General features: G+C 60.6%; 51 protein-coding genes, 6 tRNA genes, 1 rRNA gene and 1 riboswitch (2 of these 59 cut by a window edge). Of the genes, 36 read left to right on the forward strand and 22 right to left on the reverse strand.

Translation table 11 applies throughout. The annotated features are described in order from the left end of the window. The 12 genes from ABGT79_RS00295 to ABGT79_RS00350 all read right to left on the reverse strand — a co-directional run. On the reverse strand, positions 1–728 hold the 5' portion of the coding sequence (locus tag ABGT79_RS00295; protein ID WP_346664484.1) for an MATE family efflux transporter. It extends 658 nt beyond the left edge of the window; only the first 728 of its 1,386 coding nucleotides appear in the window; it begins with the start codon at positions 726–728; its stop codon lies off the left edge, out of view. Positions 729–785: 57 nt separating this feature from the next. Then, positions 786–900, reverse strand: a 5S ribosomal RNA gene (gene rrf, locus ABGT79_RS00300). Positions 901–1,033: 133 nt separating this feature from the next. Further along, entirely contained in the window at positions 1,034–2,674 is a 1,641-nt protein-coding gene (locus tag ABGT79_RS00305; RefSeq protein WP_346664485.1) for a sulfatase-like hydrolase/transferase, read from the reverse strand. Between the two features lie 99 nt (positions 2,675–2,773). Next, positions 2,774–2,849: transfer RNA gene (locus ABGT79_RS00310), tRNA-Lys, on the reverse strand. Between the two features lie 55 nt (positions 2,850–2,904). Then, a tRNA-Lys gene (locus ABGT79_RS00315) sits at positions 2,905–2,980 on the reverse strand. 113 nt (positions 2,981–3,093) lie between these two features. Next, entirely contained in the window at positions 3,094–3,573 is a 480-nt protein-coding gene (locus ABGT79_RS00320; protein WP_346664486.1) for a threonine/serine exporter family protein, read from the reverse strand. A 9-nt stretch (positions 3,574–3,582) separates the two neighbouring features. After that, a complete protein-coding gene (locus ABGT79_RS00325; protein ID WP_294488506.1) occupies positions 3,583–4,386 on the reverse strand; it encodes a threonine/serine exporter family protein in 804 nt (267 codons plus the stop codon). A 287-nt stretch (positions 4,387–4,673) separates the two neighbouring features. Then, positions 4,674–5,105 carry a preprotein translocase subunit SecG gene (gene secG, locus ABGT79_RS00330; RefSeq protein ID WP_346664487.1) on the reverse strand — a complete coding sequence of 144 codons (432 nt, stop codon included), beginning with the start codon at positions 5,103–5,105 and terminating at the stop codon, positions 4,674–4,676. A gap of 16 nt (positions 5,106–5,121) precedes the next feature. Beyond that, positions 5,122–5,877: a triose-phosphate isomerase gene (tpiA, locus tag ABGT79_RS00335; RefSeq protein ID WP_346664488.1), complete on the reverse strand. Its 756-nt coding sequence runs from the start codon at positions 5,875–5,877 to the stop codon at positions 5,122–5,124. Between the two features lie 77 nt (positions 5,878–5,954). Beyond that, positions 5,955–6,881 carry a TIGR00282 family metallophosphoesterase gene (locus ABGT79_RS00340; RefSeq protein WP_346664489.1) on the reverse strand — a complete coding sequence of 309 codons (927 nt, stop codon included), beginning with the start codon at positions 6,879–6,881 and terminating at the stop codon, positions 5,955–5,957. Beyond that, complete coding sequence (locus ABGT79_RS00345; RefSeq protein ID WP_346664490.1) at positions 6,881–7,699, reverse strand: HD domain-containing protein; 819 nt, start codon at positions 7,697–7,699, stop codon at positions 6,881–6,883. The genes ABGT79_RS00340 and ABGT79_RS00345 overlap by 1 nt, the downstream gene beginning before the upstream one ends. Next, the gene (locus ABGT79_RS00350; RefSeq protein WP_346664491.1) at positions 7,689–7,919 is read right to left on the reverse strand and encodes a hypothetical protein; all 231 of its coding nucleotides are present in this window, start codon (positions 7,917–7,919) and stop codon (positions 7,689–7,691) included. Before ABGT79_RS00350 ends, ABGT79_RS00345 begins: the two co-directional genes overlap by 11 nt. A 670-nt stretch (positions 7,920–8,589) precedes the next feature. Here ABGT79_RS00350 and dnaE point away from each other — a divergent pair. The 3 genes from dnaE (at position 8,590) to ABGT79_RS00365 (ending at position 13,101) form a co-directional block, all read left to right on the forward strand. Then, positions 8,590–12,123, forward strand: a complete 3,534-nt coding sequence (gene dnaE, locus ABGT79_RS00355) for a DNA polymerase III subunit alpha (protein ID WP_346666636.1) — start codon at positions 8,590–8,592, stop codon at positions 12,121–12,123. An 85-nt stretch (positions 12,124–12,208) separates the two neighbouring features. After that, positions 12,209–12,601: a 6-carboxytetrahydropterin synthase QueD gene (gene queD, locus ABGT79_RS00360; RefSeq protein WP_346664492.1), complete on the forward strand. Its 393-nt coding sequence runs from the start codon at positions 12,209–12,211 to the stop codon at positions 12,599–12,601. After that, on the forward strand, positions 12,601–13,101 hold the full coding sequence (locus tag ABGT79_RS00365; RefSeq protein ID WP_346664493.1) for a hypothetical protein: 501 nt from the start codon (positions 12,601–12,603) through the stop codon (positions 13,099–13,101). Before queD ends, ABGT79_RS00365 begins: the two co-directional genes overlap by 1 nt. A gap of 369 nt (positions 13,102–13,470) precedes the next feature. Here the strand turns inward: ABGT79_RS00365 and ABGT79_RS00370 are convergent, their stop codons facing one another. Further along, entirely contained in the window at positions 13,471–13,749 is a 279-nt protein-coding gene (locus ABGT79_RS00370; protein ID WP_294488570.1) for a hypothetical protein, read from the reverse strand. A 71-nt stretch (positions 13,750–13,820) separates the two neighbouring features. Next, on the reverse strand, positions 13,821–14,855 hold the full coding sequence (locus ABGT79_RS00375; RefSeq protein ID WP_346664494.1) for an AI-2E family transporter: 1,035 nt from the start codon (positions 14,853–14,855) through the stop codon (positions 13,821–13,823). 293 nt (positions 14,856–15,148) lie between these two features. Here ABGT79_RS00375 and ABGT79_RS00380 point away from each other — a divergent pair, with 293 nt between their 5' ends. From ABGT79_RS00380 to ABGT79_RS00425, 10 genes are all read left to right on the forward strand, one after another. After that, positions 15,149–15,754, forward strand: a complete 606-nt coding sequence (locus tag ABGT79_RS00380) for a TetR/AcrR family transcriptional regulator (RefSeq protein WP_346664495.1) — start codon at positions 15,149–15,151, stop codon at positions 15,752–15,754. Position 15,755: 1 nt separating this feature from the next. Further along, positions 15,756–16,565 (forward strand): undecaprenyl-diphosphate phosphatase, encoded by an 810-nt coding sequence (locus tag ABGT79_RS00385; protein ID WP_346664496.1) that lies wholly within the window; start codon positions 15,756–15,758, stop codon positions 16,563–16,565. 88 nt (positions 16,566–16,653) lie between these two features. Continuing rightward, positions 16,654–16,730: transfer RNA gene (locus tag ABGT79_RS00390), tRNA-Met, on the forward strand. Between the two features lie 117 nt (positions 16,731–16,847). After that, positions 16,848–17,903: a manganese-dependent inorganic pyrophosphatase gene (locus ABGT79_RS00395; protein WP_346664497.1), complete on the forward strand. Its 1,056-nt coding sequence runs from the start codon at positions 16,848–16,850 to the stop codon at positions 17,901–17,903. Between the two features lie 32 nt (positions 17,904–17,935). Beyond that, positions 17,936–18,012 (forward strand) — tRNA-Met (locus ABGT79_RS00400). A 148-nt stretch (positions 18,013–18,160) separates the two neighbouring features. Next, positions 18,161–18,382 carry a hypothetical protein gene (locus ABGT79_RS00405; protein ID WP_346664498.1) on the forward strand — a complete coding sequence of 74 codons (222 nt, stop codon included), beginning with the start codon at positions 18,161–18,163 and terminating at the stop codon, positions 18,380–18,382. Between the two features lie 98 nt (positions 18,383–18,480). Next, on the forward strand, positions 18,481–21,522 hold the full coding sequence (gene fdnG, locus ABGT79_RS00410; RefSeq protein WP_346664499.1) for a formate dehydrogenase-N subunit alpha: 3,042 nt from the start codon (positions 18,481–18,483) through the stop codon (positions 21,520–21,522). 46 nt (positions 21,523–21,568) lie between these two features. Further along, complete coding sequence (locus tag ABGT79_RS00415; RefSeq protein WP_346664500.1) at positions 21,569–22,228, forward strand: 4Fe-4S dicluster domain-containing protein; 660 nt, start codon at positions 21,569–21,571, stop codon at positions 22,226–22,228. A gap of 189 nt (positions 22,229–22,417) precedes the next feature. Then, a complete protein-coding gene (locus ABGT79_RS00420; protein WP_346664501.1) occupies positions 22,418–23,341 on the forward strand; it encodes a formate dehydrogenase accessory protein FdhE in 924 nt (307 codons plus the stop codon). A 43-nt stretch (positions 23,342–23,384) separates the two neighbouring features. Then, positions 23,385–23,831 carry a cytochrome c3 family protein gene (locus ABGT79_RS00425; protein WP_294488534.1) on the forward strand — a complete coding sequence of 149 codons (447 nt, stop codon included), beginning with the start codon at positions 23,385–23,387 and terminating at the stop codon, positions 23,829–23,831. A gap of 562 nt (positions 23,832–24,393) precedes the next feature. Here the strand turns inward: ABGT79_RS00425 and ABGT79_RS00430 are convergent. The 4 genes from ABGT79_RS00430 to ABGT79_RS00445 form a co-directional block, all read right to left on the reverse strand. Further along, positions 24,394–24,469 (reverse strand) — tRNA-Phe (locus tag ABGT79_RS00430). Positions 24,470–24,541: 72 nt separating this feature from the next. Continuing rightward, complete coding sequence (locus tag ABGT79_RS00435) at positions 24,542–25,546, reverse strand: DUF3426 domain-containing protein (RefSeq protein WP_346664502.1); 1,005 nt, start codon at positions 25,544–25,546, stop codon at positions 24,542–24,544. A 51-nt stretch (positions 25,547–25,597) separates the two neighbouring features. Further along, positions 25,598–26,119: a hypoxanthine phosphoribosyltransferase gene (gene hpt / locus ABGT79_RS00440; RefSeq protein ID WP_294488538.1), complete on the reverse strand. Its 522-nt coding sequence runs from the start codon at positions 26,117–26,119 to the stop codon at positions 25,598–25,600. 5 nt (positions 26,120–26,124) lie between these two features. After that, complete coding sequence (locus tag ABGT79_RS00445) at positions 26,125–26,643, reverse strand: TlpA disulfide reductase family protein (protein WP_346664503.1); 519 nt, start codon at positions 26,641–26,643, stop codon at positions 26,125–26,127. A 502-nt stretch (positions 26,644–27,145) separates the two neighbouring features. On the opposite strand from ABGT79_RS00445, the gene ABGT79_RS00450 reads away from it, so the two are divergent. Genes ABGT79_RS00450 through radA form a run of 5 tightly spaced genes read left to right on the forward strand, consistent with a single transcriptional unit; the run spans position 27,146 to position 32,687 of the window. After that, the gene (locus ABGT79_RS00450; protein ID WP_346666637.1) at positions 27,146–28,156 is read left to right on the forward strand and encodes an RNA polymerase factor sigma-32; all 1,011 of its coding nucleotides are present in this window, start codon (positions 27,146–27,148) and stop codon (positions 28,154–28,156) included. After that, positions 28,141–29,985: a tetratricopeptide repeat protein gene (locus tag ABGT79_RS00455; RefSeq protein ID WP_346664504.1), complete on the forward strand. Its 1,845-nt coding sequence runs from the start codon at positions 28,141–28,143 to the stop codon at positions 29,983–29,985. The genes ABGT79_RS00450 and ABGT79_RS00455 overlap by 16 nt, the downstream gene beginning before the upstream one ends. Beyond that, positions 29,982–30,836, forward strand: a complete 855-nt coding sequence (locus ABGT79_RS00460; protein WP_346664505.1) for a hypothetical protein — start codon at positions 29,982–29,984, stop codon at positions 30,834–30,836. The genes ABGT79_RS00455 and ABGT79_RS00460 overlap by 4 nt, the downstream gene beginning before the upstream one ends. Before the next feature lie 52 nt (positions 30,837–30,888). Next, complete coding sequence (gene rpiB, locus ABGT79_RS00465) at positions 30,889–31,320, forward strand: ribose 5-phosphate isomerase B (protein WP_346664506.1); 432 nt, start codon at positions 30,889–30,891, stop codon at positions 31,318–31,320. 17 nt (positions 31,321–31,337) lie between these two features. Beyond that, positions 31,338–32,687 carry a DNA repair protein RadA gene (radA, locus tag ABGT79_RS00470; protein ID WP_346664507.1) on the forward strand — a complete coding sequence of 450 codons (1,350 nt, stop codon included), beginning with the start codon at positions 31,338–31,340 and terminating at the stop codon, positions 32,685–32,687. A 135-nt stretch (positions 32,688–32,822) separates the two neighbouring features. On the opposite strand, the gene ABGT79_RS00475 is transcribed toward radA, so the two are convergent. After that, entirely contained in the window at positions 32,823–33,098 is a 276-nt protein-coding gene (locus ABGT79_RS00475) for a hypothetical protein (RefSeq protein WP_346664508.1), read from the reverse strand. Between the two features lie 286 nt (positions 33,099–33,384). Next, positions 33,385–34,287: a 50S ribosomal protein L11 methyltransferase gene (locus ABGT79_RS00480; RefSeq protein WP_346664509.1), complete on the reverse strand. Its 903-nt coding sequence runs from the start codon at positions 34,285–34,287 to the stop codon at positions 33,385–33,387. 177 nt (positions 34,288–34,464) lie between these two features. Here ABGT79_RS00480 and pth point away from each other — a divergent pair, with 177 nt between their 5' ends. The 6 genes from pth to ABGT79_RS00510 all read left to right on the forward strand — a co-directional run bounded on the left by pth (position 34,465) and on the right by ABGT79_RS00510 (position 39,651). Beyond that, complete coding sequence (gene pth / locus ABGT79_RS00485; protein ID WP_346664510.1) at positions 34,465–35,067, forward strand: aminoacyl-tRNA hydrolase; 603 nt, start codon at positions 34,465–34,467, stop codon at positions 35,065–35,067. Between the two features lie 233 nt (positions 35,068–35,300). Then, positions 35,301–36,551, forward strand: a complete 1,251-nt coding sequence (gene rho, locus ABGT79_RS00490; RefSeq protein WP_346666638.1) for a transcription termination factor Rho — start codon at positions 35,301–35,303, stop codon at positions 36,549–36,551. An 86-nt stretch (positions 36,552–36,637) separates the two neighbouring features. Next, positions 36,638–36,714 (forward strand) — tRNA-Arg (locus ABGT79_RS00495). Positions 36,715–36,792: 78 nt separating this feature from the next. After that, a complete protein-coding gene (locus tag ABGT79_RS00500; protein WP_346664511.1) occupies positions 36,793–37,440 on the forward strand; it encodes a hypothetical protein in 648 nt (215 codons plus the stop codon). Between the two features lie 715 nt (positions 37,441–38,155). Beyond that, positions 38,156–38,836, forward strand: coding sequence for a molybdate ABC transporter permease subunit (gene modB, locus ABGT79_RS00505; RefSeq protein ID WP_346664512.1), 681 nt, complete (start codon positions 38,156–38,158; stop codon positions 38,834–38,836). Further along, positions 38,833–39,651: an ATP-binding cassette domain-containing protein gene (locus ABGT79_RS00510; protein WP_346664513.1), complete on the forward strand. Its 819-nt coding sequence runs from the start codon at positions 38,833–38,835 to the stop codon at positions 39,649–39,651. The genes modB and ABGT79_RS00510 overlap by 4 nt, the downstream gene beginning before the upstream one ends. A gap of 440 nt (positions 39,652–40,091) precedes the next feature. Here ABGT79_RS00510 and modA read toward each other — a convergent pair whose 3' ends face one another. Continuing rightward, a complete protein-coding gene (gene modA, locus ABGT79_RS00515; protein WP_346664514.1) occupies positions 40,092–40,838 on the reverse strand; it encodes a molybdate ABC transporter substrate-binding protein in 747 nt (248 codons plus the stop codon). 410 nt (positions 40,839–41,248) lie between these two features. Between modA and ABGT79_RS00520 the strand changes: the two genes are divergently transcribed. The 11 genes from ABGT79_RS00520 to ABGT79_RS00570 all read left to right on the forward strand — a co-directional run bounded on the left by ABGT79_RS00520 (position 41,249) and on the right by ABGT79_RS00570 (position 55,080). After that, complete coding sequence (locus ABGT79_RS00520; protein WP_346664515.1) at positions 41,249–41,842, forward strand: histidine phosphatase family protein; 594 nt, start codon at positions 41,249–41,251, stop codon at positions 41,840–41,842. A 402-nt stretch (positions 41,843–42,244) separates the two neighbouring features. Then, positions 42,245–42,391, forward strand: a riboswitch (molybdenum cofactor riboswitch). A gap of 101 nt (positions 42,392–42,492) precedes the next feature. Continuing rightward, complete coding sequence (locus ABGT79_RS00525; protein WP_346664516.1) at positions 42,493–43,509, forward strand: molybdopterin-binding protein; 1,017 nt, start codon at positions 42,493–42,495, stop codon at positions 43,507–43,509. Between the two features lie 80 nt (positions 43,510–43,589). Further along, complete coding sequence (locus tag ABGT79_RS00530; RefSeq protein ID WP_346664517.1) at positions 43,590–46,328, forward strand: molybdopterin-dependent aldehyde oxidoreductase; 2,739 nt, start codon at positions 43,590–43,592, stop codon at positions 46,326–46,328. Between the two features lie 102 nt (positions 46,329–46,430). After that, on the forward strand, positions 46,431–48,764 hold the full coding sequence (locus ABGT79_RS00535; protein ID WP_346664518.1) for a pyridine nucleotide-disulfide oxidoreductase/dicluster-binding protein: 2,334 nt from the start codon (positions 46,431–46,433) through the stop codon (positions 48,762–48,764). A gap of 29 nt (positions 48,765–48,793) precedes the next feature. Further along, positions 48,794–49,009: a DVU_1557 family redox protein gene (locus ABGT79_RS00540; protein ID WP_346664519.1), complete on the forward strand. Its 216-nt coding sequence runs from the start codon at positions 48,794–48,796 to the stop codon at positions 49,007–49,009. Further along, complete coding sequence (trsM, locus tag ABGT79_RS00545) at positions 49,009–49,752, forward strand: DVU_1556 family methyltransferase (RefSeq protein WP_346664520.1); 744 nt, start codon at positions 49,009–49,011, stop codon at positions 49,750–49,752. The genes ABGT79_RS00540 and trsM overlap by 1 nt, the downstream gene beginning before the upstream one ends. A 121-nt stretch (positions 49,753–49,873) precedes the next feature. After that, positions 49,874–50,338: a DVU_1555 family C-GCAxxG-C-C protein gene (locus ABGT79_RS00550; protein ID WP_346664521.1), complete on the forward strand. Its 465-nt coding sequence runs from the start codon at positions 49,874–49,876 to the stop codon at positions 50,336–50,338. A 1-nt stretch (position 50,339) separates the two neighbouring features. Continuing rightward, the gene (trsS, locus tag ABGT79_RS00555) at positions 50,340–51,716 is read left to right on the forward strand and encodes a radical SAM (seleno)protein TrsS (RefSeq protein WP_346664522.1); all 1,377 of its coding nucleotides are present in this window, start codon (positions 50,340–50,342) and stop codon (positions 51,714–51,716) included. Beyond that, the gene (locus ABGT79_RS00560; RefSeq protein ID WP_346664523.1) at positions 51,713–52,813 is read left to right on the forward strand and encodes a DVU_1553 family AMP-dependent CoA ligase; all 1,101 of its coding nucleotides are present in this window, start codon (positions 51,713–51,715) and stop codon (positions 52,811–52,813) included. The genes trsS and ABGT79_RS00560 overlap by 4 nt, the downstream gene beginning before the upstream one ends. Beyond that, on the forward strand, positions 52,782–53,825 hold the full coding sequence (locus tag ABGT79_RS00565; RefSeq protein ID WP_346664524.1) for an XdhC family protein: 1,044 nt from the start codon (positions 52,782–52,784) through the stop codon (positions 53,823–53,825). Before ABGT79_RS00560 ends, ABGT79_RS00565 begins: the two co-directional genes overlap by 32 nt. Before the next feature lie 112 nt (positions 53,826–53,937). Then, positions 53,938–55,080, forward strand: coding sequence for a DVU_1551 family NTP transferase (locus ABGT79_RS00570; protein ID WP_346664525.1), 1,143 nt, complete (start codon positions 53,938–53,940; stop codon positions 55,078–55,080). A gap of 327 nt (positions 55,081–55,407) precedes the next feature. On the opposite strand, the gene ABGT79_RS00575 is transcribed toward ABGT79_RS00570, so the two are convergent. After that, complete coding sequence (locus tag ABGT79_RS00575; RefSeq protein WP_346664526.1) at positions 55,408–56,319, reverse strand: hypothetical protein; 912 nt, start codon at positions 56,317–56,319, stop codon at positions 55,408–55,410. Between the two features lie 141 nt (positions 56,320–56,460). Here ABGT79_RS00575 and ABGT79_RS00580 point away from each other — a divergent pair, with 141 nt between their 5' ends. Continuing rightward, positions 56,461–57,065, forward strand: the 5' portion of a protein-coding gene (locus ABGT79_RS00580) for an AsmA family protein (protein WP_346664527.1). 2,656 nt of this gene lie beyond the right edge of the window; only the first 605 of its 3,261 coding nucleotides appear in the window; its start codon is at positions 56,461–56,463; its stop codon lies beyond the right edge, outside the window.

Genomic DNA, 57,065 nt, shown 5'->3' on the forward strand with positions numbered 1-57,065 from the left:
AGCATGCGACCGTCGGGCAGCAGACGGGACATCCGGGAAGACGCCCGTGCGCTCACCCGTCCTCCGGGGCGCAGCTCCGGGCAGCGGGCGACCATGTAGGCAAGACACAGCAGCACGGAGCAGCCCTCGGAAATCACCGTGGCCACGGCCGCACCGGAAACGCCGAAGCCGAGAACTGCCACGAGAAGAAGATCCAGAGCAATATTGCCCGCAGCAGCAACCAGAAGAAACATGAGCGGCATGAAGCTGTTGCCCACGCCCCGGAGCAGACCGGCAAGCATGTTGTAGGCAAGCAGCACGGGCATGCCGAGAAAAATGACGCGCAGATACGCCGACGCCAGCGGAAGCGCATCGGGCGGAGTGCGCAGAGCCCGCAACAGAGATTCCGCGCCGAAAAGCCCTGCCGCCATGACCAGAAGCGACATGCCGGCCCACAGCCACAGCGCCGCAGTCACGGCTCTGCCGAGCTCGCCCGCGTTCCTACCGCCGTAACAGCGGGCAATCACCAGCGAGCAGCCGTTGGATATGCCGGACGAAAGTCCGACCACCACAATGTACACGGCCACGGTGCAGCCGAGTGCGGCAAGCGCGGCATCGCCGAGCACATGGCTCACCACCGCAAGGTCGGCCATCTGATATCCCTGCTGGAACACATTGCCGAGAAACACGGGCAGGGCAAACCACAACATGCCCTTGAGAGGGCTGCCCTGGGTAAGATCTATCTTCATAAAACAGGCCGTATAAAAGAAAAGCCCCTGCGGAATTCCACAGGGGCTTGAAAATAATGCTGGCATCGGCCTACTTTCCCACGTAAAGATGCGCAGTATCATGGGCGATGAAGCGCTTAACTTCCGAGTTCGGAATGGGATCGGGTGTACCCGCTTCTCTATGGACACCAGCAAATATGTCCACTGCAATCATGCAGTCAGCGTCAATGTGCTGTTGCTTATATCCGAATCTTTCAGCGCTGGCAAGTCCTTTTTCGTCCTCCCGGCCGAAAAACATGCCCGGCGCAAAGTGCAAACCAACCGCCCTACTCGTCCCGCTCCGCATATTCCGGCAGCCAGAGGCTTTCGTACACCTTGCTGTGACTCAGAACTCTCTTGCGCAGCCTGTCGCGGTAATTCGCCTCCGGCTGCACGTCCGACGAAAACACGTTGTAGCCGAAGCCCAGCCGCTCGCCCTGTACGGAAAAGCCCAGCGCCGTCAGCAGCGTCGGAAAAAGATCAAAATGCGTGATGATGGATCGCACGGGCTTGAGGGTGGCGTCCCGCTGCAGGGAACAGAGCACATACCGTCCCTTCACGTGCTTGAGCTCCACATTGTCCATCTCGGCCATTCTGGTCTGATGATCGCCCATGACGAGAATGACGAACTTTTCTTCCCAGCCCTTGTCGCGAATATGCCTGAGCAGCCGCTCCACCTGAGAAAGGGAACACTTCACATAGCCGGACCAGTTTTCCGAAAAGCCTTCATCCACGCACGGCGGGGAAAGAAAGCCCGGCTCATGGGTGTCCATGGTGGAAAGCGCAAAGCTGAACTTTTTGCCTTCGGCCATGAGCTCGTCGATGCGGGCAATGCTGCGATCGACCATGTCGCTGTCGTACATGGCCCAGGTGTTCATGGTGGCGGGATCCACGTGCTTTTTCTCTATCCAGTCTTCCTTGCCCATGAATTCCTGATAGCCGTGACTGAGAAAAAACTTGTTCAGCCCGGAAAACACGCCGCTTGAGCCGTTGTAGTATACGTTGTGATAACCGTCGGCCTTGAGATAATCGCCGAGGCAAACGGCTCCGGGCAGATAGCGGTCCAGCGCCCATCCGGTAAGGTTGCCGCTGAGAATGGAAATGGACTTGAGCGGAATGCCGCACTGCGACGCCACAATGCCGCCGATGGTGAAATCCGCCCCGGGCATCTGATCAATGCGCAGATCGGGCGTTTCGATGGAAGGACGCAGCGGAGCAAGCAGATCTTCCCCCATGACGTCGCTTCTGCCGAAGGTGTCCTCAATGCTCTCGCAATAGATGATGATGAGATTTTTCGTGCCCGTGCCGGAAACATTCACCGTTCTGGGGTCAATGTACGCGCCTTCGGTGTAAAAATCGCCGAGCACGGCCTGTTCCTGAAAGAAGGTAAAGAAGTTCACATAGAACATGGAATACAGCAGAATGCCGAACCATATGCCGGCAAGCCGCCATCCGCCGGAGAGCCAGTGAACGACGCGGGCCGGAAAACGGGCCAGGCGTCCGGCAAGCCCCGCGGCTCCGGCGGCGGAAATCACGAGCGCCGCCACCACGATCCAGCGCACCGCGACGAAGGCGTCGTCGATGAACGTACCGGGCACGATGAACCACAGAGCCACAAACGCCAGACAGACCGCCGCAAACAAAAGTCCCGGCTTTTCCTGCCTGCGCACCGCCGCTTCCCGCAGAAAGGCAAAGGTAAGGGCGCACAGCACGGCATTGCGCACATGCCAGAGAAAGACATGAATGAAGTCTCCCGGCATGGTCACGATGTTGTCCTTCATGAGCTGCATGTGGAACAGCACCTGATTGATGGTCACCTCGTCGAACTCCCGCTTCGACATGACAAGAAAGGCAACCGTGAAGCACACCAGAAAGAACGAGAGGAACGAGCGGACAAAACGGAATGGAACCGTCCGGACAATGGGCATGACGCTATCCCGTGGCTGAAGTAAGCCCCCGATCCGATGCAGGGGCAGTTCCTTTTAAGCAAAAAAAAGAGGCTGTGTAAACAGCCTCATAAAGTCACATGGTGGGTCACCGGAGACTCGAACTCCGAACCAATTGATTAAGAGTCAACTGCTCTACCAATTGAGCTAGTGACCCATGTGGACAGAAAAATCTGCCTGATGCGTCTCGAAGGAAAAATCCGTCTTTAGTATGGTGGGTCACCGGAGACTCGAACTCCGAACCAATTGATTAAGAGTCAACTGCTCTACCAATTGAGCTAGTGACCCATACGCTCGACGTAGGTGTGTTTATAGGGGAAACGACCCCACTCGTCAAGCATTTTTCCTTCAAAAAATTATTTTTTTGATTCTATTATAGAATATCAATTAGTTTCAAATGGTTACTTCTTCTTTGCCGAAGCGTGAAGTCTGCACAGCCCAAGGCCGCGCATCAGCCGCCGGATGATGTGAACCAATGTCATGGCGCAGACTATGCCTGCCGCGATGGCTGCGGCAAGCAGCAGCGTGTACAGAATCTGCTGCGCAAAGGCGTTCCACTCTCCGCTCACGGCAAAGCTCATGGAGCGATACAGCGACGCGCCGGGCACCATGGGAATGGCGGCAGGCACCAGAAACACGGTGGTCGGCGTTTTTTTGAGGCGGGCCAGCGGCTCGGCGTACAAAGTAAAGCAGGCCGACGCCAGAAAGAAGCGTATCACATCGCTTTCATACCACGCGCCGAGGGCAAGATACGCCGCCCATCCCACCAGACCGCCGAGTCCGGCCCAGAAGAGTCTGGCGGACTGCACATTGAAAAGAACCGCAAAGCCGAGCGCGCCGGTAAAAGCCGTGACGAGCTGAATAATCCATTCGGTCATCATCGTCGAACCTCACCAGATAAGCGTAGGCAGCGCAAAGCCGAATGCAATGAGCGCGGCAAGCACAAAGGCGTTGCAGAAGCCCAGCAGCGCCGACAGGGTATCGCCGTTGAACACGTCGCGGATGGAGTTTGTCAGCTGCATGCCCGGAATAAGCAGCATGATGTTGCCGATGCTGATCTTTTCCGCCGAATCGCCGAGCCCGCAGGACACGAAGAAGAGCGCCAGGCAGCCGCCCGCAAACGACCACAGCACCGCCGCCACCGTGGACGGAAGTTCCAGCAGGCGGGAAACAGAATCCATATACTTTAAAAACAGGCCGATGACGGCAGAAGCCGCGGCGTCGAGCCAGGAGCCGCCGAAAAACAGCGTGAACGACGCGGAAATAAGCGCATGAATGGCCAGCATGACGGCAAACGAATACTGAGGCGTTCCCGTGCATATTTTTTCAAGTTCGTCTTCGACCACCTCGAACAGCGGCATTTCTTCGCAGATGCGCCGGGAAAGCGCGTTGAGTCTGGCCAGCTTGAAAAGATCGTATTTGGTGGACGTGATGCGTCTGGTCTGGGTGACGGAGCCGAACATGGGCGAATACACGGTGACCACAATGGCCGAGGTAATGGTGAACACATCCACCTTTTCCGCGCCGTAGGCCAGGCAGATGCGCCGGACGCTGTCTTCCACGCGACTGACCTCCGCACCGCTGATGAGCATTGCCTCGCCGATGTTCAGGGCGTTGAACAGAAATTCGCGCGCGTAGTCCAGGGAAGAGGAATGCTGCAGCGCGACCTGTTCCGCCAGATAGTATTTCGCCATAGTTAAACCGTCGCTTCAAGGAATTCAGGAAGGGGGGAGAATGCTTTTCGTCCGGCACCAAAGATCTGCGCACGGACACGTCCGGCAAGAGCTATAAAAAACGGCCGCAGGGCTTGTCAATGGGGGGGGCGAAACCCCGCGCCCAACGCCCGGAAACAAAGCTTCCGGCAGACTTCGCCGTCCTGATGCCCTGCCCGTCGCACTCCAGGCCTGCGCCTCATTTTTACAGGACAAAAAAAAGAGCGTTCCCCGAAAGAAACGCTCTTTTGCCGGAAAACCGGAAACTTCTACTTGGCGGCTTCGGCCGGAGCCGCAGGCTGCTCGGCAGCGGGCTGTTCGGCGGCAGGAGCCTTTTCCGTTTCCGCAGCCGGGGCCTGAGCGGAAGCAGGCGCGGCTTCCGTCGCCGGAGCGGCGGCAGGCGCAGGTTCGGTCACGGGAGCGGCGGGCACTTCTTCAAACTGAACATCAAGCACGGATTCCTGCGAGGTGCGGGTGGAGCTCGTCATGATGTTGTAGCCCAGAGAAGTGCAGATAAAGATGACGGCGAGGAAGGTGGTCAGCTTGGCGAGCACGCCGCCCGCGCCGGCGCTGCCGAACACGGAGCTGTTGCCGCCTCCGCCGAAAATAACGCCCATGCCTTCGCGGCCGGACTGAAGAAGCACCAGCACAACAAGGATGATGCATACGATAACATGAAGAGTCAGGATGGCTGTCTGCACGCGAAATGCTCCTTAACTAGGCATTGATGATCTGATTGAAGCTATCAGCCTTCAAAGAAGCTCCTCCTACCAGCACACCGTCCACATTGTCAAGGGCAAGGATGCTGCCGGCGTTGGCAGGCTTCACGCTGCCGCCGTACAGAAGGGGCGTTTTATCGGCCTTGTCGCCGAGGATTTCCTTCATGAGCTCGCGGCAGATGGCATGCGTATGCACGATGTCGTCGGTGGTGGCCGTCTTGCCGGTGCCGATGGCCCACACGGGTTCGTAGGCAATGGCCAGAGACTCCACGGGCGTGTCGGCGGGCACGTTCTTCAGACCGAGCTTGAGCTGACGTTCCAGCACGTTGCGGAGCAGTCCGGCTTCGCGCTCTTCCAGCGTTTCGCCGATGCAGAGCATCACGCGCAGGCCGTTCGCCAGAGCGAAAGCGGTCTTTTCGCCCACGAATTCATCGCTTTCGCCGAGCACATGACGGCGTTCGGAATGACCGGTCAGCACCCAGGCCGCGCCGCAGGCCTTGATCATGGCGGGAGAAATTTCGCCCGTGAACGCACCTTCCGCAGCAGGATACATGTTTTCAGCGCCGGTCATGCCGCCCTTGATGGCTTTCATGGCGTCGGAAGCCTTTTCCAGAGCCGTGAACGGCACAAAAATCACGATTTCGCGGCCCTCGGGAGCCTGACCGTTGAGCAGTCCGGCCAGCTCGTTCAGCGTCGCAACCGCTTCGGCTCCGGTTTTGTACATCTTCCAGTTGGCGGCCATCAGCTTCTTCATAGGAACATCCTCTCTAATCTAAAATGAATGGGGAGAAAGTACACCTCTCCTCCAAAAATACAAGTCCCGCGCGGGCCTCACTGCGGCGGAAGCGCTGAGACTGATGCAGGACAATGGGAACGCACGGCCCGTATTTCCCGGGCAAGCCCCGTCTCGTCGTCCACGTCGAGGAACGCGCCGTTCAGGGAAACGGGCCCCTTCGCCGGTTTGAACGGATGCGGCATGCGCGTGAAAAAACGTTGAAACACGGGTTCAAAATCCATGCCGAGCGACGACTGCTCCACCCCGCACATGCCGACGTCGCTCATGTACGCCGTGCCGTGCGGCAGAATCTGCGCGTCCGCCGTCTGCACGTGGGTGTGCGTGCCGAGCACGGCGCTCACCTTGCCGTCGAGAGCCCAGCCCATGGTCTTCTTCTCGCCCGTGGTCTCGGCATGAAAGTCCACCAGACGCACCATGATGCCGTCAAGCTCGTGCCGGATCTCCCCAGCGCAGGCAGAGAGCGCAGGCCCGGAAGGCAACGTACCATGTTCCGTCAGATTCTGCAAAGCCGCAATCCGCCCCTCCCACGACGCGCCGAGCGCCGGCGCGCCTTCGAGCCAGCCGAGCGCCGCCCGGAACGGACAGGGCAAAGGGTCCATGAACACCGTGCCCAGAAGATTGAAGACGGCGAGTTTCCGCCCGTCGGGAAGCGTGTGAATCGCGCAGCCTCTTCCCGGAGCGCCCTCAGGATAATTGGCCGGACGAACAAGCCGCCTGTCCTTTTCAAGCCGCGAAAAAATCTCCCTGTGCCTCCACACGTGATTGCCGGACGTCACCACCTGCACGCCCGCGGCAAAAAGCTCATCCAACGTCTCCGAGGTCATGCCTATGCCTCCGGCAATGTTCTCGCCGTTGGCAATCACCACCTCCGGAGACCATTCCTCGCGCAGCTCCGGCAGAAACTGCTTTACCGCCAGCCTGCCCGCCTTGCCCACTACGTCGCCGAGAAAAAGGATACGCATCAGCGCGCCGCTCCGCGTCCGTTTCGGCAATCTTCAAGCAGCACATGAAGTTTTTCCCTGGCCGGACGCAGCCCGGGAGCGTCGGGAAGGCCGGCAAGCACTTCGTCCATGAGTCCGCTCTCCGCAAGCGCCTTTCGCGTGGAGGCAAAGCGCAGTTCCAGCATCCAGGTGCCGAGCAGCAGACGAAAGTCGTTGACGAAGCGCAGATCCCCATACCGGGCCACCCGGCCCGCCGTCACGTCTTCCGCCACCTTGGGCGTCCACGATCCGGGATCGTCCGCCACGTGAAGAAGCACGGCGTCCCGTTCCGGGAGCGCGTTGCCGAGGTAGCTCACCATGACGCGGAAAATGTCCAGCTTGTCGCTGTCGCGCACAATGTCGGTGACGAAACGCGCCGCCGGATCCAGCATGGGAGACAGGGCGTAACGATTGTGCAGCAGCACGGCGCACTGCGCAAGCCCCCGCACTCTGGCGGATTCCTCACGCAGGAAACGCCCGTCGCGCATGGTCTGAAAGCTCAGCACGGCATGATTGACGGACTTTGCATCCAGAAACGTGCGGTAACGGCGAAACTGCGGGAAGCGCCCGCAGTCGTGGTAGAGCGCCGCCAGCACAGCCGCGCGACAGGCTCCGGCGTCTTCGCTCCACTGCCGTTCCACTTCATCTTCGGGCAGGGAGTCAACAATGCGCTCGGCGTGCTCCACAACGCGAAACGTGTGCTCCACCTTCAAACGCAGCGGGGCCGCGTCGGGCACGTCTCGAAAGCCTTCCACATAGTCAAGAAAACGCTTCCGGTATGCGGAAAGCTCAATCTCCATCTTGTTCTCCCCTCTTCTGCCATTCCTTCAGGCGGCGTTCCCGCTCCTCGGCTTCCTTCAGGCGTATGCGCTTGTTGCTTTCATCCCATTTCGGATCGCGAAAAAAGCCTCGCGGTCCGTACAGCGACCGCAGCAGAATAATCACCGCGGCGGAAACAAGCACCATGATGAACACGCCGCCGAACGTGCCGGTAAACAGTTCTTCAAGAATTTCGGACAAGAAACGCTCCTTCGCAAAATTTTTCCGATAGTACCCTCTGGCAGGCCCGGGCGCAAGAGCGCGGAACCTCACGCCTCCGACCTGCGCGGGGCAGGCCCGCGTCAGACCGACAAGGAGCAAAAATCCGAAAGTCCGTGACTCGGCGCTGCGCTCCGGCGTCAGCCCTTCCCGCCGCGCAAAGACCAGCGCCGAAGTCCCCCCGCCGCTTCCGCCTGAGGGTGAGCAACGCGCGCAAGGCATTTTTTCAGATGACGGCCTCAGTACTGGAAGACGGCGGGAGCGCCGACGCACTCTGCTGCGGCATCTCCGGCGGTCATGCTTCCCAAAAGGAAAACAGACTATCGGCATGATCAGGGACGAGCGCCGAAGCCGTTCCCGTCCACGACCCGCGGCGGCATCCCTTTTCCCAGACTTTCGGAAAGCCCTCCCCCGCCATTGACGCCTTACCGTTTAGACGGTAACGGTATCGTCATCATCCGCTCACGCTTCTTTCGGAACCGCGCCGCGCTTGGATGCGCTTCGACCATCCCGCGCCGCACAACCCGGCTGGCGTTTTCCGCCTCCTCTTTTCGCGCAGATTCCGAAGAAGCCCTCATCCGCATTTCGGAACATGGCGGATCCCTTGCTTTTTCAAGCAGACGAACATCAACCCCCTGTGTGTGGAGTCAGCCTGATGGCCTTCGTTCACTTACATTGCCATACCGAATTCAGCCTCCTCGACGGCGCCATCCGGGTCGCCGATCTGGCGCAGAAGGCCAAGGCGCTCGGCATGCCCGCGGCCGCCATTACCGATCACGGCAACCTTTTCGGCACCGCCTATTTTTATTCCGCCTGCAAGGACGTGGGCATTCCGCCCATCATCGGCTGCGAAGTCTATGTCACCCGCGATCACACCGACAAGACATCCGACTTCGCCAGAGTGCGGCATCACCTCATTCTTCTGGCGCAGAATCCCGTCGGCTACCGCAACCTCATGCATCTGGTGAGCCGCAGCTGGCTCGACGGCTTTCACTACAAGCCGCGCATCGACAAAAAAATGCTTCACGGCTGCACCGACGGCCTGGTGGCGCTTTCGGCCTGTGTGGCCGGCGAGCTGCCCCGCACACTTCTCGGGCAGAACAAGCTCATCACGGGCGGCGGCACCTTCGACGACGCCATTGCCATAGCCAAGGAATACGCCGCGCTTTTTCCCGACCGCTTCTATCTGGAAGTGCAGGCCAACAGCCTGCCGGAACAGGCGCTCGTGAACCAGCGCATTCTTGAGCTTTCCGACGCCACCAATCTCCCCCTCGTGGCCACCAACGACTGCCACTATCTCAACGCCGACGACGTGGAAGCCCACGACATTCTGCTCTGCATTCAGACGCAGGCCAAGGTGGACGATCCCAAGCGCTTCCGCTTCGAGGCGCGCGATCTCTACTACAAGTCCGAAGAGGAAATGCTCGCCGGTCTCGACGGCGTTCCGCGCGACGCCATGGAAAACACGCTCAAGATCGCGGATCAATGCTGCCATCTTGAAATCCAGCTCCATGCGCCGCCCTATCACTTCCCCGTGTACGACCTGCCCGAAGGCATGACCCTGGCCAGCGAATTCTGCCGCATGGCCCGCGAAGGCCTGGAAAAACGTCTGGAAAAGCATCCGCACCGGGACACCATCAATCCGCAGGAGTACCGCGACAGACTCGAAATGGAGCTCAAGGTCATCTGCGACATGGGCTTCCCCGGCTATTTCCTCATCGTGCAGGACTACATCAACTGGGCCAAGAACAACGGCATTCCCGTGGGCCCCGGCCGCGGTTCGGCCGCAGGTTCCGTGGCGGCGTGGGCTCTGCGCATCACGTCCATCGATCCTCTGCCCAACAAGCTGTTCTTTGAACGCTTCCTCAACGTCGAACGCGTCAGCATGCCCGATATCGACGTTGACTTCTGCGAAGATAGGCGCCTTGAGGTGCTCGACTACGTTACGAGAAAGTACGGCAAGGACAAGGTGTCGCAGATTGCGGCCTTCGGTAAAATGAAGGCCAAGGCCGTGGTCAAGGACGTGGGCCGCGCCATGGGCATTCCGTTCAACGAGACGACGCGCATCGCAAAAATGATTCCCGCCGATCTCAAGATGACGCTGCAGAAGGCCCTCGACACGGTTCCCGAACTCGCGGAGGAATACAAGACCAAGCCGGAAGTTCGGAAGCTCATCGACATTTCCAAGCGTCTGGAAGGCCTCACGCGCCACGCCTCCACCCATGCGGCCGGCGTGGTGGTGTCCGACAAGCCCATGGAGGAATATCTCCCCCTCTTTGCCGGACGCAAGGGCGAACAGATTGCCGCGTTCGACATGAAGTTCGTGGAAAAGGTGGGCCTTGTGAAGTTCGACTTCCTCGGCCTGCGCACCATGACCGTGATTTCCAACGCGGTGAAGAACATCGTGCGCCAGGGCAAGGAAGCCCCGGACATGGAAAACCTTTCCACGGACGACCCCAACGTCTATGACCTGCTCTCCCGCGGCGACACCGACGGCGTGTTCCAGCTGGAAAGCACGGGCATGCGCAAATACCTGCGCATGCTCAAGCCCTCGGGCTTTGAAGACCTTGTGGCTATGCTGGCCCTGTACCGTCCCGGACCGCTCAACTCCGGCATGGTGGATGAATTCATCAAGCGCAAGCACGGCGAAATCGAGGTTTCCTACCCGCTTCCCGAGCTGGAATCCTGCCTGAAAGACACCTACGGAGTCATCGTCTATCAGGAACAGGTCATGCAGATCGCGCAGATCACCGCCAAGTACACCCTCGGCGGCGCCGACCTGCTGCGCCGCGCCATGGGCAAGAAGAAAGCCGAGGAAATGGCCAAGCAGCGCAACATCTTCCTCAAAGGCGCTTCCGAACGCGGCGTGGCCAAGGAAACGGCCAACGAAATCTTCGACCTCATGGAAAAATTCGCGGAATACGGCTTCAACAAGGCCCATTCCGCGGCCTACGCCTACATCACCTACGGCACGGCATACCTGAAGTACTACTTTAAGGTTGAGTTCATGGCCGCGCTGCTTTCTTCGGAAATCGGCAACCAGGACAAGATTCTCAGCTACATTGCAGCCTGCCGCGACATGAACATCGACGTGCTGCCGCCCAACGTGCAGATCAGTCTGCGTTCCTTCACTCCCAGCGGCGATTCCATCGTGTACGGTCTCGGCGGCGTGAAGAACGTGGGCGACGAAGCCATCAATGAAATCGTGCGCTCGCGCGAGGAGGACGGCCCGTACAAGTCCCTGCTCGATCTCTGCACCCGCGTCAATCTGCGCAAGGTGACCAAGCGCGTGCTCGAAAGCCTCATCAAGGGCGGCGCGTGCGACTGCTTCGGCGTCAGCCGGGCGGGCATGCTGGCCAGCCTCGACACCGTGGTGGCCCGGGCCCAGAAAAAGCAGAAGGAAAAGAATTCCGCGCAGATATCGCTTCTGGCCTTTTCGCCTTCCGTGGAAGCTGCGCCCATGCCCGGCATCGGATTCCCCTGCGAGGAACAGGACACCCCCGAGTGGGAAGACGATCAGAAGCTCGCCTTTGAAAAAGATTCGCTCGGCTTCTATCTCACCAGTCATCCGCTTCAGCCCTTCCGCCGCGACATGCAGCGACTCGGCCTGCTCACGCTGGAGGAAATCAGCGAGCTCGGCAAGGGCGCGGTGAAAACCGGCGTTCTGGTCACCAGCGTCAAGGAATTCATCACCCGCAAGGGCGACAAGATGGCCTTCGTGCAGGTGGAAGACCTCACAGGTCACGCCGAGGTCACCATTTTCCCCAAAACCTATGCCACCATCAAGGACACCCTGCACGGCGACCGGCCGCTCATTGAGCTCGTCGGCACCGTGGATGCCAAGGACGACGACGATTTCGGCGACGACGAGGAAAACGACGAAAACACCGTCAAGGAAATCAAGCTGCTGTGCGACTCCGCAAGGCCGCTGCTCGAAGCCTGCATGAGCAGCGATCAGCCCGTGGTGATCCCCTATCCCGTGACGTGTACGGGAGACGCCGACATCGAGGAATTCAAGGCCATTCTGGAAAAGCACAAGGGCACGTCGTCGGTGCAGATTCAGTTCGAGCTGAACAACCGCAACTGCCTCATGGAGCTGGGTCCGCGCTGGAGAGTGCAGGCCAGCCCGCAGCTCAACAAGGACATGGACGCCTGGGCCAAGGCGCGCCTTGCGCTGCGGCAGTAACAAAACCTTTTGCGCGCCGGCCCCGATTCCCGCAGGAATCAGGAAAACCGGCGCATCGTTTTTGCATGCGAAACAAGGAGACAGCATGAGCAGATCGGTATGGCGGCTGACCATTCGCGGCGATTTCGCCGCCGCCCACGCCCTGCGGCACTATCAGGGCAAATGCGAAGCCCTGCACGGACACAACTATCTGGTGGAAATGGTGGTGGAAGGCGAAACCCTCACGCCCGACACCGAACTCGTGGCCGACTTTTCCGCGCTCAAGAAGGAACTCAGGGCGGAACTTGCCGCCATCGATCATGTGTACCTCAACGAGCTGCCGCCCTTCGACGTCATCAATCCCTCGTCGGAGAATCTGGCCCGCTATCTGTACGCCAGAATGAAGGAACGTCTGGCCTCCATGCCTGTGCGCATGTACAGCATGACGGTGGGCGAAACGCCCATTCAGTCTGCCACCTACATGGAACTCGAAGACTGATGCCGCGCTCTCCCGCCCTTGCCGCGGCAACACGGCTTGCGGGACGGGCCCTGCCTCTCATGGAGGAGTGGGCCCTCGCCGCAGGAGCCGAGGCGCTGATCAACGCCGGCCCGGTGTTTCTCCCCCCGGGCGGCCGTCTTCCGAGGCTTCATCCCATGCAGAAAAACGCGCCGCTTCCGCCTCGAAGCTCGACGGCGGCCGTCTGCTGCTTTGCCCTGACCATGCCGCCCGCGGAGGATCTCGACGTATGGTTTCTTTCGCTCGCCAAGCAGGCCGGACACACGCTGATCTTTGACTTCAAAATGCCCGAACGGAATCTCGACTATCCCGGAGCGCTGCTGTTTTCCCCTCTGCGACGTCGCCTTTCCTGCGGGCGTCACGTTCCCGCAGGAGGGCTGGAAGCACTGCTCTATCGCCATCGGGACCAGTGCCGCGTGCTTCAACGCCGCACGCTCGGCGCAAGCGCGCTCTGCCTCGTGCTGGTGCAGAACCGCGACTGACGCCGCTGCCGTTTCAGGGCTTTTGACTTCTCTCAGACAAACGCGCGTAAGGGCACGTCGGCGCAACGCTTCGGCTCTCTATTTTCATGAGAGCGAAACGCGCCACCGTCGCGCTTCAACATGATAAAAGAAATGAAGCTGCTGCCGTCGCGCTTTCTCTTCGACGGCGACGGCGCAGCCCACAACACAAACCGGTCGACGCAATCCACACACCGGCAACAATGCCTGTGCGCCCGACCGGTTTTCTCCACAGAAGCGTCAACGCCACAGTCACCGGGAATGCGCTTTGTCGGATGGCATGATTTTGCCGCAGGCGCGGCGGCCCGGCTGCGAAAGCGGAACCGCCACGCGCCGCCGGAACAAGCTCCGCTATTTGCGGGGCAGTTCCATGGACGCTCCCTGCTCCACGGCGGGCGAAGGCTGCTCCGGCTCCGTCTTGTCGGAAGGCATGCCCATGAGCGCTCCGAGCTGTCCCTTGAAAATAATGTGCGTGGCGGTTTCATCCGCCAGCTCTCCGAGATCCATGAGCTTTTCCAGAAATTCCAGAATTTCGCCCCGGCGCTCTTCCACCGACCACTTGAAATCTTCCTCAAGGTTGCCGGATTTCAGATATTCTTCCAGTTCGGCGATGTATTTGGCATTGAGCATGGCCATCTGCAGACTCCAGTATGTTGCGCCCTGAGGCGTGAAGAAAAAACGGAACCGCGCGTTTTTCCGCGTCATATTCCGTTGTGCTTTCGGGAAATAAGTTCGCTCTCCACCATGGCCTGACGGGCCAGGGCCACCATCACCGGGCCGGCAATGATGCCCACCGCGCCGAATACCGCCAGACTGCACACGATGGAGAGAAGCAGCACCACCATGGAAACTTCAATGCCCGTCTTGAGAAAGTACGGCCGCAGAAGGTTGTCTGAGCCGGAAACCACAATGCTGCCCCAGGCCAGCAGCATCAGCGCCGAAGCCAGCGACTGCGTGGCCCACAAATACACGGTGATGGGCAGCCACACGATGGCCGTGCCCGCCAGCGGAATCACCGCCGAAAACACGGCCAGCAGTCCCCAGAACGCGGGATCGGGCACGTCGAGAAGGCGCAGGCCGATGCCCGTGAGCGTGCCCTGAATGATGGGCACGAACACGATGCTGATGAACACGGAACGACTGGCGTTGTGCAGCACGGCAACAAAGCGATCCACCATGTCGTCACGCTGGGGCAGCACCTGGAGCACCACCCGGCGTATGGCCGGGGCGTACACGACGATGAGGCAGGTGAACACCATGAAAAGACACACCGACCACACCATGCCCATGGTGTCGCCGGCAAGATTCAGGCCCTTGGAAAGCACGTTCTTGATGACGGCGTTGACCACGGCATTGAAGTCGCTCTCCAGTTTATCTAGGTATTCCGTAGCGTTGGGAACATTTTCCACAAAGAATCGGTACGCCTCGCCCACGTGATAGGATATGGCCGGTGGTATGGGATGCCCGTTCTGCCACCAGGCGCTGAGACGACGCGCGCCTTCGAGCGCCTGCGGCACCACCATGACTATCACTATGGTGATGGGCGTGGCGACGCATATCACCAGGCCGACGGAAAAAAGGGCGATGGCCGATGTTTTGGCCATTCTCGCGCGCAGCCAGCGATAGATGGGCAGCGTAAGCGCCGCTGCAACGGCCGCAATGAACACGCTCGTGAGATACGACGAAAGCAGCGTAAACCATAAAACAATAGCAACAACAGCCAGACAGCGGGCCATGAGTCCTCCATAGCGGGCACCGGAGAGGTTCCGACATCTCTCCGAGAATACTGGGGAACGCGCACGATGTCCAGTTGTCCGCGCTTATTCTCCGTCGATGTTGTTTGAGCAAACAAACGACTTGCCTTTATCGCTGCAATAAGGCAAACCTGAAGCCGTCAGAAACGTTCTCCGATCGCGTTCTTTCAGGAATCAGGCACAAGGGAGCCTGTCCGGAGACATTCCCTTTTTCATGGCCGAGGTCTTCCCGGACCGAGGCGTACCGTCCCAGCCGGACAACAGCAATAAGGAACATGAAAAGCGTCACTAAAAAGGAAGCCCTTCTGCAGGCAGCCAAGGAACTTTTCGGCGAGTACGGCTTTGCCGAAACCACGTTCAAAAAAATTTCCGACAGGGCGGGAGTCGCGCTGGGCCTTCTCACCCATCATTACGGCAACAAGGAAAAGCTGTTCTTTGCCGCGGGTATGGACGTACTGGAACATTTTCTGAGCGTACTGCGTTCCGCCACGGAAGGCGCGCCCGACGGCCTTACCGGCGTGCTCTGCTTCTGCCGTGCCTATCTTGAATTTTCCGTCGATCCGCACACCAACTGGCTTGTGCTCGTGCGCTGCTCTCCCTACAGCGACATGAAGGCCAGCGACGATCGGGAAATCATGCTCCGCAAATTTGCGGAAGTGCATCATCTTCTCGAAATCCAGCTTCAGCGCGGCGTTGCCGACGGTACGATCACCACGCTCACGCCCTCCAGCACGGCGCAGGTCATCGTGGGCCTCATGGTCGGCGCGAACCGCACGCGCGTGCTCACGCCCTACACCTACGGCTCTTCCGAGAACTTCTACACCGAAACCCTTTCCTTCGTCGAACGCGCCATCACCAGCGGAAAACCCAGGACAGCATAACATGGATTCCCTCATCACCGCCGCCCTGCTCGGGCTCGTGGAAGGGCTCACCGAATTCCTTCCCGTTTCTTCCTCCGGTCATCTCGTGCTCGCCTCCAGCCTTCTGGGCTTTTCCGGTCCGGGGGCGTCCACCTTCGAGGTGGTCATTCAGGTGGGTGCCATTCTCGCCGTGCTTGCCCTCTACTGGCGGCGCTTTCTCGGCCTGCTTCGCTTCTCTGGAAACAAGCGCGGTTTTGCCGGACTGCGCGGCATTCTGATGCTCGTGCTCACCACTCTGCCCGCCGCATCTCTGGGACTTCTGCTGCACGGCTTCATCAAATCGCTGTTCACGCCCGCCACGGTGGCGGCCGCTCTGGTGTGCGGCGCCGTTCTCATGCTCGTGGTGGAACACATGCTCGCCCCGAAGCAGAACAACATGCCCGTGCAGAACATTGATCAGCTCACCCCCCTGCAGGCGCTCGGCATAGGCTGCTTCCAGTGCCTCGCCCTGTGGCCCGGCTTCTCCCGCTCCGCCTCCACGCTCATGGGCGGCATGATACTCGGCGTGCGCCGCGAAGTTGCTGCGGAATACTCCTTCATTGCGGCCGTGCCCATCATCATCGGCGCAGCGGGCTACGATCTTCTGAAATCGCTCTCCCTGTTCACCGCGGCGGACGTCCCCTTCTTCCTTGTCGGATCGCTGTGCGCCTTCCTTTCCGCCATCGCCGCCATGCGCTGCTTCATCTCCCTGCTCGGACACGTCACCCTCAAGCCTTTTGCCGTCTATCGCCTGCTGCTCGCCATTCCGGTGTACCTCTTCATGCTGCGATAAAAAAATTTGCCGGAAGGCAAAAAAAATGCTTGCCAAGGGCGGCCGTTTTCTATAAGTACATTCCTGCGCCGGATGATTCCGACAGCACGGCAAGGTAGCTCAGTTGGTTAGAGCATACGGTTCATACCCGTAGTGTCGAGAGTTCAAATCTCCCCCTTGCTACCATAACAATAAGAAAGTCCAGGATTCTTCTTGGACTTTTTTTTATGCCTTCCGCAGAGGCGGCAAGCCGTCTTCTGCTCGCAACATCCTATTGATTACCTTTCCATTCGGAGTTCTCCCATGGCTTCCCCTTCCCGTCCTCAGCGCATTCAGGTGTTCGGCCACAAAAACCCTGATACCGATTCCGTCATCGGCGCCATCGCCCTTGCGGAACTTCAGAATCAGCGGGGCATTCCCTCCAGCCCCAAGGTGCAGGGCAGCACGAATCCCGAAACCAATTTCGTCATGCAGCGCTTCAACATCAAGCCCCCGCGCATTCTGGAAAGCGCCGCCGGCCGTCAGGTGAGCCTGGTGGACTTTTCCGACATCGCTCAGGCGCCGCACGGCTTTGAAAGCAGCACCATCGTGTCGCTGGTCGATCATCACAAGCTCGGCGACGTCACCACCTCCTCGCCGCTGGAAATGTGGGTCTGGCCCGTGGGATGCAGCAACACCATTCTCAAGTCCATGTACGACTTCTACGGCGGCTACGTGCCCACCTATCTTGCGGGCGGCATGCTCTGCGCCATCCTTTCCGACACGGTGCTCTTCCGCTCCCCCACCACCACCGACGCCGACCGCCGCGCCGCGGCCGAACTTGCCGAAATCGCGGGAGTAGACGACATCATGGCTCTCGGCATGGACATGTTCCGCGCCAAGTCCGACCTGCACGACTCCGCCGACAACCTCTTCCAGCGCGACTATAAGGAATTCGACATCAACGGCCGCAAGGTAGGCATAGGTCAGCTCGAACTCATGGACGCCGGCATGATTGATCCCATCAAGGCCGATCTCTTCAAGGCCGCGCGCAAGCTGCTCGACGAACACGGCTGCCACACCGTCATGTTCCTCGCCACCGACATCATCAAGGAAGGCTCGCAGATGCTTGTGGTCTCCCGCGACATGTCCGTGACCGAAAAGGCCTTCAACGTGACGCTGGATCCGTACAGAATGCCCAAGGTACGCAACGTGGCTCCGGCCTACGCCAAGGAAAACCAGTCGGAATATCACGAACATCAGGGCAATGCCGATGCTCCCTGGGCCGACGCTCTGGCCGAAAAGTGGATGCCCGGCATGCTGAGCCGCAAAAAGCAGGTGCTGCCTTTTCTCATGGACGCCTTTAATTCGCTTGACTAGTTGCGGGAAACCATCTATATTCCCTTTCGCACGGCAAGGTAGCTCAGTTGGTTAGAGCATACGGTTCATACCCGTAGTGTCGAGAGTTCAAATCTCCCCCTTGCTACCATGAAACCATTCCCGGGATTCTTCATGAATCCCGGGATTTTCTTTTAATGCTCCGCAATCTGCCTCAGGCGGGCGCTGCGGCGGGCGAGTTCAGCAGTTCTTCCCCCCTCGCTGCGCCTTCGAGATGACGACATTTTTGCGTCTGTCCGATGCAGCGGGTCGCATTTGCCCCTTCTTCCGCAACGTTTCCGCTCTCCCGCAGGCCGCGCCGCATCGCTGCACGGCTGCTTTTTCCCTCTTCAACAGAGCGTCGCGTTTTCTTTTTCCGCTTTCACGCCCCAGGGACCCGTTTTCCCGTCTATCCTTCATTCTTCAAACAAGTTTTTATTGTCACGAAAATAGACATGGCGATGGAAATCGGTTATACCTGAAGGAAACATGTATGTACCTTGCTCCCGATCCGTGGACATGCATGTAACACGCTAAACTATTACGCTTTTTCAATTACCTACTCTAAGGAGCTTCATTCATGGCGTACACACGTAGAAGCTTTCTGAAAATGGTCGGCGCGGGAGCCATGTGCCTTTCGCTCGCCCATTTTGGATTTGATCTGAAAGAGGCGAAGGCATATGCCACGTCCTTGAAAATTGAAGGCGCGAAGGAAGTCAGCACCGTGTGCCCCTTCTGCGCCGTCTGCTGCCAGGTCATCGCGTATGTGAAGGACGGCAAGCTCATCTCCACGGAAGGCGATCCCGACTTCCCCGTCAACGAAGGCAGCCTCTGCGCCAAGGGCGCGGCCCTGCTTTCCATGTACACCGGCGAACATCGTCTCACCAAGCCCATGTATCGCGCCCCCTACAGCGACAAGTGGGTCGAAAAGGACTGGGACTGGACGCTGCAGCAGATCGCCCGCCGCGTGAAGACCGCCCGAGACAACGACTTCATCGTGAAGAACGCCAAGGGTCAGACCGTCAACAGGCTTGAGTCCGTGTTTTGCATGGGCACCTCTCATGCCTCCAACGAAGAGTGCGCCGTCATTCATCAGGCGATGCGCAGCCTGGGGGTCGTGCATATCGACCACCAGGCGCGTGTCTGACACAGCCCGACTGTACCGGCTCTGTCAGAGTCGTTCGGACGTGGGGCTATGACGAATCACTGGATCGACATCAAGAACGCTGATGCCGTCCTGATTATGGGCAGCAATGCTGCAGAACATCATCCCGTATCCTTCAAGTGGATCATGCGGGCCAAGGACGCCGGAGCCACCATCATGCACGTGGATCCCAAGTTCTCCCGCACCTCGGCGCGTTGCGATTTTCATGTGCCGATCCGCTCCGGTACGGACATCGCCTTCCTCGGAGGCATGATAAACTATATCATCGAATCGGGAAGCTGGTTCAAGGACTACGTGGTGAACTACACCAACGCCACCTATGTGCTGGCCGATTCGTATGACTTCAAAGACGGTCTCTTCAGCGGCTACAACGCCGAAAAGAGAACATACGACCGCTCTTCCTGGACCTTCAAGCGCGACGAGAAGGGAGCTCCCGTACGCGACTTCACGCTCAAGGACGAACGCTGCGTATTCAACGTCATGGCAAAGCACTACTCCCGCTACACGCTGGACAACGTTTCCAGCATCACGGGCGTATCGAAAGAAAACCTCTTGAAGGTCTATAAGATCTTCTGCGCCACAGGAAAGCCGGACAAGGCCGGAACCATTCTGTACGCCATCGGCTGGACTCAGCACACGGTGGGCGTGCAGAACATCCGCGCGTCGGCCATCATTCAGCTTCTGCTGGGCAACATCGGCGTGGCCGGCGGCGGCATCAACGCCCTGCGCGGCGAACCCAACGTGCAGGGGTCTACGGACCATGCCCTGCTCTACCACAACCTTCCCGGCTACCACAACGCGCCCCTCGCGCAGTGGCAGACGCTGGAGGAATACAACAAGGCCAACACTCCCGTCACGCACATTCCCAACAGCGCCAACTGGTGGAGCAATCGTCCCAAGTACGTGACCAGTCTGCTCAAGGGCTGGTTCGGCGACGCCGCCACCGCGGAAAACGATTTCTGCTACAGCTGGCTGCCCAAGTGCGAAGACGGCGAGGACTACTCGTACATGTACGCCATGGACCGCATGCTCAACGACAAGATGCGCGGCGGCTTCATTTTCGGCGTGAACCCCATGAACAGTTTCCCCAACACCAACAAGATGCGCGCCGCTCTGGATCATCTGGACTGGCTGGTGGTGGGTGAAATTCACAACTCCGAAACCTCGGACAACTGGCATCGGCCCGGCGCTGATCCTTCCACCAAGAAGACGGAAGTCTTCCTGCTGCCCTCCGCGCACCGCGTGGAGAAGGAAGGAACCATCAGCAACAGCGGCCGCTGGCTGCAGTGGTTCGACAAGGCAGTGGAACCTGCGGGTGAAGCCCGCAACTTCGGCGACATCTACGTGCCGCTCATCAACACCATCCGCGAGCTGTACAAGAAGGAAGGCGGAGCCTTCCCGGATCCTCTTCTCAAGCTGAACTGGACCGACAAGTTCGACGCCTCCGACTGGGCAAAGCGCATCAACGGCTTCTTCTGGAAGGATACCGTGGTCAACGGCAAGACCTACAAGCGCGGACAGCTTGTGCCCGCCTTCGGCAATCTTCAGGCCGACGGCTCCACCTCTTCGCTGAACTGGCTGTACACCGGCAGCTGGACCGAAGAGGAAGGCAACAAGTCCAAGCGCCGCGATCCCAGCCAGACCGAGATGCAGGCGAAGATCGGCATCTACCCGAACTGGTCGTGGTGCTGGCCCATCAACCGCCGCATTCTGTACAACCGCGCGTCCGTGGATCTTCAGGGCAAGCCCTGGAATCCTGACAAGGCGGTCATCGAATGGAAGGACGGCGCGTGGGTGGGCGACGTGCCCGACGGTCCGTGGCCGCCCATAGCCGACGAGAAGAACGGACGCCTGCCGTTCATCATGACCACCGACGGCGCGGCACAGCTCTTCGGACCCGGACGTGTTGACGGTCCATTCCCCGAGCACTACGAGCCCGCCGAGTCGCCCGTGGCTTCGCATCCGTTCTCCAGTCAGCTGACCTCGCCCTGCTTCAAGTTCCACAAGAGCGAGTTCGACAAGTTTGCGGCTCCGGCCGATCCGCGCTACCCCATCGTGCTGACCACCTACAGCATGACGGAACACTGGTGCGGCGGCGGCGAAACCCGCAACGTGCCCAACCTGCTTGAGGCCGAACCTCAGCTCTATGTGGAAATGAGCCAGGAACTCGCCAAGGAAAAGGGCATCGAGAACGGTGACGGCGTCATCATCGAGAGCGCCCGCGGCAAGGTGGAAGCCATTGCCATGGTGACCATCCGCCTGCGTCCGTTCACGATCATGGGCAAGACCGTCCATCTCATAGGCATGCCTTTCGCCTATGGCTGGACCACTCCCGGCTGCGGCGATTCCACGAACCGCCTCACCGTGACCGCCTATGACCCGAACACCACCATTCCTGAAACGAAAGCTTGCTGCGTGAACATCCGCAAGGCCGACAAGCTGACCGAAATAGCCTGATTCAGGCGGGGCGCGCCCTCGCGGCGCGCCCCTCAAGGAGTACGCGATGCCTAAAGCATTCCTCATAGACACAACAAGATGCACGGCCTGCCGCGGCTGCCAGCTGGCATGCAAGGAGTGGCACAACCTGCCCGCCAACGCCACCAAGCAGCGGGGCTCGCATCAGAATCCCCCGGATCTCAATCCCAACAACCTTAAAATCGTCCGCTTCCACGAACACTTCGACGAGCAGGGCAACGTGGTGTGGAACTTCTTCCCCGATCAGTGCCGCCACTGCCTCACGCCGATCTGCGTGGATCTGGCCAATCTTGCCGTTCCCGGATCCATGATTCAGGACAAGGCCACCGGCGCAGTGCTCGTCACGGAAAAATGCAAGCAGCTGGCTCCGGCCGACATCAAGGCCATCATGGAAGCCTGCCCGTACAACATTCCCCGGTACAACGAACAGACCAAAATGCTGACCAAATGCGACATGTGCATCGACCGCGTGTCCGCAGGTCTTCAGCCCATGTGCGTGAAAACCTGCCCCACGGGCGCCATGTTCTTCGGCGAACGCGCGGAAGTGCTGGAAGAGGCGCAGAAACGTCTGGCACGCATCAAGGAACGCTATCCCAAAGCCCGCCTTGTGGACACGGAAGACGTGAGCGTCATCTATCTTCTGGCCGAGGAGCCCAAGCACTATTACGAGTTCGCGAGCTTCGGCTAGCCTCATGCCGGAGCGCCTGTCCCGGTAGCGGCCTTCGGCCGCCTTCACGGGCACGAAGTTCGGAGCTTCCGCCCTGCGGCGAAGCCTTGCGCTTCAACGTCCGCTCCGGCATGCACTCGCAACCGGGCATTGCCCTAACCCTGCATTTCATCGGCGGCCTTTGCCGCTTCCAGTTTCTCAGGAGTCACCATGGCCGAATCCCGTCAGACCGTTTCCGAAACCCTTGCCGGCATCGTCGAGCGCAGACCCGTGCTCGCGCCGGTGCTGAACGCGTTCGCCCCTCTGCTTGAGGCGCGTTCCGCGCTGCCGGAAAAGCTTTCCCCCATGATCGAGGAAAGCGGCTTTGTCCTGCCCCCCTGGCGGCAGGAACGGGCGCAGCAGGGGGCGCCGCTTCTGGCCGGAGCCAGCCTGAAGGGACTTTTCCCCCTTCTGCGGAAATCGGCCGACGTGCTGCTGCCGCTTCTGGAAGCGCTGCCCGGCATGAACGGATACGCCGACGCGCTCACGTCGTTCTTCCAGAATGAAGAAATGTGCATGCGCGCCGCCGACACTCTCCTCACCGGGCACGAAACAGCGCTCGCCGAGGCCGCGGAAGAAACGCATCTGCCGCCCGCCGTGCTGCTGTTTGCGCTGGAGGTCGTGGTCGGACCCGTTCTGCGGGCCCTGGCGCTGAAGTACGACGCCCCGTGGGACGAACGTGCTTCCTCCTGGATGCAGGGTTTCTGCCCCGTATGCGGCTCCTTCCCGTCCATCTCCTATCTGGACAAGCGCGTCTTTGACGAAAAGAACGCCTTTCTGGCCGGAGGCGGAGGAAAAAAACATATGCATTGCGCTCTGTGCGGCACCGAATGGCACTTCCGGCGCGGGGCCTGCCCTTCCTGTGGAAAGGAAGGTTCCGGCGTCATGGAATTTCTCCGCGAAAGCGAAAACAGCCGGGGCGAACGCATCGACTGGTGCACCAAGTGCAAGAGCTACTGCCCGACCGTGGACCTGCGCGAATGCGCCGGAACGCCCGACATGGACGCCATGGCGCTGGGCATGATGCATATGGACATTGTTGCCGCTCAGAAAGGGCTGACTCCTCTCAAGCCCTCCTTCTGGAACCAATTCTAGCCACTGCCTCCGGGCACTTCCCCTATCTACCGGGAGAATGCGCATGAAACCGCTTTTTATTCTTACCCTTCTTCTCTCCCTCGCCTGGTGTACGCCGGCGGAAGCTCAGGACTTCAAGGCCAATCTCAAGTATCCGAAAAATCCCATCGTGCTTGGCGGCGAAGTTTCTCCCCGCATGGCGGTCACCTTCAATCACAGCTCCCACAGCAACGTCCCCTGTGATACCTGTCATCACAAGCCCCGCTGCGTCATCTGTCACTACAGTCCTTCGGAAGAAAAGTCGCCCTACGCGTCGTGCAGCAGCAACGCCGGCTGTCATACCGTGCAGGGCAGAAGCAATCAGCAGGACAGCCGCTTCATGGCCTTCCACAGCAGAGAAAGCATGCGCTCCTGCTTCGGCTGTCATCGCAGAATGAGCCTGGAGCACCCCGAATTCCAGGGCTGCCGTCCCTGCCACCCCAACAACATCCAGCCGGACGAAGAGAAGTAATTCTCTGCCTCCCCTGACAAAAAAGCCTGCGCCTCGAAAAAACGATGCGCAGGCTTTTTTATGGCAGAAAAATGCCGTTCGAGGAGGCTCTCAATCCGTCATCGGAAAGACGCCGATCTGCTGTACTCTCGTCGGATGCGGCGAACCTCTGAAAGATGCCCCGACATGCAGCATATTTCTTGCTGAACAGGCGTCGGACACACCGAAATGCGGCAGTCAGCAGTCAAAGACTTCGCCGATGGGACAGGAGGAAGGAATCAGCAGTCTGTCCAGATCGAGCGCCAGCAGCCGAAGTCGAAGCGACGGGGAAAAGCAAAGAGGTTCGACCGCCTCCGGGAAACCTCCGTGCAGGGGATAGATGAGCGCAAGATTGCCGACGCCAGAAAGGTATTGATGCCCGCCGGCAAAAAGCTGCTACATGTCAGCCTGACTGATGCCGAACCCGCGCCTTGCATCTCGGCAAAGCTTTTTCCCCTGGCGGCAGAGGAACATGTACGGCGCAGCAAAAGCACAAAAAAACGCCCCGGAACAACATTCCGAGGCGTTTTCTTCGACCTTGAAGTGGTGCCGAGGGACAGAATCGAACTGCCCACACGGGGATTTTCAGTCCCCTGCTCTACCAACTGAGCTACCTCGGCACAACAAAAGGCAATTTACTGCAACACCCGACAAAAGGCAAGCACTTTTTTGCGTTCGTCGCAGTTCTCTTCCTATTCCGTAAGATTGCCCGGACCCTTGGGGATGGAGGCCTCGACAATGCGCACCTTGTAGTCGCTGGCTTCCGCCGGAGGATTGACGAAGATGATCGTAAAGGGAACTTCATTGCCCGGCAGCACGTTGGTGTTGGCTTCCACGATGTCGAGCTTGTTGTTGAGCACCTTGTCGAGCTCGTCCTTGTCGAGCAGCTCCAGCTGGAAGGAGCTCATGCTGTTGCCGGCAAGCTGCTGCTGCGAAATCAGCTTGTTGCCGTTCGCGTCGTCCAGTTCCGCCTCCAGCCTGATGAGCTCGCGGGGTGCGGGAAAGTTGTTCTTCACCTTGCCTTCAATGATGACAAGGTTGCCCACCTTCTCGTTCTTCACCTGATACTGACGCACATCCTGCAGCACAAGCTCGCTCACCAGCGACAGAGGATCCGAGGGATCCGCCGTTTCCAGGCCGAAATAGGGAGCCACCAGCCCCTTCAATCCGTCCAGGTAATGGGTGTTCTGCCACATCCAGCCGCAGCCGGCCGCAAGCGCCAGACACACCAGAAAGCTCGTCAGCCGGGGCAGGATGGAACTCTTTTTGCGGGGCATGTCCAGACCGCCGAACGACGCGGCACTGCCGTCGCCGTCAAGCCTGAGTCCCTGAGAGGCGCGTCTTTCCCTCACGCGCTCTCTGCCGCCGTGCACGTCGGCGGGCTCGTCCATCGCGAGCTCAAGGCCGCCGCTCCGGGAACTGCGGGGGCTTGAGCCGCCAAGAGACAGACCGCCTTCGTCATGACGCTCGGGCGCGCGTTTTTCCGGTCTGTCGCCGGCCAGATCGAGACCGCCGCCTCGGGTCGATTCTCTGCCCTTTTCCTCGCCGCCGAGAGAAAGTGCGGGAGGATCGGTCTTTTCTTCCAGCGGAAGCGTGAAAATATGACGGCAGACCGAACAGCGGAGCTTGGCGCCGGGTCTCACCTTTTCATCTGGCAGACGATAGACCGTATTGCATTGAGGGCAGGTAACGTTCATGAAACAATCTCCATCATTATGTGATAGCACCGAGACCATACACCGCCTGCATCAGCAGTCAAGCAGCTCGTAGATGCCGGGAAGCGTGCGATAGCGTTCGGCGTAGTCGAGGCCGTATCCCACAATGAAGCCCGCGGGCAGATCAAAACCCACGAAGTCGGAATGCACGTCGAATTCCCGGCGTTCCTTCTTGTCCACGAGAGCGGCAAGCCGTATGGACTTCGCTCCCCGCGAGGAAAAATACCGCATAAGAAAGTCCATGGAGCGACCGGTGTCCACGATATCCTCGACAATGAGCACGTGACGGCCTTCGAGGGAGATTTCCACGTCCTTGGTGATCTGCACGTGCTCGCTGCTGCTCGCCCGATCGCCGTAGCTGGCAAGACGCACGAAGTCAATGAGCACATCGGACTTCATGGCGCGGACCAGATCGCTGAAAAAGGGAAAAGCTCCCTTCAGCACACATACGGCAACCACGGAATCCTCTCCGTAAACGGCGTCAATCTGGGCGGCCATTTCCTCGACGCGTCGCTGAATGACCGCCGCACTGAATATTTCCTTCATCTGATTCATGCGCACTACCGTCTGATGAGACTCATGAGAAACTGTTTCATTTCCGGTCCGGGCACATAGCCCGCCTCGCTCGCCTCGATATGTCCGTCTCTGTTGTAAATGACATTGAAGGGAATGGCGTCTATTCTGTAGGCGCGGGAAAGCTCCTCCCCTCCGTAGTACACGGGATAGGCTCCCATCATGCCCATGGACTTCACAAAGGAATCCGCCTCGCGGATATTCTGATCGATGGCGATGCCGATGATGAGCAGATCCTCCTCAGGAATCTCCTTTCTCATTTTAATGAGTTCCGGAATTTCCCGACGGCACGGCCCGCAGAAGGCGGCAAAGAAATTCACCAGAATCACCTTGCCGTGATTGGCGGCCAGTTCATCGAGAAGTTCATAGGTATGCACGGGTTTCAGCTGGGGGGCCTTGTCCTGACCGAACGCCACGGAGGAAGGAAGCGTCAGCGCGAGGGCGACGACGCCCGTCAGCAGCACTCCCGCCATGCGACGGAAAAAACCCAGCGGCCTTGTTTTCATAATAATCTCCTTTTCCTCAGAACATAAGCCCGCGGAAGGCTTTTCTTCCGCGAACTTTTTTAGGTGTACTGAAAATCGTTGAAAACGCCAACCTTAAACTATAGGATACATTCCGGCAATCACGCTTCCACCCCCGGAGGCACGCCGAAATAAGGATGACTCCATGACGAAAATTTCCGATGCGCATGAAGCGGAGCTGCTCGCATCTGCCGATGAAAAGCCGGCCCGTGCTTCTGCTCGTGTCAAAAAAACAAAAAAATCCCGAAAGGATACGGATATCATCGATATCACTGCGACTCCGGTTTCGGACGACTCCGGCACTCCCGCCGCGCCTTCGGGAAAAAACGCGGACGAGTCCGAAAAAAAATCAGGCAGGCGCAAAGGCCGTGCTGCAAAAACGAAGATTTCGCCCGACGCCGAGCCCGTGGAAGATGACGAAATCGCCTCCGAAAACACCCCGTCCGACGCTCCGGACGACGATGCCGACGACTCCCCCGAGGTGATGGAAGCGGAACTCGAACAGGCGCGCGACGGTGAGCTTCTTCCCGACGACACCTCGATCGACGAGCATTTCGACGACTTCGACGACAACGGCCGCGTCATTGATCTGGGCAGCAATCTTCCCGCCATTGCGGAAGACCGGCTGCCCAGCGTGCCCATGCGCGACAATCTGCAGAACTATCTGCGCGAAGTGAGCAAGTTCCCGCTGCTGGAACCGGAAGAGGAAACCGAGCTGGCCCGCCGGGTGCGCGACAACGGCGATCCCAAGGCGGCGTTCCGGCTGGTGTCCTCGCATCTGCGCCTTGTGGTGCGCATCGCCATGGACTTCCAGCGCCGCTGGATGCAGAACGTGCTCGACCTCATTCAGGAAGGCAACGTAGGTCTTCTGCGCGCCGTGAACAAGTTCGATCCCGACAAGGGCATCAAGTTTTCCTACTACGCCTCATTCTGGATCAAGGCCTACATTCTCAAGTTCATCATGGACAACTGGCGCATGGTGAAAATAGGCACCACCCAGGCGCAGCGCAAACTCTTCTACAACCTGAACCGCGAGAGGCAGAAGCTCATACTTCAGGGCTTCGATCCCGACGCGGCCCTGCTTTCGGAAAAGCTCGGCGTCACGAAGGATCAGGTGGAGGAAATGCAGCAGCGTCTCGACTCGGGCGACGTGTCTCTTGATCTGCCCGTGAGCGACGACAGCGGCAGCGCCTCCCGCATGGACTTTCTGCCCGCGCTCGGTCCCGGCGTGGAGGAAGGCATTGCCGATTCGGAAGTATCGCGCCTTGTCCGCGACAGCATCCACGAACTCATTCCTTCCCTTTCGGAAAAGGAAGTCTATATTCTGGAGCACAGACTGCTCACCGACGAACCGGCCACGCTCCGGGAAATCGGCGAGCGCTACCATGTTACCCGTGAACGCATTCGCCAGCTGGAAGCGCGCCTGCTGGAAAAACTGAAAGAACATCTCGGGCGCGAGATCAAAGACTTCTCGGAAGAATGGATACAGCCATAGCTCTTCCGCCGCACAGGACATCCATGTTCACCCATATTCCATCCCTTTTCCGAGTCCGGAGGCGTCTGTCTTCCTTCACTCCGGCGCAGCGCCTGATGTTCGCCTCCACCCTCGCGCTTCTGCTGCTGCCCGCAGGCTGCGCCACGGGCAACGGCCCCGTCGCCGGAGAGCACGACGTGCTCTCTCCGATCAGGCTTTCTCCGCAGGCTCCCTCGCAGCGGGCCGAACTCATCTTCGCTCAGCTCAAGCTCGACAGCGCCCTCGGCCGCAACGACCGCGAAGCCGTCATTGACGCCTCCAACCGCCTGCTGGAATTCGGCACCGGAGCCTATCGACTGCCCTCTTCCGCGCCCATCATCGACGCGGCCATCTGGCTGCTCGCCCACGACTGCGAAAAAGACGCCGCCCCACTCATCCGGAAGGCTTCCGCCCAGATGCCCGACGATCTTGCCCTGGTATCGCTTCAGGCCGATCTGCTCATCCAGAACAACAAAAGAAATGAAGCCATCAGCCTGCTGCGCAACTTTGCCGGCAAACATCCCGCCGACGGTCAGGCACAGGCGGAGCTGGCCCTCGCGCTTCTGCGTAGCGCCCAGCCGCAGGAAGCCATGAAGGTGTTCCGTCAGATCCCCGAAAAGCAGCTGACGCCGCAGATACGCTTCGCCTACGCGCAGGCGCTGAACGTATCCGGCCGCTTTGCCGACGCCAGACGTCAGCTTGAAGTCGCCGTGAAGGAAGATCCCGAATACGCCGAGGCCTGGCAGCTTCTCGCACTCACGCAGGAAGAGCTCGGCCATCCCAAGGAAGCGGAAAAAATCTACCGCACACTGCTGGAAAACGATCCCGACAACCGCAGCGCGCGTCTTTTCCTGCTCCGCCTCATGCTGCAGGAGGACAACATGGACGCCGTGGTTTCCATGGTCGCCTCCACGCAGGATCCGCTGCACTTTGCCGTGGCCGCCGCGGCCATGCTCATGGACGAAAAACACCCGGATCAGGCCGAAAAGCTGCTCTCCCGTCTCGAAAAGCAGGAAGGCATGCCGGACGGACTCTTCTTCTATCATGCGGCGCTGCTTTATGAATCCAACGCCGACGTCAACCGCGCGCTCGACTACCTCGAAAAGGTGTCCTCCCAGAGCCCGGAATACGACAAGGCCCTGCGCATGAAGGTGCGCATTCTGTACGAGCAGAAGCGCATTCCCGAGGCGCTCCAGGCGCTCGACGCGCTGCGCGTGCTGCATCCCGAAGACGCGGAGCCTCTGCTGCTCGCCTCGGAACTGTACGCCGGACAGAAGAATTTCGATGCCGCGGACAAGGCCGTGGCCGAGGCGCTGCGCCTGCATCCCGACAACGAAGGCGCGGCCTTCCAGCAGGCCTATCTGCAGGAGTTGCGGGGCAACAGGAAAAAAGCCATGGAACTCATGGAAAAATTCATTGCCCGCTACCCCGACAACGCACTGGCGCTCAACTACGTGGGCTACAATCTGGCCGACGGCAACAAGGATCTCGACCGGGCCTACCGGCTTATCCAGCGCGCCGTGGAACTGGAACCCGACGCGGACTTCATTCTTGATTCTCTGGCCTGGGTGCAGTACCGCCGCGGCAAGCTCGACGATGCCTGGGAACAGATACAGAAGGCCTTGAACCTCTCCGGCAAGGACGAACCCAAGGATCCCGCCATGCTCGAACACTACGGCGACATTGCCGCGGCCCGGGGCGACGCGGATTCCGCCCGCGCAGGCTGGGGGCAGTCCATGGAACTGTTTGAAAAGCTCGGCTATCCCGAAGACGCCGACAGAGTGCGCCTCAAACTGGAAAAACTGCAATGATGACCCGACGCTCCTTTTTTCTTCTCGGTCTTGTGCTGCTGACCGCGCTTTCCGGCTGCGGTCCCAAGGGCATGCCCATCGTTCCCGACAGCGACGCCGCCGCCCGCTGGCAGGCGTTCAAGGAACGCTCTGCCCGTCCCGCGAGCTACGACGTGCTCTCCGGCAGTCTGCGCTTCGGCCCGGTCAACGACACCCGGAGAGTGACCTATCTGCTCTGGTCCGCCGCCACCGGCGGGCCTGCCGTGCAGGATCATCAGGGCACGGCAGGTCTCGACGATGTGGAACGCAATCCCGGCTTTTCCGACGACGAACGCACAATTCGTCTTGAAGTGAACGCCGGGGTGGGAGCCAACGTAGCCAAGGCCGTGTTTGAAAACGGACAGATGCTGCTCGTGCTGCCCCGCGACGAAAAAGCCTACGCCGGAGCCGAAACCCCGGATACCCTGCGCAGACTGCTGGGGCTGCCGCTGCCCATGCGCATGAACAGGCTCAACGACTTTCTCGCCGGACGCTATCTTTCCGCTCTTGACGTCCCCGCCCCGGAGCGCTACGTCACCGGAGGTGACGGCAACATCATCTACAGCTACAGAAGTCACGGCCGAAGCTGCGAACTGGAGCTGAACGCCGACGCGCTTCCCGTCCGCTGGACCATCGACGGCCGCTGGTCGCTGGATCTTGCCTACGACGACAAGGGACTGCCCCGCCGTCTGGACGGCAGAATGGACAATGACGGAAGCGAAATGCGCATGGTGCTGCTCGTCAAGGAGCGTTTGCCTTCCGGCAGCGTGCCCGAATCCGGCATGCAGCTGGAAGTGCCGGCGAACTTCGCCGTCTATTCGCTGGATCAATAACCGGGGCGGGGCCGCCCCGCACACAGACATCGCGTCACTACTGGAGACTGACATGAGCATCATCTACATTGCGTCCGACCATGGGGGCTTCAACCTTAAAACCTTCCTTGTGCAGAACCTCAAGGAAAAAGGACACGACGTCCACGATCTCGGCCCTTCCGATCCCGCAAGCTGCGACTACCCGCTCAAGGCCCGCGCCGTGACGGACGCCCTTCTCAAGGATGAAAACGCCGTTGGCGTTCTCGTGTGCGGCACCGGCATCGGCATGAGCATGTCCGCCAACCGCGTTCCCGGCATCCGCGCGGCGCTCTGCACCACCGAATTCCACGCCACCTACGCCCGCGCCCACAACAACGCCAACGTCATCTGCCTCGGCGAACGCGTGACCGGTCAGGGCCTTGCGGCCAGCATGGTGGACGTGTTCCTGAGCACGCCTTTTGAAGGCGGCCGCCATCTGCGCCGCATCAATCTGTTCAACAAGTAGCCGCCCGGGAAGAGGTCATGCCGAAAATACGGGAAGTCTATGTCTGCCGCTCCTGCGGAGCGCAGAGCGCGCAATGGCAGGGGCAATGCCCAAAGTGCCGGGAGTGGAACACTCTTGAGCTCACCCGCCTTGCCCCGACTTCCACGGCGCGGCCTCATGCGGCAAAGCACGCCTCCGCCACGCGCATTCAGCCGCTGGCGAGCGTCTCGTGCAGCGATCATGCCGCGTTCGGCACGGGCCTCGACGCGCTCGACCGCATTCTCGGTCACGGATTTGTGCCCGGCGCCGCCATTCTCGTGGGCGGAGAGCCGGGCATAGGCAAATCCACGCTGCTGCTCCAGCTCGCCGGAGCCGTGGCGCGGGAAAACAAGCTCGTGCTCTACGCAAGCGGCGAAGAATCCCTGCCGCAGATACGCAGCCGCGCAGAACGCCTAGACGTGCTGCACGACAACCTTCTTGCCGTGGCCACCAGCCGGGTGGAAGACCTTTTTCCCGTACTTGAAGATCCCGACGCGGCACCGGCCCTCATGATCGTAGACTCCGTGCAGACGCTCGCCTCCGACAACGCCGAAGGCCTGCCCGGCAACGTGAGTCAGGTGCGCACCGTGGCCACGGAACTTGTGGAACGCTGCCGCCGTTCGGGCACCACGCTGGTGCTGGTGGGGCACGTCACCAAGGACGGCACCCTTGCCGGACCGCGCCTTCTGGAACATCTTGTGGACACGGTCATTTCCCTGGAAGGCGACCGGCGGGAAATGTTCCGCATGCTCAGGGTGCTGAAGAACCGCTTCGGCCCCAATCAGGAACTGCTCATCTTCCGCATGGCGCGCAAGGGGCTGGAACTCGTGGAAGACCCTTCCACCTTTTTCCTCGGCGCGCGCGACACCTCCTTGAGCGGCACGGCCGTGGTCATGGCCGTGGACGGTCAGCGCCCCTTTGCCGTGGAAATTCAGGCGCTCGCCACGCGAAGCTATCTTTCCATCCCCCGCCGCACCGGTCTCGGCTTCGACGTGAACAGGCTGCATCTTCTGCTCGCGGTGCTGGAAAAGCGCCTGCGCCTCAACTTCGGTCAGGCGGACATCTACGCCAAGGTCGGCGGCGGCATGCGTCTTCAGGAACCGGGGCTCGATCTTGCGCTGGTGGCGACCCTGCTCTCCTCCTTCTACGACATTCCCCTGCCCGAGCGCTGCGTGCTCTGGGGCGAAGTGGACCTCAACGGTCAGGTGCGCCCCGTGTCCGGGCAGGACGTGCGCATGAAACAGGCCCTGCGCCTCGGCTACTCGCCCATCATCTGCCCGGAGAACCCCAAGAGCAAAGGCATCGCCACCGTCTCCGATCTGCAGCGCATTCTCTTCCGCAAGGGATAGGCACCGCTTTCTGCGTGGGTGCATCCGTCTGCGATTCCCTCTGTCTTCCCCCCCCTTCCGGCAGGCAGCAACGCATCCAGGTCGCCATCTCCGTGGTCGGAGTCTAGCGGAGCGTTCCGCCGTCTGCGTCTGCACTCACGCCTTTTGCACGCTAAGGAAGTCCGAAAACCTTTTCAGCGCGCAGATGACGGCATTGTGCGACCGGCTTCCGAGCTCCTGCTTACATCCCCCGACGTCGTATTGCGGCAGAATGTCGGCTATGCGTTCGGCCAATCCGGCCCAGCTCACGCCTTCCTCCTTTGCCACGAAATCAATTCTCCGACAGTAGTCATACACCGTGCTCGGGTGTCCGCTAGGTGTTACTTTACTGTATCCCCGCACTGTCAAATAGTTTTCAAACGCCTCTTTCATAATATATCCCCATATTGTCTATGTAATTTCTTATTTGCATAGTCAAATACCATTTATATGTTAATACAATTTTTATTAAATATTGGAAAAGTTATATTAAAAATACATTCAAATATTATTAAAAATATTTAATAAATATCAATGATGTTTAATAATGATAAAAGATACGTCATGTATTTATTAAAAAGAAACGGAACATGACAAGACTCTCGTCATGTTCCGTCTGCATCGCATGCGGAAAAAGCCGCCGGAAGATTCCGACGGCTTCTCTTCTTTGTCGTTTTTGTCAGTTCACGCGCGGCCAGTACAGGCACACCCAGTCGTCGGCCTCGGGATTCTCGCGGCTGGCCGAACGCGTGGGATCGCTCGCCGGAGACGGCATGCGCAGCTCACCCGGTTCGCCCATGGCCGCATAGGCCTCCAGCATGCCCGGCACCTGTACGGACAGAAAGCCGGAAAGCACAAGGCATCCGCCCGGCCTGACCAGCGGCATGAGCTGGGGGGCCATTTCCTTCAGCGGCCCGGCGAGAATGTTGGCAATGACCACGTCGAAGGTCTGCCCCTGCACCAGTTCCACGCTGCCTTCCTGAATGTCGAACTGCGCGGACACCCCGTTCATGTCGCAGTTCTCCCGCGAATTGCTGATGGAAAGCGGATCGATGTCCGCGCCGAAGCCGGACAGGCCGAGCTTCACGCAGCCTATGCCGAGAATACCCGTGCCCGTGCCCATGTCGAGAAAGCGCTGACCGGCCTTGAGCGCACCCGCCCGATGCAGCAGCGACATGGCTTCGAGGCACATGGTGGTCGTGGGATGATGTCCGGTGCCGAAGGCGGACTTGGGCTCAATGATGATGGGTATGCTGCCCTCCGCGGGTTCGTCCTTCATCCACGGCGGAAGAATGAGGAAATCCCCGGCCTTCACGGGCGTAAAGTAGCTGCGCCAGCCGGCAAGCCAGTCCTTGTCGGGAATGGTTTCCCGGCTCAACACGGCGTCCGGCAGCCTTTCGGCCAGGACCTGCGCCGTAAGATCCCGCTCATCCTCATCTTCGCAGGTGATGCGAAAACGCGTGTCGCCGTCAGGCAGCGATTCCTCTTCCCATCCCGCCGAGGCGTGCTCGGCCACCAGCGCTTCGGCAAGAGGAAAATACTCCTCTCGAACCACGATATCCAGACGATACAACTGCGGCATATAAAAACTCCTGCCGTTTTCTTTTCTGTCATGCGCGGGAAAGTCCGCCTTCGTGATGTACCATCGGAACGGCCGCTTGCCAAGAACACTTGACAGCCGCCCCGCTCTGCCGCACATTCGACGCGTTGCGCCCGAATCCGGGCCCTCACCTCATCTCTTTTTTTTTCGGAACAACGCATGGATCTCAACGGACTTATCGTCGGCCTCGGCAATCCGGGAGCCCAGTACAGGGGAACGCGTCACAACATCGGCTTCATGTCGGTGCAGACACTGCTCGAAGAAGTGGAACGCGGCAACAGCCGCGCCCCGGAACAGCTTTCCGGCTCCAAATTCAACGCACTGCTCTGGCGCATTCAGATTCCCGGCGGCGGCACATGGCTCGTGGCCGAACCCCAGACCTTCATGAATCTGAGCGGCGACGCCGTGCAGCCTCTCATGGCCTGGTATCGCCTGAAGCCCGAACAGCTGCTCGTCGTTCACGATGAACTCGATCTCGAACCGGGCAGGCTCAAGCTCAAGAAAGGCGGCAGCGCGGCCGGTCACAACGGCATCAAATCCATACAGCAGCGCCTCGGCACGCCCGAATTCTATCGCCTGCGCGTGGGCGTGGGCAAGCCGCAGAACAGAGAGCAGGTCATCCCCTGGGTGCTCGGACGTTTCGGCGAAGCCGAGCGCGACATCATGAACAAGACCTTTCCGAACATCGTCGACGCCGTCATCCGCTTCGCCGTGGACGGCCCCGAGCGCGCCATCAACGTGGTCAACACCCGCAAAAAATAGCCGGTTCCTCTCCGGGACTTGCCAATAGCGGGAAAAAACTCTATAGTTCTCTCGCTGACCGTTGTTCTGCGGTCTTTTTCCCTTCTCTTTCTTTCTTGTCTTCGCGCCCTTCCGGCGTGATCTTCCCTGTACTTTCTCCTTTTCCCGGTGGTATCTCTATGCCCATACGGAAACGTAAAGCTCCCGTCGAGCCCGAAACTGCAGAATCTGCCCCAATTCTTGACGAAAGCGTCCTGAATCTTACCGAACTCAAGACCCGCAAAATGCAGGATCTCATGGATCTGGCGGACAAGTATCAGCTTGAAAACGCCAGTTCCATGCGCAAGCAGGAACTCATCTTTGCCCTGCTTCAGGCCTGCGCCTCGCAAAACGGCGTCATCCACAGCGACGGCGTGCTCGAAATACTGCCCGACGGCTACGGCTTCCTCCGTTCCCCGCTCTGCAGCTACATGCCCGGCCCCGACGACGTGTATGTCTCCCCCTCTCAGATACGCCGCTATCATCTGCGCAAGGGTGACTGCGTCTCCGGGCAGATCCGCCCTCCCAAGGAAGGCGAACGCTATTTTGCGCTGGTCCGCGTCAATGAAATAGGTTTCGAGCCGCCGGAAAACGCCCGGCATCTGGTGCTTTTCGACAACCTCACGCCGGTGTATCCCGACCAGCAGTTCCGCATGGAAACCGATCCCAAGAACATGTCGTCGCGCATCATCGACCTCATGTCTCCCATCGGCCGCGGACAGCGCGCCCTCATCGTGGCTCCGCCGCGCACCGGCAAGACCATACTGCTCCAGACCATCGCCAACGCCATCAATGCGAACTATCCCGACGTGTACCTCATCATTCTTCTGGTGGACGAACGCCCGGAAGAAGTCACGGACATGGAACGCACGGTGAAAAACGCTGAAGTGGTGAGCTCCACCTTCGACGAACCTCCGCAGCGCCACGTGCAGGTGTGCGAAATGGTGCTCGAAAAGGCCAAACGCCTCGTGGAACGCAAGCGCGACGTGGTCATTCTGCTCGACTCCATCACCAGACTGGGCCGCGCCTACAACACCGTGACCCCCTCCAGCGGCCGCGTACTTTCCGGCGGTCTGGACGCCAACGCCCTGCAGCGGCCCAAGCGCTTTTTCGGCGCGGCGCGCAACATTGAGGGCGGCGGATCGCTGACCATCATCGCCACGGCGCTCATCGACACCGGTTCCCGCATGGACGAAGTCATTTTTGAAGAGTTCAAGGGCACCGGCAACTGCGAAATCTATCTCGACCGTCACCTCTCCGACAAGCGCGTATTCCCCGCCATCGACATCAACCGCACAGGCACCCGCAAGGAAGATCTGCTGCTCGGCGAAGACGTGCTCAACAGAGTGTGGATTCTGCGCAAGATACTTGCCCCCATGTCCCCCATCGACAGCATGGAATTCCTGCTCGACAAGATGAAGGGCACCAAGAGCAACAAGGACTTTCTGAGCGGCATGGGACGCTAGGCCGCCCGGAGCGCCGCGCAGAAAAGGCGTTGACAATATGCCTGTTGCGGTGCATAGTCCCTTTCACGTCGGGGTTCTTCCCCCTTGCGCCCGTGGCTCAGCTGGATAGAGCGACAGCCTCCGGAGCTGTAGGTCGCGCGTTCGACTCGCGCCGGGCGCACCATGAATTTCAGGGATACCGGAAATCCGGTATCCCTTTTTCTGTATGCAGCCTGTTCATGACTGCCAAGAGAGGCCCGCAGTGTTTCTCGTACGACTTCTCCTTCTGGTTCTCGTGTTTCTGCTCGCCGGCTGCGGCACTCATTACAACGTCGCCGTCGATTCCCTGCGCGACGCGAATCAGCCTTCAGGCACGGTGTACGTCGCGCAGCCCGGCAATGAAGGCGTTCACAACACCGATCTGCTGTTCAAGGACGTCGTGCGTCAGCTCACTCCCGCGTTCCGTTCCCGGGGCTACACGCTCGTGGACGACGTGAAAAACGCGGACAACGCCGCCGTCATCACCTACTGGATGGACGAGCCGCGCGTCCACATCAACACCGACACCATTACACGTTCCTACCCCGTCGTGGTGGGCTACGGCAAACATCGCCGCGTGGAATACATGTACGTGGACGAGCCCGTCGTCACCAGCACGACCATCTATACCGCCAACCTGCGCATCGAAGCCTACAGCCTCACCCCGGACAAGAAGCAGGAACGGCAGATATGGCGCACGGCCCTGCGCTGCTCCGGAGGCACGGAAGATTTCCGCACGCTGCTCTTCAGCATGGTGCAGGTGCTGCCTTCCGTCATGTCCACACAGAGCAACGGCATGCAGTACTATGACGTGTTCATCGGCGAAGACGGAGAAATAGAAGTGAAGAACATGGCGGACGGCATGTTCTGATTTATGCCGCGCTGCCCCCGCAGCGGACGGACGATGCCACGACGGCAGCCTTGCGCCGTGCCGGGCGCTGAAAGCCGCGCTCCATGGAGGCAGAACAGTGCCGACGCGGGGCGAGAACGACGCTGCGCCTTCCTGAATAAAATCCAATGCGCGCTCCTTTTGACGGCAATGCGCACAGCGGCTGAACGAGGCGCGCGGGAAGGCCGCCGCTCAAAACCGACCGAAGCCCGGCATCGGCCAACGCCCGCTCCTGCGGCGAAGCCGGGCAACGCCCTCCTCAGGCAGCCCCTGCTTCAGGAGCCGGACCGAAGCCTGATCGCCATTTCCGACCTGTGCTCCGCCTGCCGCTAAAGAAAGGATGCCCCTCTCTGCGCTTTGCCCGCACTCTACAAGATTGCGTTACCTCATCACGCGCTGCCCACGCTCCCGCACGCGCCTGCAAAGCGGCCTGCTGTTCCGCCCTTTGCAGCGCAATTCCATTCGGCCTTCGCGTCGCGCGCAGCCTCACGCGCCCCAGCTCTCGGCAAGTTTGCGCAGCCTCCAGAATGCCCACACTCTCGCCATGACTCCCCCTTGCGCAGCCTCGCCCGGGTATTCTTCGTGCGCCGCAACTTTTCCCTGCGCCTTGAAATGCTGAAAATTTTGTCAGGATATCGGCCTTCGGCTTGCTCCGCGTCTCCATTCCTGTTATTTTGAAATGGAAAGGAGCGCTCCCATGGAATTTTCCCTTTTCGGGCAGCAGTTTTCTCTGTTTCCCATCATGCTGTCGTTGAAAGTCGCCGGACTGTCCACTCTGGCCTCTCTTGTGCTCGGCACTCTTACGGCCCGCATTCTCGCAAGGCGACGCTCCGTCTGCGCGGCCGTCATTGATTCGCTCTGCACGCTTCCCATGGTGCTGCCTCCCACCGTGCTGGGCTACTATCTCATTTTGCTGCTGGGCAGAAACGGCGTCTTCGGCCCGGTGCTGCAAGAGCTCGGCCTGCAGTTCATGTTTTCCTGGCAGGGCGCCGTGGTGGCGGCCACGGTCGTGGTCTTTCCCCTTATCTACAAGTCGGCGAAAACCGCCCTCGAACAGGTGGACGCCAACGTGGAAAAGGCCGCGCGCACGCTGGGAGCCTCAGAAATCGCCGTCTTCTTTTCCATCAGTCTGCCGCTCGCCGGACGCGGCATTCTTTCCGGGGCCATGCTGGCCTTTGCCCGAGGCATGGGCGAATTCGGCGCAACCCTTATGCTGGCCGGCAATATTCCGGGCAAAACCCAGACCCTCGCCCTCGCCATCTACGACGCCTTTCAAGCCGGCAACGACGCGCTGGCCGCCGGGCTCGTCATCCTGACTTCGTGCATCTGCGCCGCCATTCTCGTGACCGCCGACTATCTGCTGGGAGGTTCCCGGTGATCGATCTTTCCGTTCAAGCCACGCTCAAGGGGCGGCACGGGGCCTTTTCCCTCGACGTCAGCCTCAAAAGTTCCGCCTCGCGTCTGGTTCTCTTCGGCCCTTCCGGATCGGGAAAAACCCTTACCCTGCAAATGATCGCCGGTCTCGTTCATCCTCACACGGGGCACATCATTGCCGACGACGCCGTGTTCTTCGACTCCGAAAAAGGCATCGACATGCCCGCCCGCAAACGCCGCATCGGCTACGTGTTTCAGGACTACGCGCTCTTTCCCCACATGACCGTCCGGCAGAATCTCGCCTTCGCCCTGCAGCAGCAGGAAAAGTACGTTCCCGTTCTCGGCAGCGCCTTTCGGGCCATGTTTCCGGCCAGACTCAGCGACGAGCAGGAGGCCTCCCTTCAGCTCATGCTCGACCTTCTGGAAATCGCTCACCTTGCCGACCGCAGACCGTCGCAGATATCCGGCGGACAGAAGCAGCGCGTGGCCCTGGCCCGGGCGCTGCTCATTTCTCCGCGCCTGCTGCTTCTCGATGAACCCTTCGCCGCGCTCGATCCGCTGCTGCGCATCCGCATGCGCAAGGAAATAGCCGGCATTCTGGACAACTGCGGCGTGCCTCTCATCATGATTACCCATGACCCGGAAGACGTGGACGCCTTTGCCGAAGACCTCGCCGTGTACGCCGACGGCCGCATTCTCGCCATGGAGCGCAATTTTCACACGCGTTCGCTTTTCGCGCAGGACTCGCTCTCCTACCTGTCCGACATTCTCACCAGGGGCGGACAGGCCGAACGCCCCTTCGGCTTCGACGACGTGTGAGCCGCTGCGCGGGACGCATTGCTCTTTCCGTCCGCAGGCGCTTTCGGCACAGGTTCCGACGAGGCGCGGACGAAGCCGTGCCGCCGCTCCGGCTTCCGCATGCCGGGGCAGACGGCAAGCGCCTCTTGCTGCGTCGCCCCCGCTCGAAGAGGCAAAAAGCCGCCCCATCCGAAGACGGGACGGCTCGACGGCGTCGTCAGGAACCAACGGGATCTGCACGGCTTCTCTGAACCACTTTCCCGGAATGCGGAGACTTTCTGCCGGACGCTGCAACAGGGGGTTGTCCGCAGCGCCCGGGACCACGACCTGCTCAAGAACGTTCACAAACGTCCGCAGGTCTCAAGTTGCCGAAACGCGGGCTCGGAATGCCGGACAACGCCGTTTCGCATTGCCCGGCAGACGCAGCGCCTTGTTTTCCGGCGCGTTATTTGCGGAATGTTCTACTTTACCGGACTGAAACCGTAATGAGCGAGAATCTCAAGACCTCTCGGAGACAGCGCGAAGTCCACGAACTTCTGAGCGTCATTTCTGTCGGCGCTGTTTTTGGCAACAGCAATGGGATAGCACACCGGCTTGTGGCCGGTCATGGCCGTGACGATGCGCACGTCCTTGCCGCCGGCAAGCGCGTCGGTGCGGTACACAAAGCCCGCGTCGGCCTCGCCGCGCTGAATGTAGCTCAGCACCTGACGCACGTTGTTGCCGAACACGAATTTGCTCTGCAACGCCTCCCAGGTTCCGGCGCTGGTCAGCGCTTCGCGGGCATAACGTCCGGCAGGAACGCTCTCGGGCGTACCGATGGCTATGTGCTTCACCGCGGCGTCGGCAAGCCCGTCCGGGCCGGTCAGCGTTCCGTTTGCAGGCGTGATGAGCACAAGATCATTCAGGGCAAAATCTCTGCGCGTGGCGGGATCCACCAGCGACTTCTTAACAGCCGAATCCATGGTTTCCTGATCCGCCGAGGCGAACACGTCCACCGGAGCACCCTGCTCCATCTGACGAAGCAGATTGTTGGAAGACGCAAAGTTCAGGTTGACCTTTACCCCGGTTTCCTTCGTGAACTCCTGCGAAATCTGCGTGAAGGATTCCGACAGGCTCGCGGCCGCGGAAACCGTGATCTCCGCGGCGTTCGCCGCAGATGCGGCAAGGCCCAGGGCAAGAACAAGGGCAAGGGCGGCAAGTTTTTTCATGAGCTCCTCCTCATTTCAATATTTGCTTACAACATACAAGATTTATTTCTTTTTTCAATCAAATTCGCACAATTTTTTTATGAAATAAAATCGCATGCAATATCAATGCCTTATTTTTCATCATCGGAGACATTACCGATAAAGAGAACGTCGACTCGGATAAAATTTTCATGTCGCAGTCAAAAAAATCGCGTCTGATTCACTTTTGTGAAAAAATTTTTTATGCAATATGTCCTGTTTTCCGGCAACATTTTTTCAAAAAAACATGAAAATCATTCTCTGTAGAAAATAAAAGCATGTCCTGATCTTTTCTTTTTATCCATTTTATAGGATAACAAGCACGACTTTTAGTCCTTTTTTTTCTTTTTTCAGGACAAGCGCCGTCCTTCCTTCCAACGTCCGAGGTCGTCATGCCCGTTCTTCATCTGCTCCGTCACGGCACCCTTCTCCCCAATCCAGAGCACCGCTTCGTCGGTCAGCGGGACATTCCTCTTTCCGAAATCGGACGTCGTCAGGCAAGGCAGGTTAGGCAGGATCTGGCCGCCGTTCCCCTGACGGAGGCCTGGACTTCCGATCTTCCCCGCTGCCTGGAAATGACGGCCCTCGCGCTCGATGGCCGCAACGTGCCCGTGCAGGTCGAGCCGGCGTTTCGCGAAATTAATCTGGGCCGCTGGGAAGGTCTGACCAAGGCGGAAGTGGACGCCCGTTTCCCCGGAGCCGTGGCCGCCCGGGGAAAAGACTTCTGGAACTACGTCCCCGAAGGCGGAGAATCCTTTGCCATGCTCGCCTCGCGCGTGTGCAGCGCCCTGTACCGACGCCTTGCCGACATGAGAGGCGACGCCCACGCCCTTCTTGTGGCGCATTCCGGAGTAAATCGAGTGATTCTCATGCGTTATCTTGCTCTCGACATGCGGGATTTTTTTGCCGTCCCCCAGCCCTACGCGGCCTGCACCACGCTTTTTTACGGCAGCGACGACCTCGCCCGCCTCGCCACATTCTGCTGAGTCGCCCCGCTCCGCAAGACTGCAACGCCGGCTCGCCCGCCGTCCATTTCAAATGTTCCGTCGGCAATACTCCCTGCCGTCCGACGCAGCACAAGAACGCGGAAGCCCCGCCGACTCGAAAAACACCAGGCAGCCGCCGACCGAAAGGTCATTTCAAAATAAATTTTCCGCGCAGAGCCTTCCTGTTCCGTTCATAAGTCCACGCGTATGCCAGTTTTACAATAGAAAAAACTTTTTTATTGTAATTTTTCCATTACAAAAAATAAAATATATGATGTTTTATTATCAGATATGAAACACAATGATATTGTGATTTAAGTTTCAAAGCATTTTTCTGCGCTCTGAAAAAAGTATCATTAATTTTCCTTTTATATCTTGACGAAAAAATTCCGTTTCAATATGCTTATAGCAAGTTTTCGAGTCTGTCTCCGCTAAAGCATTATGCCATGCAGACAGTCCTGAACCCCCAGAGGCTCACAGGGTAAGGCGGGAAACGGCCTTGCCTCCATTAAATGCTTCGGCATGGAAAGAAAACATGGATGAACGACGCGGTTTCGCGTTCTTTTCCGGTTCTGTCTCCGAAAAAGTCCGCGCCGCGGTCATGCTGCTGTTTCTTCTATCGACGAGCCTTTTCTATGTCCAAAATTTCCATGAAAACCATTCCCGTCTCCCAGGCCGTGGGCACGGTGCTCTGCCACGACATCACCCGCATCGAACCCGGCGTGCAGAAAGGACCGGTGTTCCGCAAGGGGCACGTCGTCCGGGAAGAAGACATTCCGGTTCTGCTCAGCGTGGGCAAGGAAAATCTTTACGTGTACGAACCCCTGCCCGGTCAGGTGCATGAAAACGACGCCGCCGTGCGCATCGGCAACGTTGCGGCCGGTAAAAACATCGAGTTTTCCGAGATCAAGGAAGGCCGCATCAACTTTCTCGCCGCCGAGCACGGCCTGCTGCGCGTGGACGAAGCCGCCCTCTCCCGCGTGAACGCCTTTGACGACATCGTGCTTGCCACGCTGCACACCATGCAGGAAGTGCAAAAAGGTCAGGCCGTGGGCGGCACGCGCATCATTCCCCTGCTCATCGAAGAAGAGAAGATCGCCCGTCTGGAAAGCACGGTCAGCGGCCCCGTCATCGAGGTGCTGCCCTTCCGTCCGTTCAAGGTGGGCATGGTCACCACCGGCAACGAAGTCTATTCCGGACGCATCAAGGACGCCTTCGGCCCCGTGCTCCGGCAGAAATTTGAAAGTCTCGGAAGCAGCATTCTCGGACAGAGCTTTTCCGACGACTCCATCGAGATGACCGTGCAGGGCATCCGCAACTTCATCGCGCAGGGCGCCGACATGGTGGTCTGCACGGGCGGCATGTCCGTGGATCCCGACGACCGCACGCCTGCCGCCATCCGCGCGGCGGGCGGCAAGGTGGTCACCTACGGGGCTCCCACCTTCCCCGGAGCCATGTTCCTGCTGGCGTATATCGACAATATTCCGGTACTCGGGCTTCCCGGCTGCGTGATGTACCACAGGGCGAGCATTTTCGACCTTGTGGTGCCGCGCCTCCTGGCCGGGATTCCCGTCACCCGGGAAGACATCGTGGCGCTCGGCCACGGCGGTTTCTGCGCAGGCTGCGGTGAATGCCGCTATCCGAACTGCGCCTTCGGCAAAAACTGATCTTCCCGCATCGGCCCGTATTCGGGCGATCCGCTTCCGCGGCCGCCCCTCCTCTGGATTCCTCTTAAAAGGAGCTGCCCATGTTCATCAAATCCCTCCTTGTCAACGGCGTCCGTCGTCAGGTGCTTGTCAATGCGGATGACTCGCTTGCCAACGTCCTGCGCGACCAGCTGCAGCTTACCAGCGTGAAGCTGGGCTGCGAAAAGGGTCACTGCGGCGCCTGCAGCGTCATCCTCAACGGCAAGCTCACGCGCACCTGCGTGCTGAAGATGAAACGCGTGCCCGATGATGCCACCATCATCACCCTGGAAGGCATCGGAACGCCCGATCATCTGCATCCGCTTCAGGAAGCGTGGATTTTCCATGGCGCGGCCCAGTGCGGCTTCTGCACGCCCGGCTTCATCGTGGCGGCCTACGCCCTGCTGCAGGAAAACCCCTCGCCCACCAGAGAGGAAGTGCGCGACTGGTTCCAGAAGAACCGCAACGTCTGCCGCTGCACGGGCTATATTCCGATCATCAACGCCGTCATGGACGCCGCCGCCGTCATGCGCGGCGACAAGGACATTGAGGAAATCCGCTACAAGGAACCTGCCGAAGGTCATCACCTCGGCTCCACCAAGCCGCGTCCGAGCGCCGTGGCCAAGGTGACCGGCACCGCCGAATTCGGCGCCGACGCCGCCGTTCACATGCCCGCCAACACGCTGCATCTGGCTCTCGCTCAGGCCAAGGTTTCCCATGCCAACATCAAGGGCATCGACACCTCCGAAGCCGAAAAGATGCCCGGCGTGTTCCGTGTGCTCACCCACAAAGACGTCAAGGGCAAGAACCGCATCACCGGCCTCATCACCTTCCCCGACAACAAGGGCGACGGCTGGGATCGTCCCATCCTCAACGACACCAAGGTGTTCCAGTACGGCGACGCGCTGGCCATCGTGTGCGCCGACACCGAATGCCATGCCCGCGCGGCTGCCGAAAAGGTGAAGTTCGACCTTGAGCTTCTGCCCGAATACATGGACGCGCCTTCCGCCATGGCTCCCGACGCCATCGAAATCCATCCCGGCACCCCGAACATCTACTATGAACCCCACATCGAAAAGGGCGAAGAAACCGCGCCCTTCTTCGACGATCCCGAAAACGTCTGGGTGGAAGACAGCTTCTACACCCAGCGCCAGCCCCACCTCAACATCGAACCCGACGTCGGCTACGGCTACATTAACGACAAGGGTCAGGTGGTCATCCATTCCAAGTCCGTGGGCCTGCACCTGCACGCGCTCATGATCGCTCCCGGCCTCGGTCTGGAATTCCCCAAGGATCTGGTGCTCGTGCAGAACACCACCGGCGGCACCTTCGGCTACAAGTTCAGCCCCACCATGGAAGCGCTCATCGGCGTGGCCGTCATGGCCACCGGACGCCCCTGCCATCTGCGCTACAACTATGAACAGCAGCAGCAGTATACCGGCAAGCGTTCGCCCTTCTGGACCACCGTGCGCATGGCCGCCGACAAGAAGACCGGCAAGCTGAAGGCCATGGAAACCGACTGGACCTGCGACCACGGTCCCTATTCCGAATTCGGCGACCTGCTCACCCTGCGCGGCGCGCAGTTCATCGGCGCAGGCTACAGCATTCCGAACATCCGCGGCAACGGCCGCACCGTGGCAACCAACCATGCGTGGGGCGCGGCTTTCCGCGGCTACGGCGGCCCCGAAGCGGAATTCCCCTCCGAAGTGCTCATGGACGAACTTGCGGAAAAGCTGGGCATGGATCCCTTTGATCTGCGCTACGTCAACTGCTACCGCGAAGGCGACACCACGCCCACCGGTCAGAAGCCCGAAGTGCTGAGCCTGCCCGAAATGTTCGACAAGCTGCGTCCGCTCTACGAAGCGGCCAAGAAGCACGCCAAGGAAGCCTCCACCGACGAAGTGAAGCGCGGCGTGGGCCTTGCCCTTGCCGTGTACGGCGCGGGTCTCGACGGCCCCGACTCCTCCGAAGCCTGGGCGGAACTCAATCCCGACGGCACCGTGACCATCGGCTGCTCCTGGGAAGACCACGGTCAGGGCGCGGATTCCGGCGCGCAGTGCACCGCTCATGAAGCCCTGCGTCCTCTGGGCATCAAGGTGGACGACATCCGTCTCGTGCTCAACGACACCAGCAAGACCCCGAACTCCGGCCCCGCCGGCGGTTCCCGCTCGCAGGTGATGACCGGCAACGCCATCCGCGTGGCCTGCGAACAGCTCGTCGAAGCCATGCGCAAGCCCGAAGGCGGCTTCTACACCTATGAGGAAATGAAGGCCGAAGGCCGCGACGTGCATCAGGACGGCAAGTGGACCGCTCCCGTGAAGGGCTGCGGCGAAAACTGCCAGGGCGATCCCTTCGCCTGCTACATGTACGGTCTGTTCATGGCCGAAGTGGCCGTGGAACTCGCCACCGGCAAGACCAAGGTGGAAAAGATGACCATGGTCGCCGACATCGGCACCGTGGTGAACAAGCTCATCACCGACGGCCAGATCTGGGGCGGCCTTGCTCAGGGCATCGGCCTTGCGCTGTCCGAAGACTACGAGGACATCAAGAAGCACAGCACCATGCTCGGCGCCGGCATTCCTTATCCCAAGGACATCCCGGACAACATGGAAATCATCTACGTGCAGAGCAAGCGTCCCGACGGTCCGTTCGGCGCTTCCGGCACGGGTGAAATTCCGCTGTGCGGCCCGCATCCGGCCATCATCAACGCCATCTACAACGCCTGCGGCGTCCGCATCACGCACCTGCCCGCCTACCCCGAAAAGGTGCTGGCAGGACTGAAGGAAAAAGCCGCCAAGTAACTTGATCATCCGGGGTCGGAGAGCTTTTTCGGGCTTCTCCGGCCCCGCCCTTTTTCTGCCCGGAGCCGCTTCGGGCAGTCTTTTCTTTTTTCGAGGTACGCCGTGCTGGAACAAAGCCAACTTCACGCCGTCGAGGCCCGCTGCACGCAGGAAGCCGCGCCCCGCTGCCGCACAGCCTGTCCGCTGGACATGGATGTGCGTTCCTTTCTTGAATGCCTTGCCGCAGGCAAGGTGCGCGACGCCCGCAAACTTCTGGAGCGGCATCTGCCTCTGCCCGGCGTCATGACCGCCGTGTGCGATCATCCCTGCGAAAACGCCTGCCTGCGGCGCGATCTCGGCGGCGGTCTTGCCGTATCCGCGCTGGAAAAATTCTGCATGAGCGCCGCTTCCGCACAGACAAAACCGCTCATCCGGCCTCCCAAAGGCCAGAAGCTTGCCGTGCTCGGCTCAGGGCTGGCAGGTCTTGTCGCCGCCTTCGACATTTCGCACAAGGGCTTTGCGGTCACGGTCTATCACGAAGGCGAAAAAAGCGAGGCGCTGCGTCGCGCCTTTCCTTCCCTTGACGCCTCCGTGCTGGAAGACGAGCTGCGCGCGCTGGAAAAATTTCATGTGCGCTTTGAGCACGTCGCTCTCGACGAAGCGCTTCTTGACCGCTGCCTCGAAGATTTCGGAGCCGTGTTCGTGGACGCCTCGGTCTGCGCGTTTTCTCCTGCGCGCGAGAACATCGACGCCGCAACGCTGCTCTGGAAGGACAAGGTCTGCTGCGGAGGCTGGGCCAGCCGCACCCCCACGGGGGCGAGCTACGCCTCCGCGTCCTCACAGGCCGGAGAAGGCCGACGGGCCGGAATCACGCTGCAACGCGTTCTCACCGGCGTTTCGCTGGTGGCTGCCCGCGAAGGCGAAAACAGGGAGAACCGACTGCACACGCCGCTCGACGGCGTGACGCCTCTGCCCCGCGTTCTGCCCTCCGGCGACGCGTACACGGAAGAAGAAGCCCGGCGCGAAGCCGACCGCTGCATCCGCTGCTCCTGCATGCAATGCGTGAAGGAATGCCCGTTTCTCCAGAAGTACAAGGAATTTCCCCGTGTCTATGCGCGCAAGCTCTACAACAACGCCTCAGTGATACGCGGCACCCGCACGGCCAACGTCATCATGAACGGCTGCGCCCTGTGCGGTCAGTGCGAAGTCATCTGTCCCGAGCACTTCTCCATGGCCGATCTGTGTCTTGCCGCCCGGCGCGACGCCGTGGAGCGCGACGTCATGCCGGCCTCAGCCCACGAATTTGCGCTGGAAGACATGGCGCAGGCCTGCGGCCCGGAAAGCGCCTTTCTGCTGGAAGACCCCGCCCTTGCCGCGCAGGACAGGCACGGCGCGAGCCTGTTTTTCCCCGGCTGTCAGCTGGCGGCCTCGCGGGGCGGGCAGGTGCTTGCCATGTACCGCCATCTGCGCGACCATCTGCCCGACGGCGTGTCGCTCTACAGCACATGCTGCGGCATTCCCGCGCACTGGGCCGGACGGGAGGCCCTTTTCCGCGAGCACGCCGAGACGCTCCGCCGCGACTGGGAGTCGTGCGGCAAACCGGAAATTCTTGCCGCCTGCTCTTCCTGCATGACGGCGCTCAAGCTTGCGCTTCCCGAGGCGAAGATCACATCGCTGTGGTCGAAGCTCGACTCTCTCATGACCGAGCCTTTTGCCAGCCGCGCGCCCCGCGTCATGAACGTGCAGGATCCCTGCGGCGCGAGGCATGACGCCGAGTGGCAGAGGGCCGTGCGCTCCCTTGCCGCCAAGGCTGGCATACGCGTGGAGGAGGCCGCGCGCACCGGCGACGAAAGCGCCTGCTGCGGCTACGGCGGACTGGTGTGGAACGCACAGCCGGACGTGGCAGACGCGCTCGCCAAAAAGCGCGCCGGAGAATTTTCTCTTCCCGTGCTCACGTCCTGCATCATGTGTCACGACCGCTTTGCCGCGGAAACGGAAAGCTGGCATCTTTTCGATGTGCTTCCGCAGACCGCGGAAGAAGGCGGACAAGCTTCCGCGCCCGGACTTTCCGCGCGCCGCGCCGGACGCGCGGCACTGAAGGAAGCGGCGCTCGAAGAATTTCTCGGCCAGAAGCCCGACGCTCGAAGCCACGAGGAACCGATTCTGCTGCGCATTCCCGAAGACGTGCGCGAAGCCATGGAACGCCGCTACATTCTGCGTCAGGACGTGGTCACGGCCATTGCGGGCATCGAAGCGAGCGGAGCCAAATTCCTCAATCGGGAAAACGGCCACATTCTCGGCTCCTGGAGGCCGCGCAACGTGACCTTCTGGGTGGAGTACACCGCGGACGACGACGGCGGGTTCACGCTGGTCAAGGCGTGGTGCCACCGCATGGTGGTGGCCGGAGCCATTCAACCGGCAACGAAGGTCGTCATGGAAGAAAAGGTACACGCCTGAGTCATTGACAACGCAAACGAGGTTTTCACATGAGTCTGGAACCGAACTTCACCACGGACGACGGCGACTGGGTATGCGCAAAGTGTCATGTGCCGCTTGAGCAGATCAAGGTGCAGGCGCTCTACATGCACAGCGCCTTCGACGTCATTCTTCCCCGCTGCCCTTCCTGTGGACTGACGCTTATTCCCCAGTCGCTGGCGGAAGGAAAAATGGCGGAAGTGGAAGCGCTTCTGGAAGACAAGTAATGAGCGCAGCGGCATCTTCCCTCTACGCATCCTCCGTGTTTCAAAGCATTGCGGGCGGCGCGTGGCGTCCGGGCGGGACCGCACTCACCCGTCACGGCCTTGAGCTGTGCGCTCTTGCGCCCGGTTCCACGGTGCTCGACGTCGGCTGCGGAAGCGGGGCCAGCCTGGCGCTTGCGCGGGAAATCGGTCTGAACGGCACAGGGCTGGACAGGGAATGTTCCCTGACCGAGCCCTTTCCCTTTGTGCAGGCCGATGCGCAGAATCCGCCCTTTCCCGACGCCTCCTTCGACGCCATCCTGTGCGAATGCGTGCTCTCTCTCCTGCCCGACGCGTGGCAGGCGCTGCATCGCTTTGCCGAAATTCTGAAGCCGGGCGGAAAGCTGCTGCTTTCCGATCTTTTCGTGCGCGGCGGCGAGCCTTCCGCAGCGCCTTCGCCCGGCGCATCCTGCCTTGCGGGCGCGCGCACGAGACAGGAAACGGAGCGCCTCTTGACGGAACACGGTTTCGTCCTGCTCCATTTTGAGGATCACACCGCCAGTCTGAAGGAACTCGCCGCCCGTCTGCTCTGGTACGGCGACGAGAGCGTATGCGGCTTTCTGCGCGGAGGGCGCAGCGCCGAAGCCGGGGCCTCCCGCGACTGTGCCTGCGGGTCGCTCCGCCCCGGAGGACTGCGCTACGGCTACGGATTATGGATAGCCGCCCCTGCGCGTAAAACATCGCGAGGCGACGCGCAAGAAACCTGAATTTCATAGCCTTGCCTTCCGCCCTCGGCATTTCGGAGAGCCGGAATGCACAGCGCCGGGCCCGCCCCTCCGGCAGGGCCCTTTCCGGCCCAAGAGTTTCAACGTTTTCAAGGAGTCCGTCATGAACGCCCTGTTATTGGATCTGCTCCCCTATGTACGCAAAGGCTATTGCTGTTCCCAGCTGCTTCTGGCGCTGGCAAGGCAGCTCGACGATACGGAAGATCCCGGGCTCATGTGCGCCATGCGCGGCCTGTGCCACGGCATAGGCCAGTCGGGAGGCCCCTGCGGACTCCTGACCGGCGGCGCGGCCGTGCTCGGCTGGCTCTCCAGCAAAAACGAAGAGGAACCGCATCCCATGATCGACGCCATGACCAACGAATACGCCACATGGTTCATGGAACGGGTGAGCGCCTACGGCGGCACGGGCTGCGAAAGCGTGTCCGCCGGGCTGGCCGCAGCCGCGGGCGAGCCCCTTCCCGAAGGCGGCATGCCGCCCATGGAACTCTGCGGCGATCTGCTCGCGGAATGCTGGGAAAAGCTGCTGGACATCTACGAATCCTACGAACTCGACGGCGTGAGGAACTGACATGCTGCTTGCCCAGACTCAGAGCCTGTGCCCCGTGTGTCTGCGCCTCGTGGATGCGGGTTATCACCTTGAAGGCGACACCGTCTATCTTCGCAAGCACTGCCCGGAGCACGGCGACTTTCAGGTTCCCGCCTGGAAACAGGTCGAAGGCGCGCCCGCCTTTGCCGACTGGCGGAAGAATCCGCGCATTCCGGCCTATCCCGCGCATCCCGCCACCGCCGTTTCCCACGGATGCCCCTATGACTGCGGACTGTGCCCGGAACACGTTCAGCACACCTGCACGGGACTCCTCGAAGTGACCATGCGCTGTTCTCTGGGCTGCCCCGTGTGCTACGCCCGCGCGGGAAAGACTTCCGAGGATCCGTCGCCGGAAGCCGTCGGCAGGCAGATGGACGCGCTTTCCCGCGCGTCCGGGCCCTGCAACGTTCAGCTCTCCGGCGGAGAGCCCACGGAACGCGACGATCTTCCCGAGCTCATCCGCATGGCAAAGGAAAAGGGATTTGCGCTCGTGCAGGTCAACACCAACGGTCTGCGCCTCGGCAGGGAAGCGGGATACGCCGAATCACTCCGGGCCGCAGGACTGGATTCCGTGTATCTGCAGTTCGACGGCTTGGACGACGCCGTGTACCGCACGCTGCGCGGCCGCGACTGTCTGGCGCTCAAAGAGGCGGCCATCGAGGCCTGCGGGCGGGCCGGGCTCGGCGTGGTGCTGGTATGCACGCTGGTGCGCGGCGTCAACGACGGGCAGGTCGGCGATCTTCTGCGCTTCGCGCTCTCGCGGGGCGGCCATGTGCGCGGCCTGCACTTTCAGCCGGTGTCGTCGTTCGGGCGCTTCCCGTGGGACATGGGAGACGCTCCGCGCATCACGCTGCCGGAACTCATGGTCTGCCTGGAAAAGCAAAGCCGCGGCATGGTGAAGGCCTCGCATTTTCATGCGCCCTCCTGCGAGCATCCGCTCTGCTCCTTCAGCGCCGTGTACGCCAGAAACGGCGACAACACGCTCGGCGAACCCGTGGGCGCGGCCTGCTGTTCCGGCGGAACCTCGACCGTCGAATCTCCCCGCGTGGTGGACAACGCCGAAGGCTCCCGCGCCTCGCGGGCCTTCACGGCCGCCCACTGGGCCTCGCCCCGCAAAGAGAGTTCCCTGAACGACGCCTTTTCCCGCTTCCTTGCCCGTTCGGGCGCAGAGCGACGTTTCACGCTTTCCGCCATGGCCTTTCAGGACGCCCTCAGTCTGGATGTGGAGCGCGTGCGCGGCTGCTGCATCCACGTCGTGGCTCCCGATGGCAGAATGATTCCCTTCTGCCTCTACAATCTGACGAGCTTCGACAACATTTCTCTTTACCGGTCCGTGCCGAAGGAGGATGCCCGGTCATGACTACGCCTCTTTCTCCCTCGCGGCTGGACGCCTGGCTTGACGCAGAATGCGGCGGCAATCCGGCTGTTCCGCTTCCCGAAAGGCTGGAGGCTGCGCGTCTTGAAGCCCTGCGCCGCACCCTGCGCCGCGCCTTTTCCCTCAGCCGCTGGTACAAGCGCGCGCTCGCCGGCTGCAATCTCGACATCGACACGGCGGCCGATCTTGCCAGGCTTCCCTTCACCACGCCGGAAGATCTGCACGACTACCGGGAATTTCTCTGCGTGCCGCAGGGAGACGTGCAGCGCATCGTCACGCTCCAGACCTCCGGCTCCACGAACGCTCCCAAGCGCATCGCCTTTTCGGAAGGCGATCTGGCCCGCACGGCGTCGTTTTTCGCCGCGGGCATGGCGCAGCTCGTGCATGAAGGGCAGCGCCTCATGGTGCTTCTGCCCGGCGCGCAGTGTCCCGACGGCGTGACGGATCTGCTCCGTCAGGCGCTCACGCCCTCCGGCGTGGACGTGGTGGCAGGTCACCCCGAGGCCACGGCCGAAACGCTGCGCGACGATCTTTCCCGCTGGCGTCCGCAGTGTCTTGTGGCCGCGCCGCATCAGCTCGCCGCCCTGCTCGACGCCTCCCGAGACGACGACTTCCGCCGCCTCGCCTCATGCGTGAAGGGCATTCAGTCCAGCGGCGACATTCTTGACCTGTCCGTGCGCGACGGCCTGGAAGAAGCGCTCGACTGCGTGGTGCTCGACCATTACGGCATGACGGAAACCTGCTTCGGCGGGGGCGTGCAGTGCATGGCGAAAAACGGCTATCATCTGCGTGAGCTGGATCTTTTTCTGGAAATACTGGATCCTGTGTCCGGCAAACCCGTTCCCGAAGGCGAAACCGGAGAAATCATACTGACGACCCTCAACAGGGAAGCCATGCCCCTCATCCGCTACCGCACCGGCGACGCCGCAGCCTGGCTGCCCGGCCCCTGTCCGTGCGGCAGTCCGATGCGTCGGCTTTCCCCGCTGAAGGGCCGCTATGTCCGTATCGACGGAGCGCCGGTACTGCGCCTCGTCCGCAAAGGAGGTTTTTATGCAAGAACTGCTGCATCTTCTGTGTTCTGAGCTCGCGGCGGGACGCCCCGCCGCTCTGGCCACCGTGGTGTTTCAGGCGGGCTCCGCTCCCCGCGGCGCAGGATCCCGGCTGCTCGCGGGCCCGAAAGGACTGCTCGGCGGCACCACGGGCGGAGGACTGGCCGAAGCCAGGGTCATCGAGGCCTGCGCCAAGGCCTGCGAAACGCAGGAAGCCTCGGTGCTCGACATTGCCATGGACGGCACGCTGGCCGCGCGTTCGGAAATGATCTGCGGCGGACAGGTGCGTGTGCTCATTGAGCCTTTTGCGCCGGAAAACAGGGAGCTTGCAAACGTGGCCTCGCTGGCCGCCGCCGCGGCGGAAGGCGCGGGATGCCGCATCGTCCGCCCCTACGCTTCGACGCGTACCTCCTGGACGCTGCTGTACGACGACGGCTCCGCCGCCGGAGCCCGCCTCGACGACGCCGCAGCCAAAACGCTGCTTGCCGCGCCTCTGGACGAAGCCGCCCTCGTGCCCTGCGGCGAAACCGTGTATTTCTGCGAACGCTGCCAGGCGTCGGAACGCATGATCATTGTGGGCGGCGGGCACGTCTCCCGTCCCACGGCGGCCATTGCCGGACTCACCGGTTTTGCCGTCCACGTGCTCGACGACAGGCCCGAATACGCCAACAGCGGCCGCTTCCCCAATGCCGAGGTGCATGTCACGCCGGAGTATGCCCGCTGTTTTGACGCGCTTCACGTCACGCCCCGCGACTACATCGTCATCGTGACGCGCGGCCATCTGTTCGACGGCGTGGCCGCGGCGCAGGCGCTCAGGACGCCCGCAGGCTACATCGGCATGATAGGCAGCACGCGCAAGCGTCAGCAGATTTACGCCAAACTGCTCGAATCCGGCTTCACGGAACAGGATCTTGCCCGCATTCACGCTCCCATCGGCCTCGACATCGGCGCGGAAACGCCCGAAGAAATCGCGGTCAGCATTCTGGCCGAGTGCATTGCGGTGCGCCGCCACGCTCCCGCCCCCGTGACATGGAGAAAAAAATAAGCGATCATGACGCCGAATCCGGCGGAAGCTTCAATCCTGCCGCCGAATTCAGGCCGCGCGCCGCTGCGTCCCGCATGCGGCGTTTTCTTCAACCTCAACTTGAAGTTTTTCCATGATCGCTTACGCTCTTATTCTGGCCGCAGGCTTTTCCACGCGCATGGAGCCCCACTTCAAACCGCTGCTTCCCCTGCCTCTGCCGGGCGGCGAACGCAGCGCGCTTGCCGCCGTGTGCGCGCTTTATCAGTCCGAGGGCGTGAAACCGCTGGTAGTGGGAGGCAACCGGGCCGACCTCACCCGACGCGAAGCCAAATCCGTCGGCGCGGCGTTCACGCTCAACAGGCATCCGGAGCGCGGCATGTTCTCAAGCATCCGCGCAGGCATAGCCGCCCTGCCGCCGGAATGCACCCACGTGTTCGTGCATCCCGTGGACATTCCGCTCGTCCGGCGCATGACCGTGCGCACGCTGCTCGACGCCGCCGACGTCCCGGACACTCCGCCGCTCATTCCCTGCTATCAGGGCAAGGCCGGACATCCGCCGCTCTTTCCCGCTTCCGTCAGGCACGCCGTGCTGAGCTTGGGCGACGACGGCTGCCTGCGCACCGTTGTGGAGAGCCTGTACCCGGTGTCTGTGCCCGTGGCGGACGCCTCCATTCTCCGCGACATGGACAGTCCCGGCGATTACGCGGCCCTGTGTGAACTTGCGTCCCGGCAGAACATTCTCTCGCCCGAGGAAGCGGAAGAACTCCTGCATGTCCGTCACGTGCAGGAGCGGGGCGTGCAGCACTGCCTTGCCGTCAGCCGTGTGGCCGCCCGCTTTGCCTCGGCGCTGAACGCGGCCCGTCATGCGGGAGGAGAAACCCCGCTCAGCGAAGCGCTGGCCCGGGCCGGAGGCATGATTCACGACGTGTGCAAAGGCGAGCCGCATCATGAAGCCGCCGCGGGAGCGCTGTTTCGCGGATGGGGCATGGAACCCATGGCGCGTCTGGTGGAAGATCACCGCGACATGACCATTCCCGACGCCGAGCCGCTTACCGAAAGAGAAATGGTGTTTCTTGCGGACAAATTCGTGCGCGGAAGCGAAGCCGTGCCCCTGAGGGAGCGCTTTTACAGCAAGATGGCCCGCTATTCCGAGAACCCGGAAGCCGTGGCCGCCATCACCGGACGCATGGAACGCTCCGAGGCCATGGCCGAGCGCATGGAAAAAGAATGCGGCCGAAGCCTTGAAGAACTCGCCCGCGAGGCGCTCGCAAAGTAGCCGCAACAGAACAGCGGGGACGGTTCTCCGGTTCCGCGCCGAGACATAGCCGTTGTCCGGAGACCTCGACGGCGAACGACACCCGCCACACACGGCGGAAAGGCTCCTTGTCTGCCTCGACAGCTTCCGCCTGCAACAGGGAAACACGCTCCTTGCAAGCTGACGCGGCATCAACGTACATCAAAAAAGACAAAGGCCCGGCGCTGATAGAACAACGTCGGGCCTTTTTTCTGATTTCTCAAGAGAGATGAGACGCGCCGCGCGAAAAAGGCAAGACGGCGCGCGGAGTGAAAAGACGAGCGCCCTGTCGGAAGGGCGCCTTGCATGCTACACTCGGCCGAGCACGAAATACACGCCCACAACAAGCAGGACCAGCGCCAGAAACGCCAGCGAACGCTTCTGCATGGGCAGAGCGGCACGGGCCACGGCGTACCAGAGAAGCGCGGCGAGCGGCAGACAGAACATGCCCGCCGTGAGCGCATGAGAGGCGTACACACCGGCAAAGGGAAGCAGAGCCAGCGCGCGTTCGGCGTCAACCACGGGCGTGAGCCAGAACATGGCCGCCGCGGACACGGTGAGCAGCAGTCCGGCGCAGAAGGCCTGACGGGCGCGCATGGACAGCGCAAAGGAATAATAGTCCCTGCCGAAGTCGTCGCGATTGCGGCAGAGAATGTGCCAGCACAGCGCCAGCGCGTAGGCTCCCGTCAGACCGAGGAACAGGGAGAAAGCCGCAAACAGCGCAAAGCCCAGGCTCTGAAGTCCGGCCATGAGCACGAGAAAAGCCTGCACCGTCTCTTCCTCGCTGCCGGCTCCCGCCGTGAGCGCGCCGAGGCAGAAGCCCCAGGAAAGAATGCACAGAAGGCAGGCGGAAAGCGTGGAGGCAAGGCCGGAAAGCACGCCGAAGGCCATTTTTCCCGCGCGGCGGACAAAGAGCACGACCACCGCGCACAGGGCCGCCACGGCGGAGGTCAGCACAAGGCACTCCCACACAAAAGCCCACGGTCCGGTCATGAGCCTGTTGATCCATCCCCCGGCCAGCAGATCGGCAACAAGCGCCAGTGCAAAAAGCACCTGAAGAGCGGCCGTGAACGATTCCGTCTGACCGGCGCACTTGTCGTAGAGCGAACGGCGGCGGACGGAGGCGAGTCTGTGATCCCACACGGAAACAAAAGGAAGCATGGCGCCGGAAAATCCGACGATAAGAAGCGCGGCAAGCGCCGCGCAGGTAAAGAATGTCATGAGTACTCCTGTCGCCCTTCCGACGTAATCACCGGCGGCGCCCTCTTCCTACTTGTGCAGTGACGGCAAGTTTTCTACTATGCGGGCAGCCCGGGCATGAAAGATCGGTACGAAATGTACCGCGGCCCGTCAAGAGGGAATATGCGCAAACCCCGTCCTGGAACGATTCTTCTGCTGCTGTGGGGAGTTTTTCTCTCCCTTGCGGTCTACGGCTATCTCGCATGGCTTCAGCCGTCGCGTCTGGCCTCCACCGTGTCTCAGATGCTGGAATCCAGACTCGACGTGCAGTGCCGCATCGGCGAAGTGTCGCTTTCCTTCCTTCCCGTGCCCACCATCCACGCCTCGGACCTCGCCCTGCTGCGCGGCAGCGTGGACGACCTGGAACTTCATGTGCGGAAAGCCCGCATTCAAATAGGCTACCTGTCCCTTCTCCGCCTGAAGCCCGTCGTCCGCTCGCTTTCTCTGGAAAGCCCCACGCTCGACATCTCCAGCGATCTCATTCAGAAGCTTCTCGACAAAAAAAAGGCCGAAGCGCAGGCCGCAGACGCCCATCCCTTCTCACTTTCCGATCTGCCCGGCATCACGGGCGTGCGCATCAGCGTGGAAAACGGCACCTGCCGCATCACCGGAGCCGAAGGCAAGGGACATCTGTCCGTTTCCGGCATCAACGTCGACGCCAGAATGCCGGGCCTTCTTCCCGGCCATCTGGACCTTGCCGTGGGAAGCCTCCGCTACACCACCTCCGC

The organism is uncultured Mailhella sp., from assembly GCF_963931295.1.
Lineage (GTDB): Bacteria > Desulfobacterota > Desulfovibrionia > Desulfovibrionales > Desulfovibrionaceae > Mailhella.

Excerpts from the sequence above, each read along its gene's own strand:
- ABGT79_RS00305 (WP_346664485.1), bottom strand. The coding sequence starts at position 2,674 with ATGCCCATTGTCCGGACGGTTCCATTCCGTTTTGTCCGCTCGTTCCTC.
- ABGT79_RS00320 (WP_346664486.1), bottom strand. The coding sequence starts at position 3,573 with ATGATGACCGAATGGATTATTCAGCTCGTCACGGCTTTTACCGGCGCG.
- ABGT79_RS00325 (WP_294488506.1), bottom strand. The coding sequence starts at position 4,386 with ATGGCGAAATACTATCTGGCGGAACAGGTCGCGCTGCAGCATTCCTCT.
- tpiA (WP_346664488.1), bottom strand. The coding sequence starts at position 5,877 with ATGAAGAAGCTGATGGCCGCCAACTGGAAGATGTACAAAACCGGAGCC.
- ABGT79_RS00340 (WP_346664489.1), bottom strand. The coding sequence starts at position 6,881 with ATGCGTATCCTTTTTCTCGGCGACGTAGTGGGCAAGGCGGGCAGGCTG.
- ABGT79_RS00345 (WP_346664490.1), bottom strand. The coding sequence starts at position 7,699 with ATGGAGATTGAGCTTTCCGCATACCGGAAGCGTTTTCTTGACTATGTG.
- queD (WP_346664492.1), top strand. The coding sequence starts at position 12,209 with ATGAGCAGATCGGTATGGCGGCTGACCATTCGCGGCGATTTCGCCGCC.
- ABGT79_RS00365 (WP_346664493.1), top strand. The coding sequence starts at position 12,601 with ATGCCGCGCTCTCCCGCCCTTGCCGCGGCAACACGGCTTGCGGGACGG.
- ABGT79_RS00370 (WP_294488570.1), bottom strand. The coding sequence starts at position 13,749 with ATGCTCAATGCCAAATACATCGCCGAACTGGAAGAATATCTGAAATCC.
- ABGT79_RS00375 (WP_346664494.1), bottom strand. The coding sequence starts at position 14,855 with ATGGCCCGCTGTCTGGCTGTTGTTGCTATTGTTTTATGGTTTACGCTG.
- ABGT79_RS00380 (WP_346664495.1), top strand. The coding sequence starts at position 15,149 with ATGAAAAGCGTCACTAAAAAGGAAGCCCTTCTGCAGGCAGCCAAGGAA.
- ABGT79_RS00385 (WP_346664496.1), top strand. The coding sequence starts at position 15,756 with ATGGATTCCCTCATCACCGCCGCCCTGCTCGGGCTCGTGGAAGGGCTC.
- ABGT79_RS00395 (WP_346664497.1), top strand. The coding sequence starts at position 16,848 with ATGGCTTCCCCTTCCCGTCCTCAGCGCATTCAGGTGTTCGGCCACAAA.
- ABGT79_RS00405 (WP_346664498.1), top strand. The coding sequence starts at position 18,161 with ATGCAGCGGGTCGCATTTGCCCCTTCTTCCGCAACGTTTCCGCTCTCC.
- ABGT79_RS00415 (WP_346664500.1), top strand. The coding sequence starts at position 21,569 with ATGCCTAAAGCATTCCTCATAGACACAACAAGATGCACGGCCTGCCGC.
- ABGT79_RS00420 (WP_346664501.1), top strand. The coding sequence starts at position 22,418 with ATGGCCGAATCCCGTCAGACCGTTTCCGAAACCCTTGCCGGCATCGTC.
- ABGT79_RS00425 (WP_294488534.1), top strand. The coding sequence starts at position 23,385 with ATGAAACCGCTTTTTATTCTTACCCTTCTTCTCTCCCTCGCCTGGTGT.
- ABGT79_RS00435 (WP_346664502.1), bottom strand. The coding sequence starts at position 25,546 with ATGAACGTTACCTGCCCTCAATGCAATACGGTCTATCGTCTGCCAGAT.
- hpt (WP_294488538.1), bottom strand. The coding sequence starts at position 26,119 with ATGAATCAGATGAAGGAAATATTCAGTGCGGCGGTCATTCAGCGACGC.
- ABGT79_RS00445 (WP_346664503.1), bottom strand. The coding sequence starts at position 26,643 with ATGAAAACAAGGCCGCTGGGTTTTTTCCGTCGCATGGCGGGAGTGCTG.
- ABGT79_RS00450 (WP_346666637.1), top strand. The coding sequence starts at position 27,146 with ATGGAAGCGGAACTCGAACAGGCGCGCGACGGTGAGCTTCTTCCCGAC.
- ABGT79_RS00455 (WP_346664504.1), top strand. The coding sequence starts at position 28,141 with ATGGATACAGCCATAGCTCTTCCGCCGCACAGGACATCCATGTTCACC.
- ABGT79_RS00460 (WP_346664505.1), top strand. The coding sequence starts at position 29,982 with ATGATGACCCGACGCTCCTTTTTTCTTCTCGGTCTTGTGCTGCTGACC.
- rpiB (WP_346664506.1), top strand. The coding sequence starts at position 30,889 with ATGAGCATCATCTACATTGCGTCCGACCATGGGGGCTTCAACCTTAAA.
- radA (WP_346664507.1), top strand. The coding sequence starts at position 31,338 with ATGCCGAAAATACGGGAAGTCTATGTCTGCCGCTCCTGCGGAGCGCAG.
- ABGT79_RS00475 (WP_346664508.1), bottom strand. The coding sequence starts at position 33,098 with ATGAAAGAGGCGTTTGAAAACTATTTGACAGTGCGGGGATACAGTAAA.
- ABGT79_RS00480 (WP_346664509.1), bottom strand. The coding sequence starts at position 34,287 with ATGCCGCAGTTGTATCGTCTGGATATCGTGGTTCGAGAGGAGTATTTT.
- pth (WP_346664510.1), top strand. The coding sequence starts at position 34,465 with ATGGATCTCAACGGACTTATCGTCGGCCTCGGCAATCCGGGAGCCCAG.
- modB (WP_346664512.1), top strand. The coding sequence starts at position 38,156 with ATGGAATTTTCCCTTTTCGGGCAGCAGTTTTCTCTGTTTCCCATCATG.
- modA (WP_346664514.1), bottom strand. The coding sequence starts at position 40,838 with ATGAAAAAACTTGCCGCCCTTGCCCTTGTTCTTGCCCTGGGCCTTGCC.
- ABGT79_RS00520 (WP_346664515.1), top strand. The coding sequence starts at position 41,249 with ATGCCCGTTCTTCATCTGCTCCGTCACGGCACCCTTCTCCCCAATCCA.
- ABGT79_RS00525 (WP_346664516.1), top strand. The coding sequence starts at position 42,493 with ATGAAAACCATTCCCGTCTCCCAGGCCGTGGGCACGGTGCTCTGCCAC.
- ABGT79_RS00530 (WP_346664517.1), top strand. The coding sequence starts at position 43,590 with ATGTTCATCAAATCCCTCCTTGTCAACGGCGTCCGTCGTCAGGTGCTT.
- ABGT79_RS00540 (WP_346664519.1), top strand. The coding sequence starts at position 48,794 with ATGAGTCTGGAACCGAACTTCACCACGGACGACGGCGACTGGGTATGC.
- trsM (WP_346664520.1), top strand. The coding sequence starts at position 49,009 with ATGAGCGCAGCGGCATCTTCCCTCTACGCATCCTCCGTGTTTCAAAGC.
- ABGT79_RS00550 (WP_346664521.1), top strand. The coding sequence starts at position 49,874 with ATGAACGCCCTGTTATTGGATCTGCTCCCCTATGTACGCAAAGGCTAT.
- trsS (WP_346664522.1), top strand. The coding sequence starts at position 50,340 with ATGCTGCTTGCCCAGACTCAGAGCCTGTGCCCCGTGTGTCTGCGCCTC.
- ABGT79_RS00560 (WP_346664523.1), top strand. The coding sequence starts at position 51,713 with ATGACTACGCCTCTTTCTCCCTCGCGGCTGGACGCCTGGCTTGACGCA.
- ABGT79_RS00565 (WP_346664524.1), top strand. The coding sequence starts at position 52,782 with ATGCAAGAACTGCTGCATCTTCTGTGTTCTGAGCTCGCGGCGGGACGC.
- ABGT79_RS00570 (WP_346664525.1), top strand. The coding sequence starts at position 53,938 with ATGATCGCTTACGCTCTTATTCTGGCCGCAGGCTTTTCCACGCGCATG.
- ABGT79_RS00575 (WP_346664526.1), bottom strand. The coding sequence starts at position 56,319 with ATGACATTCTTTACCTGCGCGGCGCTTGCCGCGCTTCTTATCGTCGGA.